Annotated in this window: 50 protein-coding genes and 1 tRNA gene; 33 read left to right on the top strand and 18 right to left on the bottom strand. The window is 64.5% G+C overall.

What is annotated here, in order from left to right:
* The first annotated feature begins 80 nt into the window (after positions 1-80).
* Positions 81-923, top strand: a complete 843-nt coding sequence (locus ACYVGS_RS16255; RefSeq protein WP_460589737.1) for a fructosamine kinase family protein — start codon at positions 81-83, stop codon at positions 921-923.
* Between the two features lie 106 nt (positions 924-1,029).
* Here ACYVGS_RS16255 and ACYVGS_RS16250 read toward each other — a convergent pair.
* Positions 1,030-1,116: transfer RNA gene (locus ACYVGS_RS16250), tRNA-Leu, on the bottom strand.
* 135 nt (positions 1,117-1,251) lie between these two features.
* Here ACYVGS_RS16250 and rnr point away from each other — a divergent pair.
* The 7 genes from rnr (at position 1,252) to dnaB (ending at position 8,347) form a co-directional block, all read left to right on the top strand.
* Positions 1,252-3,729: a ribonuclease R family protein gene (rnr, locus tag ACYVGS_RS16245; RefSeq protein WP_460589736.1), complete on the top strand. Its 2,478-nt coding sequence runs from the start codon at positions 1,252-1,254 to the stop codon at positions 3,727-3,729.
* A 3-nt stretch (positions 3,730-3,732) separates the two neighbouring features.
* The gene (gene rlmB, locus ACYVGS_RS16240) at positions 3,733-4,494 is read left to right on the top strand and encodes a 23S rRNA (guanosine(2251)-2'-O)-methyltransferase RlmB (RefSeq protein ID WP_460589735.1); all 762 of its coding nucleotides are present in this window, start codon (positions 3,733-3,735) and stop codon (positions 4,492-4,494) included.
* Positions 4,495-4,620: 126 nt separating this feature from the next.
* Positions 4,621-5,064 carry a 30S ribosomal protein S6 gene (gene rpsF / locus ACYVGS_RS16235; protein ID WP_460589734.1) on the top strand — a complete coding sequence of 148 codons (444 nt, stop codon included), beginning with the start codon at positions 4,621-4,623 and terminating at the stop codon, positions 5,062-5,064.
* Between the two features lie 47 nt (positions 5,065-5,111).
* Positions 5,112-5,339 carry a small ribosomal subunit protein bS18 gene (gene rpsR / locus ACYVGS_RS16230; RefSeq protein ID WP_460589733.1) on the top strand — a complete coding sequence of 76 codons (228 nt, stop codon included), beginning with the start codon at positions 5,112-5,114 and terminating at the stop codon, positions 5,337-5,339.
* A gap of 54 nt (positions 5,340-5,393) precedes the next feature.
* Entirely contained in the window at positions 5,394-6,287 is an 894-nt protein-coding gene (locus ACYVGS_RS16225) for a hypothetical protein (protein WP_460589732.1), read from the top strand.
* 49 nt (positions 6,288-6,336) lie between these two features.
* Entirely contained in the window at positions 6,337-6,786 is a 450-nt protein-coding gene (gene rplI / locus ACYVGS_RS16220; RefSeq protein ID WP_460589731.1) for a bL9 family ribosomal protein, read from the top strand.
* A gap of 154 nt (positions 6,787-6,940) precedes the next feature.
* Positions 6,941-8,347, top strand: a complete 1,407-nt coding sequence (dnaB, locus tag ACYVGS_RS16215; protein ID WP_460589730.1) for a replicative DNA helicase — start codon at positions 6,941-6,943, stop codon at positions 8,345-8,347.
* 66 nt (positions 8,348-8,413) lie between these two features.
* Here the strand turns inward: dnaB and ACYVGS_RS16210 are convergent, their stop codons facing one another.
* The 3 genes from ACYVGS_RS16210 to ACYVGS_RS16200 all read right to left on the bottom strand — a co-directional run bounded on the left by ACYVGS_RS16210 (position 8,414) and on the right by ACYVGS_RS16200 (position 11,147).
* On the bottom strand, positions 8,414-9,274 hold the full coding sequence (locus ACYVGS_RS16210) for a lactonase family protein (RefSeq protein ID WP_460589729.1): 861 nt from the start codon (positions 9,272-9,274) through the stop codon (positions 8,414-8,416).
* 90 nt (positions 9,275-9,364) lie between these two features.
* Positions 9,365-10,042, bottom strand: a complete 678-nt coding sequence (locus ACYVGS_RS16205; RefSeq protein WP_460589728.1) for a replication protein P — start codon at positions 10,040-10,042, stop codon at positions 9,365-9,367.
* Complete coding sequence (locus ACYVGS_RS16200) at positions 9,954-11,147, bottom strand: DnaT-like ssDNA-binding domain-containing protein (protein WP_460589727.1); 1,194 nt, start codon at positions 11,145-11,147, stop codon at positions 9,954-9,956. Before ACYVGS_RS16200 ends, ACYVGS_RS16205 begins: the two co-directional genes overlap by 89 nt.
* Positions 11,148-11,250: 103 nt before the next feature.
* Here ACYVGS_RS16200 and radA point away from each other — a divergent pair, with 103 nt between their 5' ends.
* From radA to ACYVGS_RS16150, 10 genes are all read left to right on the top strand, one after another.
* Positions 11,251-12,639 (top strand): DNA repair protein RadA, encoded by a 1,389-nt coding sequence (gene radA, locus ACYVGS_RS16195; RefSeq protein ID WP_460589726.1) that lies wholly within the window; start codon positions 11,251-11,253, stop codon positions 12,637-12,639.
* Between the two features lie 141 nt (positions 12,640-12,780).
* A complete protein-coding gene (locus ACYVGS_RS16190; RefSeq protein WP_460589725.1) occupies positions 12,781-15,267 on the top strand; it encodes a cyclic nucleotide-binding domain-containing protein in 2,487 nt (828 codons plus the stop codon).
* A complete protein-coding gene (locus ACYVGS_RS16185) occupies positions 15,267-16,160 on the top strand; it encodes a hypothetical protein (protein ID WP_460589724.1) in 894 nt (297 codons plus the stop codon). The genes ACYVGS_RS16190 and ACYVGS_RS16185 overlap by 1 nt, the downstream gene beginning before the upstream one ends.
* 4 nt (positions 16,161-16,164) lie before the next feature.
* Complete coding sequence (locus tag ACYVGS_RS16180) at positions 16,165-17,892, top strand: cytochrome c3 family protein (RefSeq protein ID WP_460589723.1); 1,728 nt, start codon at positions 16,165-16,167, stop codon at positions 17,890-17,892.
* On the top strand, positions 17,889-19,859 hold the full coding sequence (locus tag ACYVGS_RS16175; protein ID WP_460589722.1) for a heme-binding protein: 1,971 nt from the start codon (positions 17,889-17,891) through the stop codon (positions 19,857-19,859). The genes ACYVGS_RS16180 and ACYVGS_RS16175 overlap by 4 nt, the downstream gene beginning before the upstream one ends.
* Positions 19,860-19,864: 5 nt before the next feature.
* Complete coding sequence (locus ACYVGS_RS16170) at positions 19,865-21,751, top strand: hypothetical protein (protein ID WP_460589721.1); 1,887 nt, start codon at positions 19,865-19,867, stop codon at positions 21,749-21,751.
* A gap of 9 nt (positions 21,752-21,760) precedes the next feature.
* Complete coding sequence (locus ACYVGS_RS16165) at positions 21,761-25,501, top strand: hypothetical protein (protein ID WP_460589720.1); 3,741 nt, start codon at positions 21,761-21,763, stop codon at positions 25,499-25,501.
* Positions 25,483-26,781, top strand: a complete 1,299-nt coding sequence (locus ACYVGS_RS16160; RefSeq protein ID WP_460589719.1) for a multiheme c-type cytochrome — start codon at positions 25,483-25,485, stop codon at positions 26,779-26,781. Before ACYVGS_RS16165 ends, ACYVGS_RS16160 begins: the two co-directional genes overlap by 19 nt.
* Positions 26,778-27,839: a PP2C family protein-serine/threonine phosphatase gene (locus ACYVGS_RS16155; protein WP_460589718.1), complete on the top strand. Its 1,062-nt coding sequence runs from the start codon at positions 26,778-26,780 to the stop codon at positions 27,837-27,839. Before ACYVGS_RS16160 ends, ACYVGS_RS16155 begins: the two co-directional genes overlap by 4 nt.
* A gap of 16 nt (positions 27,840-27,855) precedes the next feature.
* Entirely contained in the window at positions 27,856-28,860 is a 1,005-nt protein-coding gene (locus ACYVGS_RS16150; protein ID WP_460589717.1) for an FHA domain-containing protein, read from the top strand.
* Positions 28,861-28,912: 52 nt separating this feature from the next.
* Here the strand turns inward: ACYVGS_RS16150 and ACYVGS_RS16145 are convergent, their stop codons facing one another.
* The 5 genes from ACYVGS_RS16145 to ACYVGS_RS16125 form a co-directional block, all read right to left on the bottom strand.
* Positions 28,913-29,305, bottom strand: coding sequence for a PilZ domain-containing protein (locus ACYVGS_RS16145; RefSeq protein WP_460589716.1), 393 nt, complete (start codon positions 29,303-29,305; stop codon positions 28,913-28,915).
* A 112-nt stretch (positions 29,306-29,417) separates the two neighbouring features.
* The gene (ettA, locus tag ACYVGS_RS16140; RefSeq protein WP_460589715.1) at positions 29,418-31,085 is read right to left on the bottom strand and encodes an ABC transporter ATP-binding protein; all 1,668 of its coding nucleotides are present in this window, start codon (positions 31,083-31,085) and stop codon (positions 29,418-29,420) included.
* A 621-nt stretch (positions 31,086-31,706) separates the two neighbouring features.
* The gene (locus ACYVGS_RS16135) at positions 31,707-32,762 is read right to left on the bottom strand and encodes a succinylglutamate desuccinylase/aspartoacylase family protein (protein WP_460589714.1); all 1,056 of its coding nucleotides are present in this window, start codon (positions 32,760-32,762) and stop codon (positions 31,707-31,709) included.
* A gap of 57 nt (positions 32,763-32,819) precedes the next feature.
* The gene (locus ACYVGS_RS16130; protein ID WP_460589713.1) at positions 32,820-33,263 is read right to left on the bottom strand and encodes an ATP-dependent zinc protease family protein; all 444 of its coding nucleotides are present in this window, start codon (positions 33,261-33,263) and stop codon (positions 32,820-32,822) included.
* Positions 33,260-34,603, bottom strand: coding sequence for a UDP-glucose dehydrogenase family protein (locus tag ACYVGS_RS16125; protein WP_460589712.1), 1,344 nt, complete (start codon positions 34,601-34,603; stop codon positions 33,260-33,262). The genes ACYVGS_RS16130 and ACYVGS_RS16125 overlap by 4 nt, the downstream gene beginning before the upstream one ends.
* A 185-nt stretch (positions 34,604-34,788) precedes the next feature.
* Between ACYVGS_RS16125 and glyA the strand changes: the two genes are divergently transcribed.
* On the top strand, positions 34,789-36,051 hold the full coding sequence (glyA, locus tag ACYVGS_RS16120; protein WP_460589711.1) for a serine hydroxymethyltransferase: 1,263 nt from the start codon (positions 34,789-34,791) through the stop codon (positions 36,049-36,051).
* Between the two features lies 1 nt (position 36,052).
* On the opposite strand, the gene ACYVGS_RS16115 is transcribed toward glyA, so the two are convergent.
* Positions 36,053-37,939, bottom strand: a complete 1,887-nt coding sequence (locus ACYVGS_RS16115) for a gamma-glutamyltransferase family protein (RefSeq protein ID WP_460589710.1) — start codon at positions 37,937-37,939, stop codon at positions 36,053-36,055.
* Between the two features lie 119 nt (positions 37,940-38,058).
* On the opposite strand from ACYVGS_RS16115, the gene nrdR reads away from it, so the two are divergent.
* From nrdR to thiL, 7 genes are read left to right on the top strand one after another with little or no spacing between them, the layout of a single operon-like run.
* Positions 38,059-38,571 carry a transcriptional regulator NrdR gene (gene nrdR / locus ACYVGS_RS16110; RefSeq protein WP_460589709.1) on the top strand — a complete coding sequence of 171 codons (513 nt, stop codon included), beginning with the start codon at positions 38,059-38,061 and terminating at the stop codon, positions 38,569-38,571.
* Positions 38,572-38,573: 2 nt separating this feature from the next.
* Positions 38,574-39,680 carry a dihydrofolate reductase family protein gene (ribD, locus tag ACYVGS_RS16105; RefSeq protein ID WP_460589708.1) on the top strand — a complete coding sequence of 369 codons (1,107 nt, stop codon included), beginning with the start codon at positions 38,574-38,576 and terminating at the stop codon, positions 39,678-39,680.
* Positions 39,681-39,701: 21 nt separating this feature from the next.
* On the top strand, positions 39,702-40,367 hold the full coding sequence (locus tag ACYVGS_RS16100) for a riboflavin synthase (RefSeq protein ID WP_460589707.1): 666 nt from the start codon (positions 39,702-39,704) through the stop codon (positions 40,365-40,367).
* Positions 40,368-40,389: 22 nt separating this feature from the next.
* Entirely contained in the window at positions 40,390-41,502 is a 1,113-nt protein-coding gene (gene ribB, locus ACYVGS_RS16095) for a bifunctional 3,4-dihydroxy-2-butanone-4-phosphate synthase/GTP cyclohydrolase II (RefSeq protein WP_460589706.1), read from the top strand.
* A 22-nt stretch (positions 41,503-41,524) separates the two neighbouring features.
* Positions 41,525-42,001 (top strand): 6,7-dimethyl-8-ribityllumazine synthase, encoded by a 477-nt coding sequence (ribH, locus tag ACYVGS_RS16090; RefSeq protein ID WP_460589705.1) that lies wholly within the window; start codon positions 41,525-41,527, stop codon positions 41,999-42,001.
* 10 nt (positions 42,002-42,011) lie between these two features.
* On the top strand, positions 42,012-42,464 hold the full coding sequence (gene nusB, locus ACYVGS_RS16085) for a transcription antitermination protein NusB (RefSeq protein ID WP_460589704.1): 453 nt from the start codon (positions 42,012-42,014) through the stop codon (positions 42,462-42,464).
* Complete coding sequence (gene thiL / locus ACYVGS_RS16080) at positions 42,464-43,381, top strand: thiamine-monophosphate kinase (protein WP_460589703.1); 918 nt, start codon at positions 42,464-42,466, stop codon at positions 43,379-43,381. The genes nusB and thiL overlap by 1 nt, the downstream gene beginning before the upstream one ends.
* Positions 43,382-43,393: 12 nt before the next feature.
* Here thiL and ACYVGS_RS16075 read toward each other — a convergent pair whose 3' ends face one another.
* Together ACYVGS_RS16075 and ACYVGS_RS16070 are read right to left on the bottom strand one after the other, a co-directional pair.
* Complete coding sequence (locus ACYVGS_RS16075; protein ID WP_460589702.1) at positions 43,394-43,795, bottom strand: type II toxin-antitoxin system VapC family toxin; 402 nt, start codon at positions 43,793-43,795, stop codon at positions 43,394-43,396.
* Positions 43,792-44,028 carry a type II toxin-antitoxin system Phd/YefM family antitoxin gene (locus ACYVGS_RS16070; RefSeq protein ID WP_460589701.1) on the bottom strand — a complete coding sequence of 79 codons (237 nt, stop codon included), beginning with the start codon at positions 44,026-44,028 and terminating at the stop codon, positions 43,792-43,794. The genes ACYVGS_RS16075 and ACYVGS_RS16070 overlap by 4 nt, the downstream gene beginning before the upstream one ends.
* Positions 44,029-44,311: 283 nt before the next feature.
* Between ACYVGS_RS16070 and ACYVGS_RS16065 the strand changes: the two genes are divergently transcribed.
* The 3 genes from ACYVGS_RS16065 to ribA all read left to right on the top strand — a co-directional run bounded on the left by ACYVGS_RS16065 (position 44,312) and on the right by ribA (position 46,164).
* Positions 44,312-44,785 (top strand): phosphatidylglycerophosphatase A family protein, encoded by a 474-nt coding sequence (locus tag ACYVGS_RS16065; protein WP_460589700.1) that lies wholly within the window; start codon positions 44,312-44,314, stop codon positions 44,783-44,785.
* Positions 44,782-45,444, top strand: coding sequence for a TIGR02281 family clan AA aspartic protease (locus ACYVGS_RS16060; protein ID WP_460589699.1), 663 nt, complete (start codon positions 44,782-44,784; stop codon positions 45,442-45,444). Before ACYVGS_RS16065 ends, ACYVGS_RS16060 begins: the two co-directional genes overlap by 4 nt.
* A gap of 126 nt (positions 45,445-45,570) precedes the next feature.
* A complete protein-coding gene (ribA, locus tag ACYVGS_RS16055) occupies positions 45,571-46,164 on the top strand; it encodes a GTP cyclohydrolase II (RefSeq protein WP_460589698.1) in 594 nt (197 codons plus the stop codon).
* Positions 46,165-46,246: 82 nt separating this feature from the next.
* On the opposite strand, the gene ACYVGS_RS16050 is transcribed toward ribA, so the two are convergent.
* The 5 genes from ACYVGS_RS16050 to gmd all read right to left on the bottom strand — a co-directional run bounded on the left by ACYVGS_RS16050 (position 46,247) and on the right by gmd (position 51,981).
* Positions 46,247-48,427 carry a molybdopterin-containing oxidoreductase family protein gene (locus ACYVGS_RS16050; protein WP_460589697.1) on the bottom strand — a complete coding sequence of 727 codons (2,181 nt, stop codon included), beginning with the start codon at positions 48,425-48,427 and terminating at the stop codon, positions 46,247-46,249.
* Between the two features lie 196 nt (positions 48,428-48,623).
* On the bottom strand, positions 48,624-49,517 hold the full coding sequence (locus ACYVGS_RS16045; protein WP_460589696.1) for a polyprenyl synthetase family protein: 894 nt from the start codon (positions 49,515-49,517) through the stop codon (positions 48,624-48,626).
* Entirely contained in the window at positions 49,517-49,762 is a 246-nt protein-coding gene (locus ACYVGS_RS16040; RefSeq protein ID WP_460589695.1) for an exodeoxyribonuclease VII small subunit, read from the bottom strand. The genes ACYVGS_RS16045 and ACYVGS_RS16040 overlap by 1 nt, the downstream gene beginning before the upstream one ends.
* 108 nt (positions 49,763-49,870) lie before the next feature.
* Entirely contained in the window at positions 49,871-50,860 is a 990-nt protein-coding gene (fcl, locus tag ACYVGS_RS16035; protein WP_460589694.1) for a GDP-L-fucose synthase family protein, read from the bottom strand.
* Positions 50,860-51,981 carry a GDP-mannose 4,6-dehydratase gene (gmd, locus tag ACYVGS_RS16030; protein ID WP_460589693.1) on the bottom strand — a complete coding sequence of 374 codons (1,122 nt, stop codon included), beginning with the start codon at positions 51,979-51,981 and terminating at the stop codon, positions 50,860-50,862. Before gmd ends, fcl begins: the two co-directional genes overlap by 1 nt.
* A 252-nt stretch (positions 51,982-52,233) precedes the next feature.
* Here gmd and ACYVGS_RS16025 point away from each other — a divergent pair, with 252 nt between their 5' ends.
* Both ACYVGS_RS16025 and ACYVGS_RS16020 read left to right on the top strand, forming a co-directional pair.
* Positions 52,234-53,556, top strand: coding sequence for a flippase (locus tag ACYVGS_RS16025; protein WP_460589692.1), 1,323 nt, complete (start codon positions 52,234-52,236; stop codon positions 53,554-53,556).
* 6 nt (positions 53,557-53,562) lie between these two features.
* Positions 53,563-54,351: an FkbM family methyltransferase gene (locus ACYVGS_RS16020; protein WP_460589691.1), complete on the top strand. Its 789-nt coding sequence runs from the start codon at positions 53,563-53,565 to the stop codon at positions 54,349-54,351.
* A gap of 11 nt (positions 54,352-54,362) precedes the next feature.
* Here the strand turns inward: ACYVGS_RS16020 and ACYVGS_RS16015 are convergent, their stop codons facing one another.
* Positions 54,363-54,539, bottom strand: coding sequence for a hypothetical protein (locus ACYVGS_RS16015; protein ID WP_460589690.1), 177 nt, complete (start codon positions 54,537-54,539; stop codon positions 54,363-54,365).
* A 91-nt stretch (positions 54,540-54,630) separates the two neighbouring features.
* Here ACYVGS_RS16015 and ACYVGS_RS16010 point away from each other — a divergent pair, with 91 nt between their 5' ends.
* Both ACYVGS_RS16010 and ACYVGS_RS16005 read left to right on the top strand, forming a co-directional pair.
* A complete protein-coding gene (locus tag ACYVGS_RS16010; RefSeq protein WP_460589689.1) occupies positions 54,631-55,011 on the top strand; it encodes a GDP-mannose 4,6-dehydratase in 381 nt (126 codons plus the stop codon).
* Positions 55,012-55,016: 5 nt separating this feature from the next.
* Positions 55,017-55,994: a glycosyltransferase family 2 protein gene (locus ACYVGS_RS16005; RefSeq protein WP_460589688.1), complete on the top strand. Its 978-nt coding sequence runs from the start codon at positions 55,017-55,019 to the stop codon at positions 55,992-55,994.
* Positions 55,995-56,160 lie beyond the last annotated feature (166 nt).

Genomic DNA, 56,160 nt, shown 5'->3' with positions numbered 1-56,160 from the left:
CGCGTCAGCCTGGATCGCGGCGCAGCCGCGACTTGACGCCGTGTCGAGTCTTGAGTGATGCAGAAGTCGGAGGAGGTGGCATGGACGCGGAACTGCAGGCCTGCCTGGAGACCGCAGGGCTGCGGCCGAAAGGGGTGCTTGAGCCGCTGTCCGGCGGCGATATCGCCGCGGTCTATCGCCTGGCCACGAATTGTGGCGATGTGGTGGTCAAGCAGGACGCAGCCGAGCGCCTTGCCACAGAGGCGGAGGGCCTGGCTGCTTTGGCCGCCGCCGACTCGGGACTGGTGGTGCCGGAGGTATTGGCTGCAGGTGGTGGTTGGCTGGTCATGGAAGCCCTGGAGGTCGTGCCTGGAAGCCGCGACCCGGGAGCGCTGGGTGAAGGCTTGCGCAGGCTGCATGCGGTCACCGGGTCGGCCCACGGCTGGTCTCATGACAATGCCTGCGGCGGCACGCCCCAACCCAATGCGCCTCATCCGGATGGTCGCGTCTTCCAGCGCGAGTGTCGGCTCCTGCCGATGGTGCAGGCCTGCCAGGCGCGCGGCCTGCTGGATACCCGCCTGGGCGGGCGCATCGAGGCGTTGGCCCACGGGCTGGAAGCCTGGCTGCCGGACACGCCGGCGAGCCTGGTACACGGGGACCTGTGGTCGGGCAACGTGCTTTTCACGCCGCGGGGCCCCGCAGTGATCGATCCGGCCGTCTACCGTCACTATCCGGAGGTGGATCTCGCCATGCTCACTTTATTTGGCTCGCCGGGGAAGGTTTTCATGGCGGCCTACTGGGGAGGAGCGGCGCCCGTGGACTGGCCGCGCCGCGAGAGGCTGTTCCAGCTGTATCCGCTGCTCAACCACCTGCTGTTGTTCGGTGGTGCCTACCGGGAGGCGATTGAGCGGAGCGTTTCCTGGCTGGAGGTCGAGACCCCCTGACTGTGGAAGACCGTTGCGTTGGGGAGCGCCGAGCCGTAGAGCTGAGCCGCCGGAGGGCCCAGAAACGACAAAGGCCAGCACTGGGCTGGCCTTTGATCCTTGAAATTGGTGCCCAGGAGAGGACTTGAACCTCCACGGCCTCTCGGCCACTAGCACCTGAAGCTAGCGTGTCTACCAATTTCACCACCTGGGCGTCGATGAAGTGAGAGCCTCACTCCTCGAGAGGCGCGCACTTTACTTTTACCAGGCAGCCCTGTCAATCCTCGCGTATACTGTTGGCGAGAATTTTTTCATGTGAATGTTAACGAAGAAGGAAATACCCATTTCTATGGCTAAAAAAGGCAAGATTGCCGATCCCCACGCAGAGCGTGAAGCCGCCCGCTACGAGAATCCTATTCCCAGCCGCGAAGCTATCCTCACCCTCCTCACCGAGGCCGACCGGCCCCTGAACCACAACCAGATTGCCCGCGACCTCGGCCTGGAAGAGCTCGAGCAGGTGGAAGCCCTGCGCAAGCGTCTGCGCGCCATGGAGCGCGATGGCCAGCTGATGGTCAACCGCCGCGGCAGCTATGGCCTGGTGGACAAGATGAACTTGTCGCACTGCCGCATCCAGGGGCACCGCGATGGCTACGGCTTCGCGATACCGGTCAACGAGGGCGAGGATATCTACCTCAGTTCCCGGCAGATGCAGTTCGTCTTCGACGGCGATGAAGTACTGATTGCCATCACTGGCACCGACCGCCGCGGGCGTCCCGAAGGCACTATCGTGGAAGTGGTGCACCGCGGCACCAGCAGTATTGTCGGGCGTTACGAGGAGGACGGTGGTATCGGCTACGTCATTCCCGAGCACAATCGCCTGACCCAGCGCATCCTGATTCCGCCGGCCGGCAAGGGGGATGCACTCTCCGGTCAGATCGTTACCGCGGAAATCACTGACTACCCGACCCGGCATCTGAGCGCCAAGGGGCGCATCAGCGAGGTCCTCGGTGATCACCTGGACCCCGGGCTGGAAATCGACGTGGCCATCCGTGCCCACAACATCCCCTGGGAGTGGCCGGAGGAGGTGCTTGAAGAAGCCGCCGCCCTGGAAGGCGAACCCCGGGAGGAGGACAAGCAGCACCGGGTCGATCTGCGCAAGCTGCCCTTCGTGACCATCGACGGGGAGGATGCCAAGGACTTTGACGACGCCATCTACTGCGAGAAGAAACTCCGCGGCTGGCGCCTCTGGGTCGCCATTGCCGACGTCTCCCACTACGTGGCGCCGGGCTCGGCCCTGGACCTGGAGGCCGCCCAGCGTGGCAACTCGGTGTATTTTCCCGGGCGGGTTGTACCGATGCTGCCGGAGGTGCTGTCCAACGGTCTGTGTTCCCTCAAGCCGGGTGTCGACCGTCTGGCCATGGTCTGCGAGATGGACCTCAGCAGCAGCGGTAAGCTCGGCAAGTTCCGCTTCTACGAGGGGATCATCCATTCCCACGCGCGGCTGACCTATACCCAGGTTGGTGAGGTGCTGGAAAAGGGCAGTCACCCCGAGGTGCCCGCGGCGCGGATCAAGGACCTGCAGCGCCTGCACAAGCTCTACGGTATTCTGCGCGCGGCGCGGGAGAACCGCGGTGCGATCGACTTCGAGACCACGGAAACCCGCATCATCTTCGACGAGAACCGCAAGATCGAGGCCATTGTGCCGGTGGTGCGCAACGATGCCCACAAGCTGATCGAAGAGTGCATGCTCTGCGCCAATGTCGCGGCGGCGCGTTTCTACGAGGAAACCGGCCTGCCGGTGCTCTACCGCGTCCACGAGGGTCCGACCGCCGAGAAGCTGGAAAACCTGCGTAAATTCCTCGGCGAACTGGGGCTGGACCTGCGCGGTGGCGAGAAGCCCACCCCGGAGCACTATTGTCGCCTGCTGGACGAAGTGGAGGGGCGCGACGACGCCAACATCATCCAGGTGATGTTGCTGCGCTCTCTGAGCCAGGCGGTCTACCAGCCGGAGAACGAGGGCCACTTTGGCCTGCACTTCCAGGCCTATGCCCACTTCACCTCGCCGATTCGGCGCTATGCGGACCTGCTGGTGCACCGCGGCATTCGCCACGTTATCCGCTCGAAGCAGCGCTGCTCCCTGGTTAAGCGTCAGCGCGGCGCGGTGCCCTTGCCCAAGGCAAAGATCTTCCCCTACGAAATGCCGGAGATGGTGGCCCACGGCCTGCACTGCTCGATGACCGAGCGCCGTGCCGACGACGCCACCCGCGATGTCGAGTCCTGGCTGAAGTGCGAGTACCTCACCGATCACGTGGGCGACGAGTTCGATGGCGTCATTGCCGCGGTGACCAACTTCGGCATCTTTGTGGAGCTGTCGGACCTTTACATCGAGGGGCTGGTGCATATCTCGGCGCTGCCCGCGGACTACTACAATTTCGATACCGCCAAGATGCGCCTGGTCGGTGAGCGCAGCGGGCGTGCGTTTGCCATGGGTGGCAAGGTGCGCGTGCAGGTGGCCCGGGTCGACCTGGACGACAAGAAGATTGACCTGGAGCTGTTGGAGGCCGAGCCGCCGCGCAAGCGCGCCGGGGCTTCTAAAAGCGGCAAGGGCGGCAAAGCCGGGAAGGGTGGCAAGAGCGGAAAGGGCGGAGCGTCAGCTGCGTCTGCCAAGGGGGACGACGCCAAACCCGCCTCACCACGCAAGCGCGGCCGTAAACCGGCGGGCGCAAGCAAGGCGGCGTCCGGCAAGCCCGCAGAGAAATCCGAGGGCAAACCTGCAGCCAAGGCGGGTACCGCCCGCGGGCCGCGCCGGCGGCGCCGGCAGGACTAGGCCGTGGCAGAGTGCGTATACGGCATTCACGCCGTTGACAGCCTGTTGCGGCGAAGCCCGGGTGCGATCGTGCAACTGGCCCTGCAGTCCGGCCGCGAGGACCGGCGTATCCAGAGCCTGCTCGAGCTGGCGCGCAACCAGGGGGTGTCCGTGGTGCGCCTGCCCCGGCGGGAGCTGGATCAGCTGGCCGGCGGGCGCCACCAGGGGGCCGTGGCCAGCCTTGCCGCTGACGGTCCCGCCGGGAGCCCGGGGGGCGGCGGTGAGGTGCTGGACGAGGCCGGTTTGCTGGCCCTGGTTGAGGCGGCCGCGCAACCTGTCCTGCTGCTGGTGCTGGATGGCGTCACTGACCCGCACAACCTCGGCGCCTGCCTGCGCAGCGCCGACGCCGCCGGGGCGCACGCCGTGGTGGTGCCGAAGGACAAGTCTGCCGACCTCAACCCGACGGTGCGCAAGGTCGCCTGCGGCGCGGCGGAATCGGTGCCCTTTGCCCGGGTCACCAACCTCGCGCGGACGCTGGAGGCGCTCAAGCGTCAGGGAGTCTGGGTTTACGGGGCGGCCGGCGAGGCGGACACCGAGCTTTACGACTGCCAGCTGACCGACTCGGTCGCGCTGGTCCTGGGTGCCGAGGGCAGCGGCCTGCGCCGCCTGACACGCGAGTGCTGTGATCACCTGGTCAAGCTGCCCATGGCGGGCAGTGTCAGTAGTCTCAATGTCTCTGTGGCCGCGGGTGTCTGCCTGTTCGAGGTGGTAAGGCAGCGGCGCTGAGAGCCCTTGCGGTCCGCGCCGCAAATGGGTAGAATCCGCGCCCTTGTATTCAAGCCCGGCCTTTCCGAGGCCGATTCTCCTTGCCACACCACGGCGTTGGGTGGCATTAACCCGTAAGGAGCCTACATGCGCCATTACGAAATCGTGTTCCTGGTCCACCCGGACCAGTCCGAGCAAGTGCCCGCCATGATCGAGCGCTATTCCAACACCATCCAGAAGGACGGCGGCAAGATCCATCGTCTGGAGGACTGGGGGCGCCGTCAGCTGGCCTATCCCATCAACAAGATCCACAAGGCGCACTATGTGCTGATGAACGTGGAAGCGTCCAACGACGCGATGGAAGAGCTGACCACGACCTTCCGTTTCAACGACGCCGTGCTGCGCAACCTGGTGATTCGCCGGGACGAGGCGGTCACCGACGAGTCCTTCATCATGAAGGCCGAGAAGGAAAGCCGCGAGCGCAAGACCCGCACCGAAGAGCGTCAGTCTGCCGACAGCAACCGCGGTAACCGCGAGCGCAACAGCAACGACAACGACTCTGACAGCCGCGACGACGAGTCCGCCGAGTAAACCGCCGCGTCAGCGTCACGCAGAAACAGGAATCAAGGAGTAGCTCTATGGCACGCTTTTTCCGTCGCCGCAAGTTTTGTCGCTTCACCGCCGAAGGCGTGAAGGAGATCGACTACAAGGATCTGGATACCCTCAAGGCTTACATCACCGAGACCGGCAAGATCGTTCCCAGCCGGATCACCGGTACCAAGGCCCGGTACCAGCGCCAGCTCGCCACCGCTGTCAAGCGCGCGCGCTACCTGGCCCTGCTGCCCTATTCGGATTCGCACAAGTAATCGAGTCCACGGGCGCGTCTGCCTGCAGCGCACCCGTGTGAGGGAAGTGTCCCGATGATTGGCCTCGCTCGCTTTGTCATGCGCGGCCGCCTGCAGGCTTTGCTGGTGGCAGTCGCCGGTGCCGGCAGTTTGCTGTTCAGCTGGATCAGTGCCGCGGCAATTGCCCTGGTGGCCATGCGCCGCGGCCCCGGAGCGGGGCTCTGGCTGCTGATGTGGGCGGTTTTTCCCGCCGCGGCGGTGCTCGCCATGACTGGCGACAGCGGACCGCTGTCGCTATTGGTGGGGACCACCGTGCTGGCGGTGGTGCTGCGCGTCAGCGTAAGCCTGCCCCTGGCGGTACTGGCAGCGGTGCCGGTGGGGCTTGCGACCGGTGCCCTGACCCTGGCGCTGGGTGGCCCCCTGCTGGATCAGGTCGTGGCGTTCTTCGACCAGTTCCTGACCAGCGTGGAGCAACAGATGGCCGCCAATGGCCAGGCGGTGACTGCCCTGCCGCGGCCGACGCCGCTGCAGGTTGCGGGCATGCTGGGGGCGGCCAACGGGCTGCTGTCGGTGGTCTGTCTGCTGCTGGCGCGCTGGTGGCAGGCGGCCCTGTACAATCCGGGTGGCTTTGGCGTGGAGTTTCGCGCCCTGTACTACCCGCCCGCCGCTGCGGCCGCGATGTTGCTCGGCGCGCTGGCACTGGTGGGCATGGGGCTGGAATACCGGCCCTGGGCAGTGATTGTGACGCTGCCACTGATGTTTGCCGGTCTCGGCCTGTTGCACGCCTGGGTACGTCGGCGTGGTCGGGGCAGGGGCCTGCTGGTGGGGTTTTACCTCGCCTGGATGTTGTTCGACCTGGTCAAGCTGGCCGTGGTTGGCGTGGCGCTGGCTGACAGCTGGTTGCGCTGGCGCCAGCGCTGGGGTGACGACACCGATGAATCGGGGAATGACGGACATTCCCGCGACTGAGAATTCAAGACGGATGAGGGAGGCGACTCCCCGCAACGAGGAAAGCACGATGGAAGTCATTCTGCTGGAGAAAATCGGCAACCTGGGTGGCCTGGGTGACAAGGTGGACGTGAAGGCCGGCTACGGCCGCAACTTCCTGGTTCCCCAGGGCAAGGCGGTGCCGGCGACGGCCGACAACATCGCTCATTTCGAGGCGCGCCGCGCCGAGCTGGAAGCCGCGGCTGCCGAAGCCGTTGCTGCCGCCGAGAAGCGTGCCGAGGCCCTGGGCAACTTGGGCCCGGTGAGCATCGGCGCCAATGCCGGCGACGAGGGCAAGCTGTTCGGCTCCGTGGGCACCCGCGACATCGCCGACGCGCTGACTGCTGCCGGCTGTGCCGTCGACAAGTCCGAAGTGCGCCTGCCCGAAGGCCCCCTGCGCGAGCTGGGCGAGTTCGAAGTGGACATTCAGCTGCACGCCGACGTCACTGCGACAGTTGTCATCGCAGTCATTGCCGAGTAAGCACGCGACCCGGGTGCCGCACGTGCCGTGCTGCACCCAGTTGTTTTCAACACGCGCCGTGGCCTTGTCGGGCCGCGGCGCGTGTGTCGTGCCGCTTTTGACCGGCGCCATTATCCGTTACGCTGACGCCCCTCAACCGGCCTGAAGCGAGCCCATGTCCGACACTGAATTCCCCGGCCCCGCGGCCCCGCCCCCCTGGGAGGCGGATCGGGATCTCGCCCGTATCAAGATGCAGCCCCACTCGATCGAGGCCGAGCAGTCGGTGCTCGGCGGCCTGCTGTTGTCCCCCGAGGGCTGGGACGCGATTTCCGAGGTGGTCACCGCCAGTGACTTCTATCGCCCCGACCACCGCCTGATCTTCCGTCAGATCGCGCGGCTTGCCGAGGCGGCGGAACCGGTCGACGTGATCACTGTGGCGGACAAGCTTACCGCCAACGGGGAGCTGGAGGCCGCGGGTGGCCTCGCCTACCTCGCCGAGCTGGCCAGTAATACCCCCAGCGCCTCGAATATCCGCGCCTATGCCCAGGTGGTACACGAGCGCGCCGCCCTGCGCCGCCTGATCGAGGCGGCCCAGGAGATTGCCGAGAGCGGCTTCAATCCCGAGGGGCGCACGGCTTCTGACCTGATTGATGAGGCCGAGCGGCGCATCATGCAGATCTCCGAGCAGGGCCCCAAGGCCGGTGGCCCCCAGGAGGTCAACCCGCTGCTGGAAACGGCACTGGAGCGGATCGAGGAGCTGCTGCACTCCGGCAGCGACATCACCGGGCTCGACACCGGCTACACCGACCTCAACGCGCGCACCTCCGGTCTGCAGCCTTCTGACCTGGTGATCATCGCCGGCCGTCCCTCCATGGGCAAGACCAGTTTTGCCATGAACCTGGTGGAACACGCGGTACTGCACCAGGAGCAGCCGGTGCTGGTGTTCTCCATGGAGATGCCCGCGCACCAGTTGATCACCCGGATGCTGTCCTCGGTGGGGCGCATCGACCAGACCCGCATTCGCACCGGCAAGCTGGAGCAGGAGGACGTCAACAAGCTGCAGTCGGCGGTGCCGCGCCTCAAGGACCGGCCCCTGTTTATCGACGATACGCCGGCGCTGACCCCTACCGAACTGCGCAGCCGGGCCCGCCGCATCGTGCGCGAGCATGGCAACCTGGCGATGATCATGGTGGACTATATCCAGCTGATGCAGGTCGCCGGTTCGTCGGAGGGCCGTACCGCGGAGATTTCCGAGATCTCCCGCAGCCTCAAGGCCATCGCCAAGGAATTCAACTGCCCGATGGTGGCCCTGTCACAGCTCAACCGCTCCCTCGAGCAGCGCCCCAACAAGCGGCCGGTGAACTCCGACCTGAGGGAGTCCGGCGCGATCGAGCAGGATGCCGACGTGATCATGTTCATCTACCGGGACGAGGTCTACAACGAGGACTCCCCGGACAAGGGGGTGGCCGAGATCATCATCGGCAAACAGCGGAATGGCCCCATCGGCACCTGCCGTCTGGCCTTTATCGGCCAGTACACCCGCTTCGAGAACCTGGCCCACGGCAGCTACCAACAGGAGTAGTTGCCGGCGGGCCTGGTGCTTGCCCGGGAGTAGCAGCGGTGTTGCCGTCGCTACTCCCCGGCGCCTTCAGCGACGGCCCAGCTGGCGTCTGGCGAGCAGCAGCAGGCCGGCGGCCAGTCCCAGCAGCCCGCCGAGGGGCAGTGCGGGAACCGGCCGGGCGCTGAATTCTTCCGGCGCGGCGCCGAATTCGGACGCGAGACTTTCCAGGGACAGATCGCCGGGATCCAGCTCGGCGAGGATGGTCATGGCGCCGGTGGCCGTGTCGATCCGATACAGGTTGCTGGGTACGCTGTCTTCCACCAGGAGCAGGTCGCCGTTGGGAGCCAGCCCCAGCCCGCCGTCGGATATGTCAACCGGGCTGCCATTGAGCGTGAGCGCGCCGATCAACGTGCTGGTGCCTGTGCCGCGGTCCAGTGAATAGAGGCTGTCCGAAGAGTCGTCGGCGCCGTAGAGAATGCCGTTGACGCACTCGAGCCCTGTTACGCTGGTGCCGGTAGCGCCCACCAGTGTGGCTACGCCGGTATTCAGGTTGACCGTGAACAGCTCGTCGCTTTCACCGGCCAGATACATGGTGCCGTTGTCGGGGCAGTAGGCCAGGCCGGCATCCGAGGTGCTGACGCCCGTGGCGCCGACCAGGGTCTGTGTGCCGGTGTTGATGTCGATCGTGTAAAGGTCGTTGCCGCCGTCGGTATAAGCGTAGAGGGTGTCGGCCCCGGGGCCGAAGGACAGCGACTCAAAGGTGTCGCCGGTCACCGTGCCAATCTGGGTAATCGCGTAGGTGTTGAGGTCAATGCGATAAAACGGCGCGTCAGTCGAGGTGTCGCCATCGATGGCGTAGGCATAGGGTGTCTGTTGGGCCTGTGCCTGTGTGGCCGCCAGGATGACCAGAGTGGCAAGGCCGGTTTTCGCGAAGCGCGTGGTTTTCATTGAGTCTTTTCCCCAGTTTTTGCTTGCTTTTGTTGGTGTGGTTTGCCGGGAAGATATCAGCTTCTCGAGCGGTAGGCCAGACAGCGGGCCTCAGAGCCCGGTTTTCTCCCGCAGGGCATGCAGAGCAGCCAGTTGCTCCTCCCGCGACAGCGGGCGCGAGGCCTGCTGTTCCAGGGCTTCCGGCGGCGGCATCTCCAGCTTCTCTCCGCGCAGCACGCGCTGGCAGACCTGGCGGTAGCGCTCGCGGAACACCGGCCAGGTCTTCTGCTCCGGGTTGTTGGACAGCAAGAACCAGTCACTGTCGCGCCCGGCGACATAGACCGCGGGGTGGCTCCAGGGCTGGGCGGCCTTGGGGCTGCCGGCGCGGCAGGCCTCGAGGAAGGCGTCCCGGGGACTGGGCAGACCGAGGGTGGTCAGGCCGAGCTCGCAGCATTCGCGCATGCGGTGCAGCGTCGGCAGGTACTCGCTGTGCTCAATGGCGTGGCGGGCCCCGCGCAGGATCTGCTCCACCGGGTATTCCCCCAGTGAATCCAGCCACAGCTTCTTGATCTGGCGCAGCTGCTCGGCGTCCGGGTAGGCGGCGTAATACTGGTTGTGGTAATTCAGGCGAAAGAGGGCGAAGACCTGGTTGATCGCCTCAATGTGGGCGGCGTCCGGCCCTGGGCTTTCCGCCGGCCGTCTACTTTGCCCAGGATGTGTCGCTGAGGTCTTCCGCGAGGCTGCGATCTCGCGTGCGGCCTGCTCCGTCAACTCGCTGTTGTCCCGCATGCTGGCTTCCCGCCTGTTGCAGTTGATGTTTCCGGGCCCAGTGGAATTTCACATGTTGCAGGAACTTGCTGTTCCAGGATGTGTGGGCCTGGTTGCTGTCCCGCCAGTAGACAATGAACTCCGGCAACAGGCTGCGGGCGAAGCTCTCGTCGATGTGGGACAGGCGCAGGATATCAAACACGTCGCCGTTGGGCTCCCAGTCCGGTGAGATCCGACGCGGTTCGGTGCTGTGCACCATGGAGGAGCTGTAGCGTGCCCACTGGATGCGGATGTGCTGCACGAAGCGCGAGTTCAGGCCACCCTTCGGCGGGCCACCGCGCTCCCGCCAGTAGAGTATGAATTCGGGAACCGCCTCCTCGATGAACTCTCGGTCGACCCCCGCCCGGAGCAGGATCTCCAGTGCGTCGGAACTGGGTCGCCAGTGGTTGTCCAGGGGCCGATCCAGGGGAGCGGCCTCGGCCTTCTGCTGCTGATGCCGACGCCAGAGGCTCAGCACATGCTGACGGAACTTGTTTTCCCAGGCGTGGCCGGGCTCGCCGCGCTCGCGCCAGTAGAAGACAAATTCCTCGCGCTGTTCCAGGATAAAGTCGCGGGGAATGCCGTGCTGCCACTCCAGCATGCGCAGCAGGTCTTCGCTCGGGTTCCAGTCCGCCGGCAGTGTCCTGGCACCACGTCGCGCGCGGGGCAGTTCGCCGGTCTGCACCGGGCTTGCGGCACCGGTGGTGGGGGCAGTTGGCGCCCCGGGGCTGCCAGCCGCTGGCTGGATCGGCTCCGCCGCGGGACCGGGGCCACCGTGGGCCTCGTCCAGCGCCAGGTAGAGCAGGTCTCCAGGGCGGGGTGGTGGCAGCTGCAGGTGGATCAGGCCCTTTTCGGCCAGGCTGCGGGCGATGCGCTGTATGTCCTGCGGGCTCCAGAAAGGCAGGTTGGCCTCGAACCACTCGCGCTCCACACCCAGCCACGCGCGCCCGTCCCGCGACGCCGGCTGGCGGTGGCCCAGCAGGCTCGCCAGTTGCTGCAGCAGAATGGCTTCCTCCAGGCCGATGGTTTCCGCCAGGCCGGGGGAAAACCACAGTGGGGGTTCAGGAAGCAGGGACGAAACAGGCATCGAGTATCCGCGGTTGGTGGGCAAATGGACTCTCCTCTACTAGGATACTCGCCTTGCCCGGCGACGGACAGCCGGCGTGCGGGATTCTGGCAGGGAGCGGGAAATGGCAAAGAGCAAGACGGCCTACGTCTGTACCGAGTGCGGTTCCGACTACGCCAAGTGGCAGGGGCAGTGCGCTGACTGCGGGGCCTGGAACACCCTGTCAGAGGTGCGCCTGGGCCCCGCCGCCGGCGGGCGCGGGGGCAGTCGTGGGCGTGTCGCCGCGCGGGGAGCCGGCGGTTTTGCCGGCAGCACCGCGGCGCCGCGCCTGCTGGGGGATATCGACCTCGAGGATGTGCCGCGCTTTTCCACCGGCGCCGGGGAATTCGACCGGGTGCTCGGGGGGGGGCTGGTCCCCGGTTCCGCCATTCTGGTCGGCGGCCACCCCGGCGCCGGCAAAAGCACCCTCTTGCTGCAGACCCTGTGCCACCTGGCGGCACAGCAGCCGGCCCTGTATGTCACCGGCGAGGAGTCCCCCCAGCAGGTCGCCATGCGCGCCCGCCGGCTGAAGCTGCCCAGCGACCGCCTGCGCCTGATGTCGGAAACGCGTATCGAGAGTATTCTGGATGCCGCTGCCGAACTGCAGCCCCGCGTGCTGGTGGTGGACTCGATCCAGGTGGTGCACACCGACGACCTGGCCTCGGCACCGGGTTCGGTCTCCCAGGTGCGGGACTGCGCCGCCATCCTCACCCGCTTCGCCAAACAGTCTGGCACCGTGCTGTTCCTGGTGGGGCACGTGACCAAGGACGGCTCCCTGGCGGGGCCCAAGGTGCTCGAGCACATGATCGACTGCTCGATCCTGCTCGAGGGAGACCACGATTCCCGGTTTCGCACCCTCCGCGGCCAAAAAAACCGCTTCGGCGCGGTCAACGAACTCGGCGTCTTCGCCATGACCGAGCAGGGGCTGCGCGAAGTCAAGAATCCCTCGGCGATATTCCTCGACCGCAGCGGCGACCCGGCCTCGGGCAGCGTGGTCATGGTGGTCTGGGAGGGCACCCGGCCTTTGCTGGTGGAAATTCAGGCGCTGGTGGACAGCAGCATGCTGGGCAACCCGCGGCGGGTTGCCGTGGGCCTGGAGCAGAACCGCCTGGCCATGCTGCTGGCAGTGCTGCACCGCCACGGCGGTCTGCAGGTGGGGGACCAGGACGTTTTTGCCAATGTGGTCGGCGGGGTCAAGGTGCTGGAAACCAGTGCCGACCTGGCGCTGCTGCTGGCCATTGTCTCCAGTTTCCGGGACCGGGTCTTGCCGCGGGAGTTGGTGGTTTTTGGCGAGGTGGGCCTGTCGGGTGAGATTCGTCCGGTACCCAGCGGCCAGGAGCGTCTGGCCGAGGCGGCCAAGCACGGTTTCAGTCGCGCCATCGTGCCCAGGGCCAATGCGCCGCGCAGCGAAATTCCCGGGATGCGGGTGCAGGCAGTGTCAACTTTGGGTGAAGCGCTGGCCGCAGTGGAATAGCTGTCACAGAAACGGGATAAAGTTTTTGGGCAAACGCGGTAGCCGCGTCTATAGTAGTTGTTGGAGCGGTTCCGGGGGCATGACTTCCGCCCGCGATGGAAAAAACACAAACACAACAAGAACCAGGGGAAGGAGCCGATCTTGGGGGAGAGGCTACACATCGCCATTGTGGGTGCGGGGCCCGCGGGTCTCAGTGCGGCGGGCCGGGCGGCCCATCACGACCGCGAGCAGGGGCGCAGTACGCCGAGCTATGTACTGCTGGAGGGTTTCTCCACCTTTGCCAAGACCATCCAGAAGTACCAGAAGGGCAAGCACGTCATGGACGAGCCGGGCTTTCTGGACCTGCGCAGCCCGGTTCCCTTCGTGGCTGGCAAGCGCGAGGAAATTCTGGGTGCCTGGGACGAGAGTATCCGCGCCGGCCTGAATATCCGCTATAACGCCGAGGTGGTGGCCATCGCCGGCAGCCGCGGGGATTTCACCCTGACGCTGCAGGACGGCGATACCCTGCAGGCGGAGAATGTGGTGCTGTCCATCGGTACCCAGGGCAATCCGCGCGCGCTGGGTGTCAAGGGCGATGCCGAGTCCGACTTTGTGCGCTACACCCTGGATGACCCCGCTGAGTTCCAGCAGGAAACCATCGTCGTGGTAGGCGCCGGTGATGCCGCGATCGAGAATGCCATCGCCCTGTCGGACTACAACAGCGTCTACATCATCAACCGCCGCAGCGAATTCTCCCGGGCCAAGGACGGTAACCTGAACGCCGTGCTGGCGGCGATTAACGACAAGGAGCGTCCTTTCCACTGCCGTTACGAGGCCAATGTGGCGGGACTGGAGCTGCCCGCGGCCGCCGGGGAAATGGGGGCGATTGTGCTCAATACGCCCTCGGGCGAAGAGCGTATCGCCTGCCACCGCATCATTGCGCGCCTGGGGACGGTGCCGCCGCGCAAGTTCGTGGAATCCTGTGGTATCGAGATCAACAGCCCGGCGGCGGACGCGGTTCCCGACGTCGACCGCCACTACCAGAGCAATGTGCCGGGCCTCTATATCATCGGTGCCCTGGGGGGCTACCCGCTGATCAAGCAGGCGATGAACCAGGGCTACGACGTGGTCGAGTTCATCCACGGCAAGGACATCAAGCCCGCGGACTACCCCTTGTTGCAGGAGCAGTTCTCCGGGCTGCCCTATGTGATGGATGCGGAAGCGGTGCTCGACCTCTACCAGTCGCGCATTCCCATGTTCCGGCGCATGAATCCGCTGGCCTTCCGCGAGCTGATCATCGAGAGCCGCATCCTGGTCAGCCTGCCCCCCGCGGAGTACGCACAGGCGCCACAGAAGGGCGAGCGCTCCACCGTGTTTATCCCCGCCGGCGAGCCGGTGTACCGACACGGTGAATTCAGTACGTCTTTCTACACGCTGGTCGAGGGAACGGTGGAGCTGCAACTGGAGCCTGGCGGCCCCTGGCACAGCATCAAGCCGGGTCAGTTCTTTGGCGAGATGAGCCTGATTTCCGGCCGTCCCCGCCAGGGGGATGCGGTGGTCAGCGAGGACGCGATCCTGATCGAGACGCCTCGGCGTATCATGGTCAAGCTGATGAACTCCAATGAGGAGGTGCGTCGCGGTATTGACCTCATTTTCATCGTGCGTGCCCTGCAGGCGGCCTTCCGCCCGCAGCTCGGGCTGCAGGAGCTCTCGGCGATTGCCTCGCGGGTGGATACCTGCCGTTTCAATGCCGGGGAAGCCCTGTTTACCGAGGGCGAGGAGGGCGACTGCCTGCACTTGATCCGCAGCGGCACGGTGGTCCTGTCCCGTGGCAGCGATCGCCTGGTGGTGGCGCAGCACCACTCCGGTGACCTGGTCGGGCAGATGGCGCTGATGGGTTCACCCCGGCGTCGGGATACTGCCACTGCGGCGGTGCGTACGGAAACCCTCAAGCTCTATCGCGACGAGTTCCTGGCCCTGGTAGGAAGCCAGCCCGAGCACGTTGCCACCCTGCAGAACCGCCTCAGCCGCTTGCTCCAGCAGACTAATGCCATGGCCTCGCAGCCCGAGGCGGGGCGTGCCATTGGCTTCCTGATGGACCAGGGTTTGGGGGAGGCCACCAATGCCCTGGTCATCGACGAGACGCTCTGCGTTGGTTGCGACAACTGCGAGCGCGCCTGCGCCGAGACCCACGGCGGTATCTCCCGCCTCAACCGGGCCGCCGGTCCCTCCTTTGCCCACTTGCACGTGCCGATTTCCTGCCGGCATTGCGAGCTGCCCCACTGCATGAAGGACTGCCCACCGGATGCCATCCGGCGCTCGGCGGATGGCGAGGTGTTCATCACCGACAGCTGCATCGGTTGCGGCAACTGCGAGACCAACTGCCCCTACAACGCCATCAAGCTCAGTTACCCGGCCCCCCCCAAGCCGGGCTTGCTGTCCTGGATCCTGTTCGGTCGCGGCAGTGGCCCCGGCCAGCCCGAGACCTTCGAGCCCTCGGCAAAGGACAAGGAACGCGGCAAGAAAGCGGTCAAGTGCGACGCCTGCATGGGGCAGGCCGGCGGCCCCGCCTGCGTGCGCGCCTGCCCGACCGGCGCAGCGCGGCGCCTGTCCCCGGATGAGTTCGTGCAACTGGTGGAGGCCCGTTGATGCGCGAGAGCCTGCTTAACTGGCGGGACCACCGCTACCTCAAGGCCTCCCTGCTGGTGCTGTTGGCCAGTGTGGCCGTGTATGCCAGCCAGCACTTCGGGCAGCTGACCCAGCCCCCCAATGGCGGCACCTGGCAGGGATATGTACTGGGCACCGCCGGTGCCCTGCTGATTGTCTGGCTGAGCCTGCTGGGGCTGCGCAAGCGTCGCTATCGCTCCAACCTCGGTACCGTGCAGGGCTGGGCCTCTGCCCACGTCTACCTGGGCACGATACTGCTGGTGATTGCCACGCTTCACTGCGCCCTGCAGTTTGGCTTCAACGTGCATACCCTGGCCTATGTGCTGATGTGCCTGGTGATTTTTTCGGGCTTCTACGGCCTCTATGCCTACCTGCACCTGCCGGGGCGGGTGGTGGCACTGGAAGCCGGTGTGGCCCAGGAGGACCGCATGGAGGAGTTGGCGCGTGTCGATGTGCGCATCCGCGAGGCTTCCTCCCGCTGCGACGCCAATCTGCAGTCCCTGGTCATCAGTGCCCTCGACCTGACCCGCGTCGGCGGCTCCGCCTGGCAGCAGTTGATGGCCCGCGACCGGTCGCGGGTGACCGTACCGGGAGGCCGCGAACAGCAGGCCAGGACGGTTTCCAATTCCGGTCAGGCGGTGGTCATCGAGCACCTCTCATCGCGCATTCCGGACGCGCGCAAGCAGTCCGAGGCGGAGGTGTTGAACGAGCTGCTGGCCCTGTTCGGGCGCCGCCAGGTGCTGCTGCAGCAGCTCCGTCGCGAGGTCCAGCTGCGCGGCCTGCTGAAAATCTGGCTGTATTTCCATATTCCCCTGACGATGGCCCTGCTGGTCGCCCTGCTGGTGCATATCCTCAGTGTCTTCATCTACTGGTAGCGCCATGTATTTTCTGGTTCGTACACTCACCGGCCGCGGCAGCGGCGAGGCCCTGGAAAACGAGTACCAGGGCGATCGGCTGACCCTGGGCGGCGAGCCGGGTGCCATGGTGCCGCTGCCGGGGGTAGGTGGCGAGGTGACTCTGCAGGCGACCGGCCAGGGGGCGGGGCGCATTACGGCGCGCAAGCCGGTGATCACGGTCGAAGGCAGCGACACCGAGAAGCACGACCTGAAAGTGGGCGACCGGTTCGAATTGCCCGGTTACAAACTGGAAGTGATTCCGCCGCCGCCCGGCTTCGATTTCGCCCTGCAGATCGCCAGTGCTGGCAAGCCCGCGGTGCGCTTCACCGGCGACGTCAGCCTGGAGCGTCACACCTGGAGTATCCGACGCACCAGCTGGGTGCTGGTGCTGCTGGTTTTGTTGCTGACGCTGTTAATTCCATTGCTGGGGCTGTTGCGGCCCGAGCTGGCGGAGCCCCTGCGCAATACGCCGCTGCCGGACGACAGCCTGTGGTCGAGCGGCCCGCTGGTCGCCGCCCACCAGGCCGCGGGCGTGGCCCAGGAGTGCCAGGCCTGCCACCAGACACCCTTCGTCATGGTGCGGGACGAGACCTGCCTGGATTGCCACCACGAAATTCGCGAACACGCCGACCTGGCGGTGCACGCCGCCCATGATTTTGCCGATGTCCGCTGTGCCTCCTGCCACCGGGAACACAACGAGCCCGCCATGGTGACCCGTCGCGACAAGGGCCTGTGTGTCGACTGCCACGCCACGCCGGGCAACTGGGCAGTGGACGGGCGCGACCCGATGCAGGCCGTGCTGGGTTTTACCGATACCACCCACCCCGGCTTCCGCGTGGCCCTGTTGGAACCCCGCGGGCCAGGGGCTGCCCACGGCTGGGAGCTACGTCGCGTGCGCCCGGACGGCGAGCCACTGCAGGAAAGTTCCAACCTCAAATTCACCCACCAGGTCCACCTGGATCCGGCCAAGGTGCAGCACGAGGCCACCGGCGAGGCCCTGGCCTGTGCCAGCTGCCACGTGCTCAAGGACGATGGCGAGCACTTCGAGTCCATCACCATGGACAATCACTGTCGCAGCTGCCACGGCCTGAGTTTCGATATCTTCGAGCCCGAGCTCGAATTGCCCCACGGAGATCTGCGAGCGGCGATTACCGCCATGGAAGCACACTTCATCCGGGAGTTCACCGATCCGCAGCTGCGCGCCCAGCGGGCCCAGGAAAAGCCCCGGCGGGTCCCCGGCAAGCGCGAGGCTGCTGCCAGCTGTGAGGGCTCGGGGCTGGAGTGCGGTCGTGCCGAGGCCCTCAAGGAGGCCGAGTTCCAGTTCATGGATACCGGCTGCATTACCTGTCACGAGGTAAGCGAAACGGGCCTCGAGAACATCATGGACCGCTGGTTTGTGCAGCCGATCCGGCTCACCGGGGACTGGTATCCCCACGCGCGCTTTGACCATACCAGCCACCTGAGCCAGGCGGGGCTTACCGGCGATGCGGCCTGCGAGACCTGCCACGAGGCGTCCAAATCCGATCTGGCCAGTGATGTACTCATGCCCGGCCAGGACAACTGCCTGAGCTGTCATGCCGAGGACCGCGGCAAGGCGGCGCTCGACTGTGTCAGCTGCCACGCCTTCCACGCGGCGGAGGGCACCCTGTCCCGGGCGGCCCGCGTTCGGGCGGTCCATGACAGCGATATACTGCAGGGGACATCACCATGATTCGGCGACTGATCTGTGCAAGCACTCTGAGCCTGCTGGCCGCCTGTGGCGGCGGTGGCGGGGGCAGTAGCGAAGGCAGCTCCCCGGATCGCGATCCGGTGGACAACGCCCCGTGTGAGGGGCAGTGCGCGACCGCCGACAGCCGGCTGACCGAGGCGGATGTGCGGCGGGTTCTGGCCCAGGGGGTGCACCAGGCTGAAGCGTTGGGGGCGAATGCCACCCTGGCGGTGGTGGACCGGGTGGGCAATGTCCTGGCGGTCTATCGCATGGCGGGGGTGGATGCCGGCAATGACGTCGAGCTGGCGACCGATTTTCCGGTGCAGGTGAGCGCCGGCCTCGAGGGTGTGGTGCTGCCGGTGGCGGTGGGCGGCGATGCCCTGGCCGCCATCGCCAAGGCTCTGACCGGTGCCTACCTGTCCAGTGAGGGCAATGCCTTCAGTACCCGCACCGCGAACCAGATCGTGCAGGAGCACTTCAACCCCGGTGAGCGCAACCAGCCAGCCGGCCCCCTGTTCGGGGTACAGTTCTCCCAGCTGGCCTGCTCCGATTTCACCCAGGGGGGTGTCGCCGTGGGGACGGGCCCGCGGCGCTCGCCCCTGGGCCTGTCCGCCGATCCGGGCGGCTTCCCGCTTTACAAGGACGGCACGCCGGTGGGCGGTGTCGGGGTGATCGCCGACGGGCGCTACAGTATTGACAAGAATCTGCTGGATACCGATCGCGACCTGGACGAACAGATCGCCTTCGCCGCGACTTTCGGCTATACCGCACCGGTGGACCGGCGCGCAAACCGCATCACTGTCGAGGGCAAGGTCTTCCGTTTCAGCGATGTCGGCCTGGAGGACCTGCCGGCAGACCCGGCCCAGGCGCCGGGCTTCGAGACTCTGCAGGGGGCGCTGCTGGCGGTGCCCGGCTACAGTACCGGCGAGGTGCGCCGCGGCACGGCCTTCGGTCAGTCCGAATCGGGTATTCGCCCGTCCGGCACCTTTGCCGGCCTGGATGCCTTCGAGTTCGTCGACGGCAGCGGCAACCCGCGTTACGCGCCCAGGGCCGGCACCGATGCCGCCTTGCTCGGCGACCAGTCCCTGGGCACGGCCGAGGTGCGGGAGTTGCTGCGCAGTGCGATTGGCGTGGCCAACCGGGCGCGGGCACAGATTCGCCGGCCGGTGGGCACCCCGGCGCGGGTGACGGTCTCGATCGTGGACAGCCAGGGCGCCATCCTGGGCATGCTGCGCACCCGCGATGCCCCGATTTTCGGCGCCGATGTCTCGCTGCAGAAGGCGCGTACCGCGGTGCTGTTCTCCTCCCCGGATGCCGCCGATTTCCTGCGCGGTATCGACACCCCGACGCAGTACCTCAACCCCGATCTGAGTCCGGCGGCGACAGTGAACATTGCCGACTACGTGGACGCTGCCCAGCTGTTTATCGGGCCCCAGGCGCTGACCGATGGCACGGCGTTTTCCGATCGCGCAGGGGGCAACCTCTCGCGGCCCTTCTATCCCGACGGCATCATCGGCAACCCCCACGGGCCCTTCAGCAAGGACTACGACAGCGAGTGGAGCGTGTTCTCCACCGGTCTGCAGCTCGACCTGTCCTTCAACAACATCATCGCACACATCGCTTTCGTGGCAGGCCTGAGCGACAGTGATGTCGGCGACAACTGCCTACAGTCCGAGGCGCCGCGGGTGGCCAACGGCATCCAGATTTTCCCCGGCAGCGTGCCGATCTACCGCGGCGGGACACTGGTCGGCGGTATCGGGGTCTCCGGGGACGGTATCGACCAGGATGACATGATTGCCTTCCTCGGCGTGCACGAGGCCGGCGAGGCCCTGGGTGGTGCCATCAATAACGCGCCCCCGGCGATCCGCGCCGACCAGTTGACCCCAGGTGGCGAGCGGCTGCGCTATATCCAGTGCCCGCAGACGCCCTTTATCAACAGCGACGCACAGCACGTGTGTGCAGGGAAGTGAGTGACATGAGCCGGCATTCTCCACGGACCGTGCCCGCCCTGGCGGGTGTTTCCACACTCGGGCTGGCGCTGCTGCTGGGCACTGTCGTCACACCGCAGACGGCGCACGCCCAGGGGGAGGGCGAGGTCGTCTATTGCGATGACCTCGACCCCCGGGATCGCGCGCGCAGTACCCGGCGCCGGGCGGGGGGCTCCAACCGCGACTGCACCTACCGCGAAACCACGGTGGATGCAGAGACCGGCGAGGTGACTCGGGAGGTCCCGGTCGCGGCCCGGCCGCGCTCGGTGCTGCCGCGTCGCTACAGTGACATTCCGCGACCGACGGCGGAGCAGTTCGTGGAGAAAGTGGCGATTCCCGACCGCTGGCGCATCGTCAATGCCCTCGGCTACGCCGACAACTGGTGGGACCCCTATAACCAGAACACCATCAAGGGCGACCGCCCGATCCACGACGACTGGTTCTTCAATGTCACCGCCATTTCCGATTCGGTGCTGGAATTCCGCGAGGTGCCCACGCCGGTCGGCGTGCAGAGTACCGACCGCCCGGGCAGCCTCGATGTGCTCGGGGAAACGGAGCAGTACCTGTTCAACCAGAACGTGGCGGTGGAGCTGGTTTACTACCAGGGGGACACGGTTTTCCGCCCGCCGGACTGGGAGTTCCGCTTCACGCCGGTGTTCAACTACAACTATACCGAGCTGGAAGAGATCCTTGGGGTCAACGCGGACCCGGCCGATGGCGCGACCCGCAACGACAACCATGTCGGGATCCAGGCCGCCTTTGTCGACAAGCACCTGCGGGATGTCTCCGACCGCTACGACTTCGACTCGGTGCGGGTGGGCATCCAGCCCTTCTCCAGCGACTTCCGCGGTTTCCTGTTCCAGGATGCGCCCTTCGGTGTGCGTCTCTTCGGTACCCGGGACAACAACCGCTTCCAGTACAACCTGGCCTGGTTCCGGCGCATGGAGAAGGATACCAACAGCGGCCTCAATGACGTCAGCGAAGACCTGCGGGACGACGACGTCTTCGTGGCCAACCTCTACTGGCAGGACTTCCCCCAACTCGGCTTCTTCTCCCAGGCGTCGCTGATCTACAACCGCAACCGCGAGGACGAGGTGTTTTACGACACCAACGACTTCATCCAGCGGCCTGCCTCGGTGGGTGAGGAGCGCCTGCGGGAATACGATGTCTGGTACCTGGGCTACAACGGCGATGGCCACTTTGGCCGGCTCAACCTGACCACCTCCTTCTACGCCGCCTTCGGGGAAGAAGAGGATGCCGTGTTCAGCGGTCGTGAATCGGACATCGAGGCCTTCTTCTTTGCCGCCGAGCCGTCAATGGACTTCGACTGGATCCGCGCGCGGCTGTCCTTCCTCTATGGCAGTGGCGACGACGACCCCTTCGACGGCAAGAGCGAGGGCTTCGACGCCATCTTCGAGAACCCGCAGTTTGCCGGCGCCGACACCAGCTACTACATCCGCCAGGGACTGCCGCTGATCGGTGGCGGGCGGGTGGCCCTGTCCCAGCGCAACGGCGTGCTCAATTCCCTGCGCTCCTCCAAGGAGCACGGCCAGTCCAACTTCACCAACCCCGGCATCATCCTGGCCGGCGGCGGGGTGGACCTGGACCTGCTGCCGGAGCTGCGCCTGTCCCTGAACGCCAACTACCTGGCCTTTGCGGAAACCGGCGTGCTGGAGGTGGCGCGGCAGCAGGCCAATGTCGACAGCGAAATCGGCGTCGACCTTTCTGCAGCGGTGATCTGGCGGCCTTTCATGAGCCAGAACGTAGTGGTGCGGGTCTCCTATGCCCAGATGCTGGCGGGCCAGGGCTACAAGGACCTCTACGGGGATGAAGACCCCTACTCCCTGCTGTGTAACGTAATACTGACCTTCTGAGTGATTGCCATGCGTGGACCTACTGACAAGAGTCGCTTCGGGAAGCCCACCCACTGGTATGTGGCCAGCTTCGCTGCGTTGCTGCTGGCGCTGCCGGTGAGCCTGGTACTGGGTGCGAGTGGCGAGAAACCGGTGGAGCGCAACCACGTGACAGCGCCGCCGGCACCGGCCAGCCAGAGCGCGGAAGCGATGGAAGCGAAGTCGGCGGGCTGCCTCAGTTGCCATACCGAGACCGATCAGAAGACCATGCACGTCAATCCGGCTGTGAAGCTGGGTTGCACTGACTGCCACGGCGGTGATGCCAGCGTCCATCGCACGGTTGGCGACAGCCTTGCGGACGCGGCTTATCGCGCCGCCATGGAGAGCGCCCACGTACTGCCGCTGTATCCGGAATCCTGGCACTACCCCTCAAGCGCCAATCCGGAGCGGACCTATACACTGCTGAACAAGGAAAGCCCGGAGTTCACTCGCTTCATCAACCCCTCGGACTATCGCATCGCCCGGGAGGCCTGCGGCGCCTGCCACCTGCCGATCATCGAGGCGGCGGAGCGCAGCCTGATGGCCACCTCGGCGATGCTCTGGGGCGGGGCGGCCTATAACAACGGGATCCTGCCCTACAAGCGTTACATCCTGGGGGAGGCCTACACCCGGGAAGGGGAACCGGCCAAGCTGCTGGGGCCGATTCAACCCACCGAGGCGATGACCCGCAAGAGTATCCTCCCCGAGCTGTACCCGCTGCCCGCCTGGGAGACCATCAAGCCCGGAGACATTTTCCGGGTGTTCGAGCGCGGCGGCCGCAACATTACCAACCTGTTCCCGGAGACCGGACTGCCCAATGCCCTGGGGCAGCTGCAGCGCCTGGAGGAGCCGGGGCGCCCCGATATCCGCCAGTCAAACCGTGGCCCGGGTACGGGTGCGCGCATATCAGTGCCGGTGATCAACATCACCAAGACCCGCCTCAACGACCCGCACACCTGGTTTATCGGCACCAATGACCAGCCCGGGGATTACCGCCAGTCGGGCTGTGCCGCCTGCCACGTGGTTTACGCCAACGACCGGGATCCGAAGCACTCGGGCCACTACGCGAAGTTCGGCCACGAGGGCATGTCCCAGAGTGTTGACCCGACGATTCCCAAGAACCGCTCGGGGCACCCCCTGAAACACGCCTTTACCCGGGCCATCCCCACCAGCCAGTGCATGTCCTGCCACATGCACCAGCCCAACATGTTCGTGAACAGTTACCTGGGCTACACCATGTGGGACTACGAGGCCGACGCACCGACGATGTGGCCCGAGCAGCAGGTCTACCCCACCCATGAAGAGCAGATGGATGTACTGGAGCGCAACCCCGAGGGCGCTTCCCCCCGCGGTAAATGGGCCGATGTGGATTTCCTCAAGCAGGTTTCCGAACTCAACCCGACCCTGAAAGACACCCAGTTCGCCGATTACCACGGCCACGGCTGGAACTTCCGCGCGGTGTTCAAGCGCGACCGCGAGGGCAACCTGCTGGATGCCGAGGGCAATGTTGTCGGCGATGATGACCCGGAGAAATTCGACAAGGCCGTGCACATGTCGTCCATCCATGCCGACAAGGGCATGCATTGCGTGGACTGCCACTACGCCCAGGATGCCCATGGCAACGGGCACATCTACGGCGAGGTGGCTGCCGCGGTGGAAATCGACTGCAAGGACTGCCACGGCTCCGCCAGCGCCTACCCCAACCTCTACACCTCCGGGCCTGCGGCACTGGATGGTGGCACGGACCTGGGCTCGATTCGCAATCCCGACGGGCGCCTGCGTTTCGAGTGGATTGGCGACACGCTGATCCAGCGCTCGGTGCTGGACCCGGAGCTGGAGTGGGAGGTCAGTCTGGTCAAGGACACGGTGACCGAGGGCCACGCCCAGTACAACGAGAAGGCGGCCCGCTCCAAGCTGATGAGCACGAATACCGCGACCCAGGAATGGGGCGGCGAGGTGGCTGCGGAAAACCTCGCCCACAGTGACGAGGACATGGAGTGCTACACCTGCCACACCTCCTGGACCACCAGCTGTGCCGGCTGTCACCTGCCGATCGAGGCGAACTACAAAACCGAGCGCAAGCACTACGAGGGGGGCTACTCCCGCAACTGGGCCACTTATAACCCGCAGGTATCCCGGGATCAGATGTTCCTGCTGGGTCGGCGCGAGGAAGCCAAGGGCGGCAAGATCGCGCCGGTGCGCTCCACCTCCGCCTTGGTGCTGTCCTCCACCAACGCCAACCGCGAGAAGATCTACATACAGCAGCCGCCGATCGCCTCCAGTGGCTACAGCTCCCAGGCCTTCAACCCGCACTTTGCCCACACTGTGCGCAAGACCGAGACCAAGGCCTGCGAGGACTGTCACCTGTCGAAGGACAACGACAACAATGCCATCATGGCCCAGCTGCTGATGTATGGCACCGGCTTCGTCAACCTGGTGGGCTATTACGCCTGGGTCGGTGGCGAGGAGCACGTTACCGGGGTACAGGTCACCGAGTGGGATGAACCCCAGGCGGTAATCGGCTCCTACCTGCAGCGCTACGCCTACCCCGACTGGTTCGCCGACCATCAGGAAAACGGGCGCAAGTTGCAGCACGGCTACCCCCATGACAGCGGCCCGGCGGCCTGCCTGCAGCACCGCGGCGAATATCTGTTCGTGGCCGAGGGCGAGAAGGGCATGCGTGTCTACGATATCGCCAGTATCGGCAACAAGGGCATTTCCCAGCGGGTGATCACCGCACCCTTCAGCCCCCTGGGCCACGACACCCACATTGGCTCCGCGAATGCCACCTGCGTGGTGTTGCCCACCAACCAGCCGATCGCGCCGGAGCGCAACCAGGGCGAGTTGATGCGCGAGACCAACCTGGAGCAGCCCTTCCACCCGATCTACAACTACGCGCTGATAACCGATGCCGAGGAAGGCCTGATACTCACCGAGGTGAATACCCTGGTAGATGGCGAGCCGCGCAACAACTTCCTCGAGCGTGCGGTCACCTGGAACGAGAACGGGATACTGCGGGGGGCCCGGCACATGGTGCTGGGGGGTTACTATGCCTACATCGTTGCCGATGCCGGCCTGGTGGTGGTCAACCTGGACGACCCGCTCAAGCCCCGCCTGGTGGATGTTGTTCCCCTGAACCAGGGGCACTCCGTGGCGCAGCAGTTCCGCTATCTCTTTGTCACCGATGCCGATGGTTTGAAAACCATTGATGTCACTGATCCCGAGGCACCGGCGCTGGTTGCGGACAACACCATCCACCTGGCGGAGGCACGGCGTCTGCATCTGGCCCGCACCTATGCCTACGTGGCCGCCGGGGCGGAGGGCATGGCCATTGTCGACATTACCCGCCCCGACCGCATGCGCCTGTTGCAGACCTTCAAGGATGGGTTGGTTGACCCCCACGATGTCACCGTAGGCAGTACCAATGCCTCCCTGTTTGCGTACGTCGCCGACGGCGCCGGTGGCCTCAAGGTGATCCAGCTCACCTCGCCGGACAGCCAGCCCAAGTTCTACGGTTTCTCGCCGGAGCCGCGCCCCGAGCTGATTGCCAGCTATCCGACGAAGTCCCCGGCCCTGTCCCTGAGTCGCGCCCTGGAGCGGGACCGTGGCGTGGACGAGACCGGCGGGCAGGTGGCGGTGTTCGGCCGCGTGGGCTCGCGCCCACTGAACCTGGAAGAGATGCGCAAATTGTTCCTGGATGAAGATGGCAAGCCATGGTTTGTAGAAAACTGACGCCGCGGATTGTGCTACTGCTGCTGGCACTCGCCGGCGACGGTGCGCATGCCCAGCCACCCCTGCCCGAGGCGGGACAGGACATGCACGAGGGGGTGGCCAGCTGTGCCACCAGTGTTTGCCACGGCAAGGGCAGTCCGGACCCGGAATCCACGGTGTGGCTGAACGAGTACCGCATCTGGTTGCGCCAGGACTACCACTCCCGGGCCTATCGCACCCTGCAGACCGCGCAGTCCGAGGCAATCGCCGCCAAGCTGGGCCTGCCCAGCGCCCAGGGGGCCAAGATCTGCCTGGACTGCCACGCTGACAATGTACCACCGGAAGCCCGGGGGCAGCGCTTCCAGATTTCCGATGGCGTAGGCTGCGAGGCCTGTCACGGTGGTTCCGGCCGCTGGCTCGAGTCCCACGCCGAAGCGGGGACCAGTCACGCCGACAACCTGGCGAAGGGCATGTACCCCACCGAGGATCCCCTGGCACGGGCGCGTCTTTGTCTGTCCTGCCACCTGGGGACCAAGGACAAGTTCGCGACACACAAGATCATGGGTGCCGGACATCCCCGCCTGGCCTTCGAGTTGGAAACCTTCACCGTCAACCAGCCGGCGCACTACGAGGTGGATGCCGACTACAAGGAGCGCAAGCCCTGGACTCCCTCCGTGAACATGTGGCTGGCCGGCCTCGCGGTGACCGGCATGCATACCCTCGAGCTGCTGCAGGAGGACTGGTTCACCCGGCCCTCCCTGGTACCGGAGCTGTCCTTCTTTCAGTGCCATTCCTGTCACCATCCCATGGACGATCTGCGCTATGTGCGAGAGCCCGATGGCCTGCCGCCGGGGGCTGTGCGTCTGAATGACGCCAGCCTGGCGGTTTTGCTGGCGGTACTGGAGGTCACCGACCCGTCGACGGTGGACGCGCTGCGTCGGGACCTGACGGCCCTGCACCAGGCTTCCCTGCAGTCCCGGGAACAGGTGGTCGCCGCCGCCCGGGCGCTGCACGCGCGTCTGGCACCATTGGTGGAGAGACTGAGCCAGGCCCAATACGGGCCCGAACAGCAGCGCGAGCTGCGGCGTGAACTGCTGAATCAGGCCGCCGCCCAGCGCTTCCGCCACTTCACCGCGGCGGAACAGGTCTTCCTGGCGGTGGAAACCCTGTCCCTGTCCCTCGGCGACGCCGCGCGCCTGGAAGGTCAGCTGGATCGCCTGTTTGCCACGGTCGAGGATGAGAATGACTTCGTGCCGCAACAGTTCGCGGTACTGTCCCGGCAGATGCTGGGGGCGCTGTGAACGGGCCCGAACAGCCCTGGCACGCTGCCGGCGACACCCATGTCGGGCGTCGCGAGCACAATGAAGACGCCCTGCTGATCGAGCCGGCTTCCGGGCTGGTCATGGTTGCCGATGGTGTCGGCGGCCACCAGGCAGGGGAGGTGGCCAGCCAGGTTACCTGCGAGGTCCTGGCCCGGGAGCTGGCCGCCGGGCAGGATTTGGAGTCGGCCATTCGCCAGGCTAATCGTGAAGTGCGCGATGCGGTAGCGACTGGTCGGGGCAAGTCGGGTATGGCCACCACCGTGGTGGCTGCGCAATTCAGCGGCAGCGATTACCACCTGTGCTGGGTCGGCGACAGCCGCGCCTATCTCTGGGATGGCCAGCTGAAGCTGTTGACGCGGGACCATTCCTATGTGGAAGCCCTGCTGGAGCAGGGGCAGATCACCTTCGAGGAGGCTCGCAGCCATCCGCGCAAGAATGTCATCGTGCAGGCGATCGGCCTGCAGGACGAGGACAAGCTGCGAGTGGGCACCAATCGTGGTAACTTGCCCCCCGGTGCGCTGCTGGTGCTCTGTTCAGATGGCCTGAGTGATGTCCTGGATTGCGACCGCCTGGCGGCGATTCTCGGCAGCGATGAGCCTCTGCCGGCGCGCAGCGAGGCCCTGGTTCGTGCCGCTGTCGATGCCGGCGGACGCGACAATGTCACTGTGGTACTGGCAGAGAGGGTGCCCGATGCCGGCGGTGCTGGGCATGGCGCGGAGCGGGCGACGAATGAACCCGAGGTGGTCTGGCGCTATGATCCTGCCACCGGCGAGTACTACGGTCTGCCGGAACTGGTGCAACCTGGCTTGTCGGCGGGACCGGATGAAGCGCCGGTGCGCGCACCCCAGCGGCAGCGCGTGCGCCCCAAGTCGGTGGAGTCCACCCAGATGATGTCTGCGGATGCCATGGACGCGCTGCGTCGGGAGGCTCAGAGACCACGTGGTATCACGCATGGGTGGCGTCGATTGTGGCTGCTGCTGACCGTATTGCTGGGGGCCCTGTTGGGCTATTGGTACAGCACCGGCCTCGGTGGCTGACGAGGGAGATCGAAACATGACGGATGTATTCAGTGCTCGCCTGGTGTCCGATGACGGCACCGAGCACGCCTTGGAAGGGGAAGTCCGCGTCGGCCGCTCGGCTGATTGCGAACTGACGATAGACGATTCCCGCGTGTCGCGCCAGCATGCACGGGTGGTGGTAGAGGGGGAACAGGTTACCCTGGAGGACCTCGGCTCCGCCAATGGGACTCTCCTCAACGGGCAGCGCCTGGTGGGCAGTACCACGCTGTCCGATGGTGACGAGCTGCAGTTCGACAAGCACCGCTTCCGGGTCGCGATCAGCGGCGGGAGCCAGGCAGCGGACGACGACCGCACCGTCGTGACACCACCAGCGGACGATGTGACAGTGGTGGGTGTACCCGACGCGGTGCCCGCTTCGGAGCCCGCGGGTGCCAGCGAAGCGGAAGCGGCGCCAAAGCCTGCCTCGGCGCCACCTGGAAGTGCAGACCTGCCCGGTAGCTGGGTCGACTCCGGCACTGGCGAACACACCCAGTTCCTGTCCATGGACGGCCTGGACACGGCTGGCGACAAGGCCAGCGTGGAACGGGCCTCCGACCTGGCCCATCTGATCCTGGTCGAGGAGGGCAAGGCCGGCGACGTGATGGAGCTGGAGACGGGCGACGGTTCCGAGCCCGATGTCTGGGAAGTGGGCCGCGAGGACAGCTGCGAAATCATGCTGGCGGAGCCGAGTGTTTCGGCGCGTCACGCGCAGTTGATTCACCAGGGTGGCCGCTGGCGCCTGGTCAATCTGGTCTCCGCCAACGGTATCTTCGTCAACGGCGAGAAACGTCTGACGGCCTACCTGGCCGACGGCGACAAGATTCGCCTGGGCAAGGCCACGCTGGTTTTCCATACCGCGAAAGGCGCTGCTGCAACACCGCCGCCGTCCCCGGGCCCCAGTGCCGCCGCGAGCGGCGGGCAGTCACAGCGCAAGCTGTTGGTGATGGGTGCAGTGGTGGTGGCTGTCCTGCTTGCCGGGGCTGCCGTTTTCCTGCTGTAGATTCCGCTGATCGCGGGGGCTGCTTGCGGCCCCCGGCCCGCTCCCCGGGGCTTCAGTCCTCGGGGTCCCCGTCCTGATCTTCCGCTTCGAGGCGGCGCAGGTCCTCCTCCAGCTGCTCGTCATCGCCCAGGTGCTGGCGCAGCAGGGTACTGAGAGGCTGGATATTTTCCCGGTCCACGTGTTCCACGGTGAAGCTGAGCAGGCCGCCGGCGACGTCCTGCAGCCAGGCGTGAAGCTCAAGTGGCTCCCGGGCGCCGGTATCAATCAGCAGGGTGAAAGGCTCGTTGTACTGCGCGTCCCAGCGCTCTGGCTGATCGGTCTCGACGCCGGTCAGCGACAGGCTGCGCAGGCGCTGCGGCCATTCGCTGCCTCCCTGTTGCACCAACACCGGCAGATCGGCGCAGATGGTCGAAAAGCCCCGGTGCACGTCCTGAGCGTCGCTCATGCTCTACCCTCTATCGACTGACTTTTGCGCACTATAGCGCCGCCCGTGGGTCATTGCGAGGTGCCCGGCGGGGCGTCGCTCGCAATGGTCCGTGGGCTGTCACGGCCCGTGCTCAGGTCTTCAGCTTGCGGTGCTTGACCCGGTGGGGTTGCTCCGCTGCCGCCCCCAGCCGCGCCTTGCGGTCCTCCTCGTACTCGCTGAAGTTGCCCTCGTGGAAGACCACGTTGCCGTCGTCCTCGTAGGCGAGGATGTGGGTGGCGATGCGGTCCAGGAACCAGCGGTCGTGGGAGATCACCAGGGCGCTGCCGGGGAATGCCAGGATGGCTTCCTCGAGGGCGCGCAGGGTTTCCACGTCGAGATCGTTGGTGGGTTCGTCGAGCAAGAGCACGTTGGCGCCCTGTTGCAGCAGCTTGGCCAGGTGCAGGCGGTTGCGCTCACCCCCGGACAGGTCCTTGACGAACTTCTGCTGGTCCGAGCCCTTGAAGTTGAAGCGGCCCAGGTAGGAGCGGGAGTTCACCTCGTAGTTGCCGATGCGCAGGTTGTCCTGCCCACCGGAAACCTCTTCCCAGACCGTCTTGCTGCCGTCCAGGTCGTCCCGGGACTGGTCGACGTAGCCGAGCTGGACGGTGTCGCCGATGTCGACGGTGCCGCTCTCCGGCTGCTCGATGCCCATGAGGATCTTGAACAGGGTCGACTTGCCCATGCCGTTGGCGCCAATGATGCCGACGATACTGCCCTTGGGAACGGTAAAGCTGACATTCTCGAACAGCAGGCGGTCGCCGAAGGTCTTCTTCAGGTCGCGCACCTCGATCACCTTGTCCCCCAGGCGCGGGCCCGGCGGAATGTAGATCTCGTTGGTCTCGTTGCGCGCCTGGAACTCCTGGGACTGCAGCTCCTCGAAGCGCTGCAGGCGCGCCTTGCTCTTGGCCTGGCGGCCCTTGGGGTTGCTGCGCACCCACTCGAGTTCGGCCTTCACGGCCTTCTGGTGGGAGGCCTCCTGGCGCTTCTCCTGCTCCAGGCGTTTTTCCTTGGCCTCCAGCCAGTCGGAGTAGTTGCCCTCATAGGGAATACCGCGGCCGCGGTCCAGCTCGAGGATCCAGCCGGCGGCGTTGTCCAGGAAGTAGCGGTCGTGGGTGATGGCAACCACCGTGCCGGGGAAGTCGTGGAGGAACTTCTCCAGCCAGGCCACACTCTCCGCATCCAGGTGGTTGGTAGGTTCGTCCAGCAGCAGCATGTCCGGCTGGGACAGCAGCAGGCGGCACAGTGCGACCCGGCGCAGCTCACCCCCGGAGAGGGTGCTGACGTCGGCATCCCAGGGCGGCAGGCGCAGGGCGTCGGCGGCGACTTCCAGTTTGGTCTGGATATTGTGAGCGTCGGTGGCCTGGATGATGTCTTCCAGCCGCGCCTGCTCCTTGGCCAGGGCATCGAAATCGGCGTCCGGCTCGGCGTAGGCAGCGTAGACCTTGTCCAGCCCGGCGAGGGCGTCAATCGCGTCCTGCAGGCCCTCCTCGACGTTGCCGCGCACGTCCTTGTCCGGATTCAGCTGCGGCTCCTGGGGCAGATAGCCGATCTTGATCCCCGCCTGCGGCCGCGCTTCGCCGAGAATGTCGGTGTCGATGCCGGCCATGATGCGCAGCAGGGTCGACTTGCCCGAGCCGTTGAGGCCGAGCACGCCGATCTTGGCGCCCGGGAAGAAGGACAGGGAGATGTCCTCGAGGATCTTTTTCTTCGGCGGCACGACCTTGCCGACGCGGTTCATGGTGTAGACGTATTGGGCCATGGTGTCTCGTGTCTTTTGGCAGTGGAAATGTCGGCGGATTCTAGCAGGTCCGGCGGCCGGCTTCAGTGTCTGCTTCTGGAGACCAGTTCCAAGTCCGGCGGAGGCTGTGATGACGCTTCCCGGGACACGCTGTGAACCCATCCATGGGAGCTCGACGGCGACATCCATGTCGCCGACGGTCCCGGGAAGCGTCATCACAGCCTCCGCCTCGCAGTGAATTCGGGCGTCTGGGTATCCTTCACGCTCGCCGGCCAGGGAGCTGCAGTTCGCTGTGAGGCTCCGGTTGCTCCCCGAGGCCTGGCAAATGTCGATGCAGGGTGCCGGAGGCGCAATTCACCGAGCAGGGCCAAGGGGAGGGCATTTGAGTCCCGGAAGCCCATTCGCTGGCACTGAGGGCGGGGCGAGGGTTGGGCCCTTCCGGGACCGTCGGCGGCCATGGATGGCCGCCAACGAGCGTACACGGACGTATTTACAGCGTGTCCCGGAAGGGCCCAACCCTCGCCCCGACCGGACCTCTCCCGAAGTGGCACGGCAAATCCTCGCCCCGACCGGACCTCGCCCGAAGTGGCACGGCAAACCTCCGATCCGGCCGGACCTCGCCCGAAGTGGTGGACGGGAGGCTCAGTCGGCGATTGGCGCCGAGCTGAGGTCCTCCGGGTCCAGGTCGCCGTCGTCCGGGCTCCAGTCCTCGTGGAAATCCTCCATCTCCCAGTTTGCCTTGCGGCCGATCTGGGCGATGTGGAACAGCGCGTCCCCCTCGTAGACCAGGGGCAGGTTGGTGCGGCCGATGACGATGCCGTGGCTGTCGCTGACCACGTCCACCTCGCTGCTGCCCATGGGGTCGGCAATGAAGCCGATGGTCTGGCCCGCCTGGACCTCGGCGCCGAGGGGTACCAGGACGCGCAGCACGCCGCTTTCCGGGGCCCGCAGCCAGTGGGTGGAGCGGCTGATGGTCGGGCTGCGGTGACGGGCGCGGCTGCGCCGGAGCATCCCCAGGTGGCGCATGACGTTGAGCACACCCTTGAGGCCGGCGCGGATATAGGTCTCGTCAAAGCGCAGGGCTTCACAGGATTCGTAGAGGATGACCGGAACGCCCATGTCACCGGCGGCCTGGCGCAGGGAGCCGTCGCGGATCTTGGCGTCGATGGCGAGGGGGGCGCCGAAGGCCTCGGTCATCGCCATGACCGTCGGGTCCTCCAGGTTGGCGCGGATCTGCGGAAAGTTGCTGCGGTGGCGGGCGCCGGTGTGCAGGTCGATGCCGTGGGTGCACTGGGCCACCACCTCCTGCAGGAAAGTGTGGGCGATGCGGCCGGTCAGCGAGCCCCGGGGCGAGCCCGGGAAGGCGCGGTTGAGGTCGCGCCCGTCGGGCAGGTAGCGGGTGTGGTTGATGAAGCCGTATACGTTGACGATGGGGATCGCCACCAGGGTGCCGCGCAGGCGCTCCAGGTGCGGGTCCTTGAGCAGGCGGCGGATGATTTCCACGCCGTTGATCTCGTCGCCGTGGATGGCGGCGCAGACAAACAGCACCGGGCCGGGACTGCGTCCGCGGACGACCCGGGCACTGATCGACAGGTTGTCCCGGGTATAGGTGGGGGCCACCGGTATGTCGACGGTGCGCCGCTCGCCGGGCGCGATACTCTGCCCGCCGATCACCAGCTTGCCGGCACGGCGGGCCATCAGGTGGCCTCCTGCCTGGCGGGAAGCGGTGCCGGGAAAGCGATATTGGCCGTGTACTCAGTCATCAGGGCCAGATTTGCCGAGGAGGTAGGAGCGCCCCGGGTCCACCAGCACGCGGCCGCGCATGGCGGTGCGCCCGAGCAGCATGCGAAAACGCATGTTCTCCCGGTCGGTCAGGGTGATCTCGGCCTCGAAGACCTGGTCGCCGAGAGCCAGGGGCGTGGTGATCACGTAGCGCTCCTCGCGATGCCCGCCGGAGTCGGTGACCACCCGGCGGTCGAGGACGGGCGCTTCGCAGTGCACCACCCGCTCGGTATTGCCCTGCTCCGGGTGGATGCCGAAACGTACCCAGTCGCTGCCGTCGCGCTGGAAGCATTCGACGTAGAAGGCGTGCAGGGCGCTGGTGCGCGCCCCGGTGTCGATCTTGGCCTTGATGCGCGCGATACCCAGGCCCGGGAGTGACAGCCACTCCCGCCAGCCCAGGGTCAGCCGCTGGGTCACGCCGCCCCCGCGAGGGAGCGACCGCGACCGATGCCGTAGTATTCGATGCCCAGTTCTTCCATCTGTGCCGGATTGTACAGGTTGCGGCCGTCAATGATCACCGGCTGTGACAGGGCTTCCTTGATGCGGGCGAAATCCGGGGACCAGAAGGCCTTCCACTCGGTGCAGATAACCAGCACATCGGCACCCTTGAGGGCGGCCTCCTTGCTGTTGCAGAGCACCAGATCCTCGCGGTCGCCGTAGATATCCCGGCAGGACTCCCCGGCCTCGGGGTCGAAGGCGCGCACTTGCCCGCCGCAGGACCAGATGCCCTCCAGCAGGTAGCGGCTGGGCGCCTCGCGCATGTCGTCGGTGTTGGGCTTGAAGGCCAGGCCCCAGACGGCGATGGTCTTGCCGCTCAGGTCCGCCCCGAGGCGTGCCATGACGCGCTCCGCCAGCTTGTTTTTCTGGCGCTGGTTGGTGTCGTGGACCGCGGTGAGGATGTTGGCGCGGTGGCCGTGCTGTTCCGCCAGGTGCTTGAGGGCGCGCACGTCCTTGGGGAAGCAGGAGCCGCCGTAGCCGCAGCCGGGATAGATGAACTGGTAGCCGATGCGCGGGTCCGAGCCCATGCCCCGGCGCACCAGCTCGATGTCCGCCCCGACGGCCTCGGCAATCGTGGCCATCTCGTTCATGAAGCTGATCTTGGTCGCCAACATGGCATTCGACGCGAGCTTGGTCATCTCCGCGCTGCGCGTGTCCATGTGCATGATTTTTTCATGGTTGCGGTTGAAGGCCTGGTACATGATGCGCAGCTCGCCCAGGACCTTGTCGGAGTCGGTGCCGATGATGATGCGGTCCGGGCTCTGGCAGTCCGCCACCGCGGAGCCCTCCTTGAGAAACTCCGGGTTGGAGGCGGCTTCGATCGGGATACTGCGCCCCTGCTCCTCCAGCTGGCCGAGGATATGCGCGCGGACCCGGTCGGTGGTGCCCACCGGCACGGTGGACTTGGTAATCACCACTTTCCGGCTGGTCATGTAGCGGGCGATGCTGCTGGCCACCTGCATCACGTAGCTGAGGTCGGCGGAGCCGTCGCTGCCAGAGGGGGTGCCCACGCAGATGAACAGGTAGTCGCTGGACTGCACCGCCAGCTTGGCATCGGTGGTGAAGGAGAGCTGGCCGCTCTCCATGCCGTTGTGAATCAGCTGCGAGAGGCCGGGCTCGAAGAAGGGCACATCGCCGTCGCGCAGGCGGTCCACCCGGGCGGCGTCGACATCCATGCAGATGACTCGATGCCCCACGTCGGCAAAAATTGCGGCCTGAACCAGCCCCACATAGCCGCTGCCGAAAATGGTGATATTCATGATGTCAGGAGGAGTCCTTGTGGTTTGAAAGCGGGTTTCAGCCACCCTATTGCAGAAAGATGACAGGAATAATACAGGATTCGGACAACAGCAGGGCAGCGCACTTATCCGCGCCGGCGATTTTGGTTAAAATGCGCGCCTTCCATAGACGGGCCACTGTGCCCCCCGCCAGCCAGGGGATTCCGATGTTTGACCAGAGCATGACCATCCAGGGCTTCGACGACGAGCTGTTCGCCGCCATTCAGGACGAAGAGCGCCGTCAGGAGGAGCATATCGAGCTGATCGCTTCCGAGAACTACGCCAGCCCGCGAGTGATGCAGGCCCAGGGCACCGTACTGACCAACAAGTACGCCGAGGGCTACCCCGGCAAGCGCTACTACGGCGGTTGCGAGTACGTGGACAAGGCCGAGGAGCTGGCGGTGGAGCGCGCCAAGGCCCTGTTCGGCGCCGACTATGCCAACGTCCAGCCCCACTCGGGCTCCCAGGCCAACTCGGCGGTCTACCAGGCCCTGTGCAAGCCCGGCGACACCGTGCTCGGCATGAGCCTGGCGGATGGGGGCCACCTGACCCACGGCGCCAAGCCCAATTTCTCCGGCAAGATCTACAACGCGGTGCAGTACGGCCTGAACAAGGCCACCGGCGAGGTCGATTACGAACAGGTCGAGGCGCTGGCCCTGGAGCACAAGCCGACCATGATCGTGGCCGGCTTCTCCGCCTACTCGCGGATCATGGACTGGGCCCGCTTCCGCAGCATCGCCGACAAGGTGGGTGCCTACCTGCTGGTGGACATGGCCCACGTGGCTGGCCTGGTGGCGGCGGGTGTCTACCCCAACCCGGTGCCACACGCCGATGTGGTGACCTCCACCACCCACAAGACCCTGCGCGGTCCCCGCGGCGGCATCATCCTGGCCCGCGCCAACGAGGAGCTGGAGAAGAAGTTCCAGTCCGCGGTCTTCCCGGGCGGCCAGGGCGGCCCGCTGATGCATGTGATTGCCGCCAAGGCGGTGAGCTTCAAGGAAGCCGCCAGCCCCGAGTTCGTGGCCTACCAGAAGCAGGTAGTTGCCAACGCTCGGGCCATGGCGAAGACCTTTATCCAGCGCGGCATCAATATTGTTTCCGGCGGTACCGACAACCACCTGATGCTGGTGGACCTGATCGGCAAGCCCTACACCGGCAAGGATGCCGACGAGGCACTGGGCAACGCCAACATCACCGTGAACAAGAACGCGGTCCCCAACGACCCGCGCTCACCCTTCATCACCTCGGGCCTGCGTGTGGGCACCCCGGCCATCACCACCCGCGGCTTCGGCGAGGCGGAAACCGTGGAGTTGACCGGCTGGATGTGTGACGTGCTGGAAGCCCTGGAGCGCGGCGACGCCGAGGCGACCATCGCCGAGGTCAAGGGCAAGGTGCTGGAGATCTGCCAGCGCTTCCCGGTCTATCGCTGAGTTACCACGCGATCCCGTAATCGTCCCCGTAGTCACTGGCACCCCCCTGCAGGGTGCCGTGCTCATGATCGAACCAGATGGCGGTGACCGGGTTGTAGGTGCGCTCGACGACCTCCACCCGGTAGCCCATGCGCTCCAGCTCGGCGCGTGAGTAGGGCGGCACCCGGTGGGTGACCTCCAGGCGCCCGGGCTCCGCCTGGTGGGCGCCGAAGGAGCTCTGCATCTGGTAGCTCAAAATCGAGTGTGACTCCGCAGCCTGTTGCACATTCATGCCAAATTCGACGACGTTCAGGAAGAACTGCAGCAGGTTCTGGTCCTGGGTGTCGCCTCCCTGTACCGAAAATGCCAGTAGTGGACGGCCGTCCTTCAGCGCCAGGCTGGGGGTCAAGGTCACCCGCGGCCGCTTGCCCGGCGCCACCACGTTGTAGGGGTTCAGGGCCTCGTCCAGGACAAAACTCTGCATGCGCTGGCTGAGCCCGACACCGGTGTCGCCGGCGATAAACGCGGGGATCCAGCCGCCCGAGGGCGTGACCGACACCACCCAGCCGTCGGCATCCGCCGCCTGGATCGAGGTGGTGCCGGCGAGGAAGGCCTCCCGGGGGCTCATGTGCAGGGCCTGCTGGAAGCTGTCGGCGCCCTCGGCGTCGGCTGCCGGCGGCACCGGGGTCCACTGCTGGCGCAGGGCCTCGAAGGGGTTGCTGCCGGCCTGGAAGGCGTAGGGATTGCCGGGTTTCAGGTCGGTCAGGTTGCGGTCAGCGGGCATCAGTTTGCGGCGCTCCGCGGCGTAGTCTTTTGACAGCAGCCCCCGTATCGGCTCCTCGGGTGGGAAGGCCGGATCGCCGTAGTAGAAGTCGCGGTCGGCAAAGGCCAGGTTCATGGCCTGGTAGAGGGTGTGGATGTAGCGGGTGCTGTTGTGACCCATGGCCTTGAGATCGAAGCCCTCGAGCAGGTTCAGGGCCTGCAGCATGACCGGGCCCTGGGTCCAGGTGGTGAGCTTGTAGACGTCGATGTCGCGGTAGGTGGTGCTCACGGGCTCCTCGACCTTGACCTCCCAGGTGGCCAGGTCCTCCTCGGTAAACAGGCCGCCCGCCTCTCGGGTGGCGCGGACGATTTCCCGGGCGATATCGCCGCGGTAGAAGCGTTCATAGGCCGCCATGATCGCCTCGCGGCGGTTCTTGCCCGACGCCAGCGCCGCACGTTCGGTGGCGACCAGTTTTTCCAGGGTGGCCAGCAGGTCCGGCTGGCGGAAGACCTCGCCGGTGGTGGGGGCGGCTCGGGTATCCGGGGCCGCCGGGTCGAGGTGCGGCAGGAAGACCCGGGCCGAGCTGGGCCACTGGGCCAGGATCTCCCGCTTGCTCTCAATGAAGGCCGCCTGGGAGGCTTCAATCGGGTAGCCCTCGGCCAGCTGCATGGCCGGTGCCAGCACCTCGGCCAGGCTCAGGCGCCCGTACTCGGCGAGCATGACCATCAGGCCGCCGGGGGTGCCCGGCGTAACTGCGGCGAGGGGGCCGTACTCCGGCGGGTAGAGCATCCCCTTTTCACGGAAGAAGTCCACGGTGGCGCCACTGGGTGCGACACCCAGGGCATTGATGCCAATGACTTTTTTCTGCTCCGGGTGGTAGATCAGCGCCTGGGTTTCGCCGCCCCAGCCGAGCACGTCCCACAGGGTCGCGGTGGCCGCCAGCATGGCCGCGGCGGCGTCGACGGCATTGCCGCCGCGCTGGAACACCATGGCCCCGGCGGTGGCGCCCTGGGGCTTGCCGGTGATGGCCACCCAGTGCTTGCCGTAGAGGACCGGCTTGTGGGTTTTTTGCGCCAGGGCGGGGGTGGTGGCGAGGCTCAGGGCCAGGCTTGCGGCGAGGCAGCGGAGGACAGTGCGCGCGGACATGGGTCAGTTCCCTCTGGGTTGCGCCTCCAGTATAGAACAGTGGGAGGAGGGCGGGCCCGCGCTGCCGCTGGCGGGTCGGCCTGTGCTACTCTGCGCACTTCATTCACGAGGGTAACGCCATGCACTGCCCCTTTTGCGCGGCCGAGGACACCAAGGTCATCGACTCCCGCCTGGTGGCGGAGGGTGACCAGATTCGCCGCCGCCGCGAATGCCTGAGCTGCAAGGAGCGCTTCACCACCTACGAGGTGGCGGAGCTGGTGATGCCGCGGGTGATCAAGCAGAACGGCAACCGCGAGCCCTTCGACGAAAACAAGTTGCGGGCCGGCTTCCAGCGCGCGCTGGAAAAGCGCCCGGTGTCGGTCGAGGCCATCGAAGCCACCATTAACCAGATCAAGCACCAGCTGCGCGCCACCGGTGAGCGGGAAGTGCGCTCCCGGGTGCTCGGGGAGCTGGTGATGGACCACCTCAAGCAGCTGGATCAGGTGGCCTACGTGCGCTTCGCCTCGGTCTACCGCAGCTTTCAGGATATTTCCGAGTTCCGCGATGCCATCGAGCGGCTGGAGGCGGAGCCGCGGGCTTTGGCCGCATCCCTTGGCGGCAGCGACGCCAAAAACGGCGCCGACGCCGAGTAAGCGTGATTTTCACCGCGTTCGATACCCGGATGATGGCCCGCGCCCTGCAGCTGGCGCGGCGCGGGCGCTATTCCACCATGCCCAATCCCCACGTGGGTTGTGTCCTGGTGCGCGAGGGCCACGTCATCGGCGAGGGCTACACCCGCCCCGCGGGGGGCAATCACGCGGAGATCGAGGCCCTGGCGCAGGCGGGGGACGCCCGCGGGGCGACCGCCTACGTCACCCTGGAGCCCTGCAGTCATCACGGCAAGACCGGGCCCTGTGCCGAGGCCCTGGTGCAGGCCGGCGTGGCGCGGGTGGTGGCGGCGATGGAGGATCCCAACCCGGAAGTTTCCGGGCGCGGCCTGGCGCGCCTGCGGGCGGCAGGCATCGACGTCGCCTGCGGCCTGCTGCAGGCCGAGGCCGAGCAGGTCATTCCCGGCTTTATTGCGCGCATGCGCCGTGGCCGCGGCCGGGTGCGGGCCAAGCTGGCCATGTCCCTGGACGGCCGCACTGCCATGGCGTCGGGGGAGAGCCAGTGGATCACCGGCCCCTCGGCGCGCCGGGATGTGCAGCGCCTGCGCGCCATGAGCTGCGCCGTGGTCACCGGGGTCGGCACCGTGCTGGCCGACGACTGCGCCCTCACCGTACGTGAACAGGAGCTGGGCATGTCGCCGGAGGCGGCGGCCCGGGCGGTAGCCCGCCAGCCTCTGCGGGTCGTACTGGACAGTCGCGGCCAGACCCCCGCCGGGGCGCGTATCCTGGAGCCCGGCGCGCCCACGCTGCTCTGTTACGGCGAGGGCGAAACGCCGCCGGCGGGCGCGGCCGACTGCCTCGCACTGCCCTTCGCCGATGGTGGCCTGGAGCTCGCGGCCCTGTTCGCCGAGCTGAACAGGCGGCAATGCAACGAAATTCTGGTAGAATCCGGCCCCCGCCTGGTGGGCGGCATGCTCAGGGCCGGCATGCTGGACGAGCTGATCGTCTACATGGCGCCCTGTCTGCTGGGCAGCGAGGCCCGGCCTCTGCTGCACCTGCCCCTGGATACCATGGCGGAGAAGGTCGAGCTGGCGTTCACGGACGTGCGCCGGGTGGGGGCCGACTGGCGCTTTACCGCCGTGCCCCGTTACTGAGAGCCAAGCACAGGACCCGACATGTTCACAGGCATCATCGAGGCTGTTGGCCAGATTGCCGCGCTGCAGCCCAGCGGCGGCGACCTGCGCCTGCGCATCAAGTCTGGCAAGCTGCCCCTGGATGACGTGGCCCTGGGGGACAGCATCGCCACCAACGGCGTCTGCCTGACCGTCACCGAGCTTCCCGGCGACGGCTACTGGGCGGATGTGTCCCGGGAAACCCTGGATTTCACCACCCTGGGCCAGCTGACGGTGGGCAGCCGGGTCAACCTCGAGCGGGCCCTGACCCCCGCCAGCCGTCTGGGGGGGCACATTGTCAGTGGCCACGTCGACGGCGTCGGCGAAGTGGTCAAGTCTTACGAAGACGGCCGCTCCATCCGCTTTGTGCTGCGCGCCCCCGACCACCTGGCCCGCTACATCGCCCACAAGGGCAGCATTTGCATCGACGGTACCAGCCTGACGGTGAATGCCGTGGATGGCGCCGAGTTCGACCTCAACATCATTCCCCAGACCATGGCGGAGACCGTGTTCGGCGAGTACCGCCCGGGCAGCCGGGTCAACCTGGAAGTGGACGTGATCGCCCGCTACCTGGAGCGCCTGCTGCAGGGGGATGCCGCCGCCCAGCCCGGCCACGGTGCCGGCCTGAGCCTCGCCACTCTCGCCGAGAACGGCTACCTGCGTTCCTGACGCCGGCCAAGGACCCGATTCCATGCAAGTCAACAGTGTAGACGAACTGATCAGCGACATTCGCCAGGGCCGCATGGTGGTGCTGGTGGACGACGATGCCGACAGCCTCAACGAAGGTGTGGTGATGGTTGCCGCCGAGCACGTCACCGCCCAGCACGTCAATTTCATGGCCCGCCAGGCCCGCGGTCTGGTCTGCCTGGCCCTCACCGAGGAGCGCTGCCGGCAGCTCGACCTGCCGCCCATGGTGCCCGCGGCCCACGGCGAGAAGTCCAACTTCACCCTGTCCATCGAGGCCACCGAGGGCATCGATACCGGGATTTCCGCCGCCGACCGTGCGCGCACGGTGCAGGCCGCGGTGGCGCCCCACGCCAAGCCCTCGGACATCGTGCAGCCGGGGCATATCTTCCCGCTGACGGTGGTGCCCGGGGGCGTGCTCACCCGCGCCGGTCACACCGAAGCCGCTTCCGACTATGCGCGCCTCGCGGGCCTGCTGCCGGCGGCGGTGATCGCCGACATCCTGACCCCGGAGGGGGTGCTGGCGGACGGCGCGGCGCTGGTGGAGTTCGCCCACAAGCACGGCCTGAAAATCGGCACCATCGCCGACCTGATTCACTTCCGCATGGTCAACGAACGCACTGTCCACCGCATCCGCGAAGGCGAGATCGATACCGCCCACGGGCGCTTTCGCCTCACCGCCTACCGCGAATCCGGCAGCCGTGGCGTGCACCTGGCCCTGTCCATGGGCGAGATTCGCGAGGATACGCCGACCCCGGTGCGGGTGCATGTCACCTCCACCCTGCGCGACCTGGTCACCAGCCAGCTTCCCGACCGCCACTCCTGGAGCATGAATGCCTGCCTGGCGCGGGTGGCCCGCGAGGGACACGGGGTGATCGTGCTGCTGGCACGGGACGAGTCCGCCGAGCAGCTGCTGAACAGCATCGACCTGGCCCTGGGCAATGCCCCGGTGGAATCCGTCGCCCCGCCGGACATTTACACCAGTGTCGGCCTCGGTTCGCAGATCCTCAAGGATCTCGGCGTCGGAAAAATCCACCTGATGGGCGCGACCATCAAGTACAATGCCATCTCCGGTTTCGGGCTCGAAGTCGAGGACTACCTGAGCCCCGTCGCCGACTGAATTGCACACAAGGACTAGCCGCATGCACCAGATCAAGACCATCGAGGGAGATTTCACCGCCAGCCGGGGCCGTTTTGCGCTGGTGGTGGGGCGCTGGAACAGCTTCGTGGTAGAGCACCTGCTGGAGGGGGCGATCGATACCCTGCGCCGGCACGGCGTCAAGGACTCCCAGCTGACCATCGTGCGCGCCCCCGGCGCCTTCGAGATTCCCCTGGTCTGCCAGCGGGTGGCGAAGCAGGGCAATGTCGACGCCATCATCGCCCTGGGCGCGGTGATCCGCGGCGGCACCCCGCATTTCGAGTACGTCGCCGGCGAGTGCACCAAGGGCATTGCCCAGGTGAGCCTGGAGCACGGCCTGCCGATCAGCTTTGGCGTGCTTACCGTGGATTCCATCGAACAGGCCATCGAGCGCTCCGGCACCAAGGCCGGCAACAAGGGCGCGGAAGCGGCCCTGTCCGCCCTGGAGATGGTCAACCTGCTGGGCAAGGTCGGGGGCTGAGCGCGTCACCGTGACCAAGAAGACGCTGAATACCCTGGCAGCCGAGCGCCACAAGGCCCGCCACTACGCCACCCAGGCCCTCTACCAGTGGCACATGGCGGAGGCCCCGATCACCCAGATCGAGGCCGAGTTCCGCAGCGACTACGATTTCAGCCACGTCGATGTCGACTACTTTCATGCCCTGCTGCACGGCGTGCCCGCGGTGGTGGACGAGCTGGAGGCGGTGATCGAGCCGCTGCTGGATCGCAAGATCAGCGACCTCGACCCCATTGAGCGCACCCTGCTGCGCATGGGCGTGTTCGAGCTGCGCGATCGCATCGACGTCCCCTGGAAGGTGGTGATCAACGAGGCGGTGTCCCTGGCGCGCAAGTTCGGGGCCACCGACAGTCACAAGTACATCAACGGCGTCCTCGACAAGGCCGCCCGCTCCCTGCGCCAGGCGGAAACCGCCGCGGCCCGCTGATGCCGGCGGACGAGTTCAGCCTGATTGCCCGCTATTTTTCCGCCTATGGTCGCGGCGAGGGCGTCGACCTCGGCGTGGGCGATGACTGTGCCATCCTCAGTCTGCGTCCCGGCGAGCGCCTGGCCACCTCGGTGGACAGCGCCGTCGAGGGGGTGCACTTCCCCGATTTCACCCTGCCCGAGGACACCGCCTACCGCGCCGTGGCGGCGGCCGCCTCGGACCTCGCGGCCATGGGCGCGCGCCCCCTGGGTATGACCCTGGCCCTGACCCTGCCCGAGGCGGACGAGCTGTTCCTGCACAGTTTCAGTCAGGGCCTGGGTCGCGCCGCCAGCGACTTCGCCCTGCCCCTGGTCGGGGGCGATACCACCCGCGGCCCGCTCACCGTCACCGTGCAGGTCTTCGGTGCGCTGCCGGCCCACCAGGCGCTGCTGCGCGGTGGGGCCCAGGTGGGGGATGAACTCTATGTGTCCGGTACCCTCGGCGACGCCGCCGGCGGGCTGGCCCTGCTGCGGGGTGAATGGCACAGTGACGAGAGCTCCGAGGCCTTTCTCGAGGGCCGCTTTCACCGGCCCACCCCGCGGCTGCTGCTGGGGCAGCAACTACTGGGGCTGGCCAGCGCCGCCATCGATATCTCCGATGGCCTGCTCGCCGATGCCGGGCATATTGCCGCCGCTAGCGGCGTGCGCCTGCGATTCGACCCCGGCCGGCTGCCGCTGTCTCCGGCCTTGCTGACTCATTCCGATCGCGAGCAGGTACTGCACTGGGCGCTCAGCGGCGGCGACGATTACGAGCTCTGTTTCACCCTGCCCCCCGGCATGGAACTGCCTCCCGGCTGCGCCCGCATCGGCGAGGTACTGGCGGGGGAGGGGGTCGAATGCCCCGGGGCCCCTGCGCTCGACGGCTATCGGCATTTTTAGGTGATTGAAGGATTACCAGAGGGTTCGGACATGTTCGTAGTGCCGGATTTTCTCGTCGGCTGTAAGCAGGGGTGCATTCAGGTGTCGGGCGAGAGCGACGATCATGCGGTCGGCGGGATCCTTGTGGAATTGGCCCGGTAGTCGGGTGGACTCGATGGCAACAGCAGTGTCGACGGGCAGGAACTGCAGCCCTTCAACGGCAGAAATTTCGCTTATCCAGTCGTCAACACCCATGGTGAGGCTGAGGCGACCGAGTGATACCAGCATGGCAATCTCCCAGGCGGTTATCGCGGAAACTGCGACCAGGCCCACCGGAGACTGCAGCTCCTGTTCGATTGCAGCGCTGGCGGCAGATGAAAGCTGAGGCGCATGGTTGACCCACCAGACCAAGACATGGGTGTCCAGAACAATCAATCCAGTGCCTCCCAGTCTCCCTCGGCGACCGGTTCAGTCGGCCTCTCGTAGCGGACGACACTGCCCCTCAGCTTTTCCCGTGGGGACCGCTGGTCGCTGCGGTATCGACGCACTTCGACCACCGGCTTGCCTCTGTCTGTAACCACTAAAGGTTCGCCTGATGATTCCACCTGGCGAAAGTATTCCAGCGCTCGAGCCTTGAATTCCGACTTGGTGACATGAATTGAGCTCATGGCTTCTTCCTGACTATATGCGATAGTCATAAGGTAGCGCTCCTCCAGTAGTCATGGCAACTAGTCATTTCGCGGGGCCGACGAGTCGGCGGTGCATTCGAACTCTCATGTCATCTTTCAGTGCTCTCGCCTATAATCTTGCGTTGAGGATGCATTTTGTAGCAAATGGCTACATTTGATGGTTTTTTTGAAGAGGCGACCGACTTTTCAGAGGAACCCTGAGCGCGCAGTGCCCCGTCTTTGCTCTGATTGGGGCAAAGCCACCATCACGGACGACCCGCCAATGCCACAGGCCCCGACTCCCTTCCGCAGCCCCGTGCAGTTTCTCGCCTTCGGCTTTGGCAGTGGGCTGTCGCCCAAGGCCCCGGGGACCGTGGGCACCCTGGCGGCCGTGCCTGTCTACCTGCTGGTGGCCGACTGGCCGCTCTGGGCCTACAGCCTGCTGGTGCTGGCCGCGGCGGTGGTCGGGGTATGGATTTGCCAGCGGGCCAGCGACCAGCTGCAGGTGCACGACCACCCGGGCATTGTCTGGGACGAATTCGTCGGTTACTGGATCACCCTGTGGGCAGTCCCCGCGGACTGGTTGTGGATTGCCATCGGCTTCGTCGTTTTCCGCATACTGGATATTGCCAAGCCCTGGCCGATCAGCCACCTGGACCGCCAGGTGAAGGGCGGTTTTGGCATCATGATTGATGATATTCTTGCCGGTGTCATGGCCTGCGCGATTCTGCATGTGGCGCTCTGGGGGCTCGGATGATGGCTGGAACCGCTTTTTTCCCGCGTACGGCGCTGCTGCTGGTGGCTTTACTGCTGGTGGCGCGGGTGTCTGCCCAGCCGCCGGTGGCAGTCCAGGTGGAAGCCCTGCTGCCCAACACGGCGGTGCTGATGATCAATGGCCAGCGCAAGACCCTGCGCGCCGGCGACAGCTTCCAGGGGGTGACCCTGGTCAGCGCGGATGCCCGCGCCGCGGTGCTGGAGATCGACGGCAAGCGTCAGACGGTTGGCCTCAATCGCATGATTACCACCCAGTATGTAACGCCCGACAAGCGCCAGGTGGACATCCCCCGCAACAACCGCAACCAGTACGTCACCACGGCCCGCATCAACGGCCGTACCGCGCCGGTGATCGTGGATACCGGGGCCAATATCGTGGCCATGAACAGCGGTCAGGCGGAACGCCTGGGTATCGACTACCGCAGCGGCAGCCCCTCCCGGGTGGAGACGGCCAGCGATGTGGTCGATGCCTGGGTGGTCAAGCTGGACAGCGTCGAGGTGGGGGGGATCCGCGTGGACAACGTCCGGGCCTCGGTGATGGACGGCAATTTCCCCGCCACCATCCTGCTGGGCATGACCTACCTCGAACATGTGGAGCTACAGGAAAAGGATGGGGTCCTGAGCCTGTCCCGGGGCTGGTGACGACTATCGCCCCAGCGGATAGTCGCCGCCCTGGTCCGGTGGAATGAAAGCGCCCGCAGGCGATCCCCATGCATGCCCCATAAAAGTGCTAAACTACCGCCCTTTTAGCCCAAGCGGACCAGCCCAGTGTCAGTACGTTTTGTAGAATCCTCGCGCCTGCCCACCCAGTGGGGCGTGTTCGATATTCACGGCTTCGAGGACCCCCAGGCCAACAAGGAGCACGTGGTGCTGACCATGGGCGACGTCAGTGACGGCGAGCCGGTACTCTGCCGCATCCACTCCGAGTGCCTGACCGGCGACGCCCTGTTCAGCCTGCGCTGCGACTGTGGCAACCAGCTGGAGGCGGCCCTCAGCGCCATCGCCAGGGAGGGCCGCGGCGCGATTTTCTACCTGCGCCAGGAAGGTCGCGGCATTGGCCTGCTGAACAAGATCAAGGCCTACAAGTTGCAGGACGCCGGCGCCGACACCGTCGAGGCCAACGAACAGCTGGGCTTTGGCGCCGACATGCGCGACTACAGCATCCTCGGCCCCATGCTGCGCCACCTGAAAATCCAGAAAGTCCGCCTGATGACCAACAACCCGCGCAAGGTCGCCGCCATGGAAGAAAATGGCGTGGAGGTGGTCGAGCGCGTGCCCCTGCATTGCAGTAGCAATCCGCATAACGAGAAGTACCTGCTGACCAAGGGCGCCAAGCTGGGGCATTTGTTTCAGGCGGATTAGCGGGGGCGGCGGGCAAGAGCCTCGCGCTTGTTTGAGACAACAGGGGCAGCGGGGGCTGAGCCCGAATTGTCGACGGGCAGCGTTAGTCGAAAGGCTCAACGGTGACCGGCACGTTGCCGATCCGCGGCATTCCCGTATAGGGGTCGAAATCCACCTCGGTATTCAGCAGGCGCCCGGTATTGCTGCCCAGCTCCCGGAATCGGGCTTCCTCGCCCGGCAGTCCGCCAAAACCGTGTGTCATGGCAATCACCCCCCGGCGCAGGGTGGGGTCGGCTTCTACCACGGCGGGAATCGCATCCCAGGGTGAACGCAGGCGGATGGATGTCCCGCTTTCCAGGCCCAGGCTGGCCAGGTCATCCGGGTGCATCAGGGCCGGGTTCCAGGGCTTGGCGCCCTGGAGCCGGCCAATGTTGCGACCAGTGGAATTCATGAAATTGTTGCTCCGGCGCGGCACCAGTCGAAAGGGGTAGCCCGCGTCGGTGCAGTCGGTCGCGGCGGCGTGCCAGTCCCGCAGCTCGGCGAGCATCGTCGGGTCATCCAGGCGCAGTCTCGCTTCACAGTCCGGCTCCGCGGGCTCCACGCGCAGCTCAATGTCGCGCAACAAGCCGTGGGGATGTGCCTGGATGTCGTCCCAGTCCAGTCGCGCGTTGGCATAGAGGCACCGATACAGGGTTTCCGTGTCCAGTATCGCGTCCCGAGTGAGCGCGGTGCTGGTCATCGGTGCTTCGCTCCAGCTGCCGAAACCATAGGCCGAGACCAGTTCCAGGTCGAGCGCCAGGTGACTGGCGACCTCGCGCAGGAACTGCCACTCCTCCACCAGGTCCGAGCCCGCCGGCGGATCGACAATGGCCGGGCTGACCTGGGCGTAGGCAGCCGGGATGCCCATGCCGAGACCGTAGTACTTGCCGCCTTCGGCGGGCTGAGTCGTGCCGGGGGTTTCCAGGGTCATGCGCGGCGCGATGACGTAATCCGCGAGGCGCGCGGTCTCCGACAGGAAAGGGTCGAAGGTCACCAGGAGGTCGAGGGTCTGCATGGCTGCCAGCGTCTTGCGCTGGTCGGGCCAGGCGGTCATCGGGTTCCCACCCAGGCAAATCAGGGCCTTCACCTGGCCGTCGCCCTCCAGCAGGATTTCCTCCGCCAGGCCTGCAGTGGGCATACCGGCGACGGAATTGGCCAGGCCGCGCACCCGCAGGGCTTCGCCAAACCCCCAGGCGGGGAACGGCGGGCTGGCCTGCGCCCGGGGTTGCCAGGGGGGCAGCAGGGCATTGGGGCGCGTCGCGACATCGCCGGCACGAGGCCAGCGGCCACAGAGCGTCGTGAGACAAAGGGCCAGGTATTCGGTGAGGTTCGCGTGCATCGAAAAGCTGGCGCCAGTACCCGTGTTCACCGCCCCCTTGCGCGCACCCGCGAACAGGCGTGCAGCGGCCTTCAGTTGCTCGGCATCCACTCCGGCCCGCGCGGCCGCGACCTCGGGGGTGAAGGGCGCCAGAGCTCGCCGCAGGTTCTCCATGCCCTCGACGTGGACCTCAAGGAAGGCGTGGTCCTGCAGCTCCTCCTCGAGGATCAGGTGGATCATGCCCGCCAGCAGCGTGGCGTCCTGCCCCGGTCGTGGCTGCAGGTGTATGGTGGCGCGGCGCGCGGTTTCCGACTCCCGGGGGTCGATAACGATCAACTGCATGCCCCGCTGCTGGGCGTCCTTCAAATGTTGGGCAGGATTCTGGCAGGGTACGCCGGCGGCCTTGGAAATCACCGGATTGACCCCGATCAGCAACCAGGTGTCGGCGTCTCGGAAGTCCTGGTCGCCCCCACACCAGATACCGTGCAGGGCCTGGGCGATCTGCTTGTTCGGCTGGTCGATGGTGTTGGCGGTAAAAAACATCGGCGAGCCCAGTGCCTGCAGGAGGGCAAAGGCGACCGGTGGCCCCAGGGGGTAGGGTAGTGAGTTGGTGCCCACGTAGACCGCGACGGCGCGCGGCCCGTGCTGCTCGATGATCTCAGCGATACTTGTTGCGACCTCGGCGGCAGCTTGGCCGCTGGGTACCTTCTGGAGGTCACCCTCGTCGTTGCGCTTGAGGCTGTGGAGCAGCCGGTCAGGGTGGTTGTGCAGATCGGGGAGGGCGCGGCCCTTGGGGCAGGTGTAGCCGCGAAACAGCGGGTTGGCGGGATCGCCGCTGACGCGCGTGAGCTTGCCGTCCTCTACCGTGGCGAGAATGCCGCAGTGAGCGATGCACAGGCGGCAGATACTGGGGATTGTTTTGGCCATGGGCTGGCTCTGCGGTTTTTATAAGTTCCCCGGATAGTGGCTAGTGGGTGGGCCCCTGTCAACGCGCGATCTGGCTATTGAGCGCCGGGGTGTAGGCGACCCTTATAGCCGAGTTCGCGCTTGGTATGGTTGTTTATAACGGGAATGCGTCTCCGCGGAGACGCAGGGTAAACAGGGAGGCAACTGGGCAGATTCATCATGCGCGGCGCTGGACGATAAAGCGGGCCAGTGCGCGCAGCAGGTCGGCGTCTTGTCCCAGAGGTGCAAGGGCCTCCAGAGAGGATTCCAGAAGGTGGCTTGCCGTCTCCCGGGCGCCCTCCAAACCCAGCAGCCGTACATAGGTGGCCTTGTTGGTCGCGGCGTCCTTGCCCCCGGTCTTGCCCAGCGTGGCGCTCTCCTCTTCCACATCAAGGATGTCATCCACCACCTGGAAGGCCAGGCCGACAGCTTCCCCGTAGCGCTTAAGAGCGTCCAGCCTTGTAGCGGATGCGCCCGCCGCCAGTCCACCCATCAGCACCGCGGCACGGATCAGTGCGCCGGTTTTCAGGCGGTGCAGGGTCTGCAGCTCCTCAAGGGAGAGTTCCCGACCCGTGGCGGCGATATCCAGATACTGACCGCCCACCATGCCCGAGAAGCCGGCTGCACGGGCGAGCTCGGTGCTCAGCGCGACCTTTTGCCCGTCGTCCAGCGCCGGGCTGGTGGCGAGTAGCTCGAAAGCCAGGGCTTGCAAGCCGTCCCCAACCAGGATGGCGGTGGCGTCGTCGAAGGCCTTGTGCAAGGTGGGACGGCCACGGCGCAGGTCGTCGTCATCCATGGCCGGCAGGTCGTCGTGAAGCAGGGAGTAGGTGTGAACCAGCTCCAGGGCGACTGCCACCGGGTCGATCTGGCCCTGCTCGGCATCACTCAAGCCAACGGCTCGGGCGGCAGCCCAGGCCAGGGCCGGACGCACACGCTTGCCGCCGGACTGGAGGGCGTAGTCGATGGCCGGGTGAAAATCCCGAGGGATGCCCGGTGTGGAAATGGTAAGCTGTGACAGCAGCTGCTCGCAGCGGGTGACGGTGTCCGCCAGAAAGGCGTCCAGTCCAGGCATCACTGGTCGTCCTCGCCTTCCTCGAAGGGTTCGGGGACAGGCTTGCCGTCCTGCTCGAGCAGGGTCTGGACCCGCAGCTCGGCGGCCTGCAGGGCCTGCTGGGCCTCGCGTATGAGCTTGATGCCCTTCTCGAAGTCCTCGAGGGATTGCTCGAGGGGGGTGTTGGGGTCTTCGAGTTGGGTGACCAGGGTTTCGAGCTCGGTCAGGGTGGTGGCGAAGGTTGGTGTTGGTGGTTTTTTGGGCATTGGATTGCAGCTAGTTGGGTGCTTGAGGTAAGCATCATAACAGTGGAGCACCTCATTTTGGTGTCCTTATGAGCTTGCGGCGTGCAGGAGCTCGGGCTGCGCCAACCACTACTTCAAGGTTGGGCTGTCACCAATCCTAAGGTCTGGTCTTTCGTTAGACAGGAACCACTCATAGGTTGTTCTTAGGCCAGCTTCTAACGGTATCTGGGCGCGCCAGCCCAATGCCTTGAGCTTCGATACATCCAGCAGCTTGCGCGGCGCGCCATCGGGCTTACTGCTGTCAAATACAAGCCGGCCGCGAAAGCCGGTAATTCTAGCGATGGTCTCCGCCAGGTCGCGAATCGTGCAATCCAGCCCGCTGCCGACGTTGATGTGGGACATCATCGGTTGGGTATGCTCCTTGTACACCGCATCCGGGAGGTCCATCACATGCACGCTGGCGGCAGCCATATCGTCGACATGCAGGAACTCCCGCATCGGTGTGCCGCTGCCCCAGATCACCACCTCTTCTGCACCGGCTTGCACCGCTTCGTGGAAGCGGCGCAGCAGGGCGGGTACCACATGGCTGTTCTCCGGGTGGAAGTTGTCACCGGGGCCGTAAAGGTTGGTGGGCATGACCGAGCGGTAGTCGCGGCCGTGCTGACGGTTGTAGCTCTCGCAGAGTTTGATACCAGCAATCTTCGCGATGGCGTAGGGTTCGTTGGTGGGTTCCAGAACGCCGGTGAGCAGGGCGTCCTCGCGCATCGGCTGGGGGCCCAATCTCGGGTAGATACAGGAGGAACCCAGGAATAACAGCTTCTGAACGCCAGCCTGATGCGCGGCATGAATGACGTTGGCCTGGATCAGCAGGTTGTCGTAGAGAAAGTCGGCTGGGTAGCTGCTGTTGGCGTGAATTCCACCGACTCTCGCGGCTGCCAGATAAACCTGGTCAATGCCGTGTTGGGCGAAGAAGTCCTCCACTGCCGCCTGGCGGGTCAGATCCAGCTCTGCATGGGAGGCCGTAACCAATTTGCAGTCGGCGCGGCCCTTGAGTTGCCGGCAGAGGGCGGAGCCGACCATGCCGGTGTGTCCGGCAACATATATTTGCTGAGTGCCCATTAGTTTTCTACCGTCATCGGGGAGTCGAGCCCATGCTGGCGAAGGAAGGCGTGCCTTTGCGCTTCCTTAAGATCCTCCGCAACCATCTCCGCGCACATTTGTTGCGCGGTGATCTCCGGCTCCCAGCCCAGCACTTCCCGCGCCCGGCTGGCATCCCCCATGAGGGTGGCAACCTCCGCCGGTCGGAAATAGCGTGCGTCCACGCGCACGATGGTATCGCCGATTGCAAGAGCGGGCGCGCTGTCGCCCTCAATCCCTTCTACAATCCCCACCTCGTTCAGACCCTCGCCCTCAAAACGCAGCTGCAAACCCAGCTCGGCGGCGCTCCATCGGACAAATTCGCGTACGGAGTACTGCTTGCCGGTGGCAATCACGAAGTCCTCGGCGTGGTCCTGCTGGAGCATTAGCCACTGCATGCGCACGTAGTCCCGGGCATGCCCCCAGTCACGGAGTGAGTCCATATTGCCCATATACAGGCAGTCCTCCAGCCCTTGGGCGATATTGGCAAGGCCGCGGGTGACCTTGCGGGTGACGAAGGTCTCTCCCCGGCGGGCGGACTCGTGGTTGAAGAGGATTCCGTTGCAGGCGTACATACCGTAGGCTTCGCGGTAGTTCACCGTGATCCAGTAGGCGTAGAGCTTGGCGACGGCATATGGGGAGCGGGGATAAAAGGGGGTGGTTTCACGCTGGGGGGTTTCCCGTACCAAGCCGTAGAGCTCGGATGTCGATGCTTGGTAGAACCTTGTCTTGCGTTCCAAGCCCAAAAGCCGAATAGCTTCCAAGATACGCAAGGTGCCCATAGCGTCCACATCCGCAGTGTACTCCGGTGACTCGAAGCTCACTGCGACGTGGCTTTGGGCACCCAAGTTGTAGACCTCATCCGGTTTGACCTGTTGGATGATGCGGGTAAGGCTAGAGGAATCAGTCAGGTCACCGTAGTGAAGGATAAACCGCTGGTTGTCGACATGGGGGTCCTGGTAGATATGATCCACCCGCTGGGTGTTGAACAGCGATGCCCGGCGTTTGATGCCGTGAACCTCGTAGCCCTTTTCCAGCAGGAGTTCGGCCAGATAGGAGCCGTCTTGGCCGGTGACGCCGGTGATGACTGCTTTGCGGTGCATAGGTAGCTCTATATTGGGACGGGGTCAGCCTGCATCCTACATGGGCTCAAGCAGATGGCGAAATAGCGGGAAACGCAAATATGCTGCCATCCATTGTGGGGGCGGGAAATTTGTGTGTGATAGACTCCGAGCGGGCTCGCGCCAATAATAGCGCTCAAACCTGGTTCAGTGAAACGGCAGGGCAGCAACTTCCAGAGCGGCAAAGCAGATGAATCCGACGCTGTCTAACCATCAATGAAACTTATCCCCCGTGTGATTCAACGCCGTATCGCGCATCGTCCGAATCTGGTGAAGATCGCCGATAACATCGGCTGGCTATTCTTCGACAAGATACTGCGCATGGGTGTCGGTCTGTTTGTAGGTGTGTGGATTGCACGCTACCTTGGGCCAGAGCAGTTTGGGCTGCTGAACTTCGCCCTAGCATTCACCGGTCTGTTCGGTGCCATCGCTACGCTTGGCTTACCGGGTATCGTCGTGCGCGACATTGTCAGGGACCCGGATAACGCCAGGATCACTCTCGGAACAGCGGCACTGCTGCAACTCCTCGGTGGGATAGGGTCATACCTGCTGATCCTCGGCGCTATTGCCTACCTGCGGCCGGATGATGCTCTGGCGCGCAGCATCGTCGCAATTCTCGGTTCGACGATGCTGTTCAAGACCAGCGAGATTGCTGTGTACTGGTATGAATCGCAGGTGAAGTCTAAATATGTCGTATGGGTGCAGAACGGCGCTTTCTTGATATTTACCGCGATCAAAGCATTGCTCATCCTGCAGCAGGCAACACTCATCGTGTTTGTATGGGTCATGCTCGCCGAGGCAGCATCGGTGGCAACGCTCCTGTTTTTGGTATTGGGATTCCGAGGCCCTGCACTTACAAGCCTGAGAGCCAGCACGACACGAGCTAAAAGTTTGTTACATGATAGTTGGCCGCTTGTCCTTTCAGCGATCGCTGTCATGGTTTACATGAAGGTTGATCAAGTCATGCTCGGGCAGATGATCGGCGATGAAGCGGTAGGTATTTACAGCGCGGCAGTGCGTATCAGTGAGGTATGGTATTTTCTTCCAATGGCGATTGTTGCGTCAGTATTTCCGGCAATTCTCGAAGCAAAGAAGCGCAGTCACGCGGAGTACTATGCGCGTTTGCAAAAGCTCTATGACCTTATGGTAGTTATTAGTGTGGCAGTTGCTTTCCCTATGACCTTTTTGGCAACGCCGCTCGTCGGTTTGTTGTTTGGAAAGGCTTATCTCGCCTCTGGAGCTATTGTAGCGATACACATCTGGGCGGCGGTATTTGTTTTTCTCGGCGTGGCAAGCAGTAAATGGTTTCTGGCGGAAAATCGGCAGGTACTGAGCTTGCAAAGAACGGGTTTGGGCGCTGTTGCGAATGTTGCTCTGAATTTTTGGTTGATCCCGATTTATGGGGCTGTTGGTGCGGCAATTGCGACAGTTATTTCACAGGTAATTGCCGCTTGGTTATTTGACCTCTTACAGACGTCTACTCGGCCGATGTTTTTTATGAAGCTAGCTGCCATGAGCCCGTTGCGAATTTTGCAATTTTTGCAATTCAAGAGCTAAAGAGAAATGCTGGAGCAAATTGTCCATATATATGCTATCGTTTTTTCGAGGAGGTGTTTCGAAAAATTCAACAAACTCTTGTTTAGGCTGTCTCTCAGCGGCTTGGGTATTTTAAATTATAGGAACTCTACCGCCAGTGGCGAGCGTTCATTCCTGAAAACGTATCTTCCTGGTAAAAAGGGTGTTTTGATTGATGTCGGAGCAAATAAGGGTTGCTACAGCAAAGAGGCGCTTGAGTTCAATCCAGAGTTGAGCATCTACGCCATTGAGCCTCATCCTGCGACATTTGAGTTGCTGTCTGCTGCTTTTGGTGGTGTGAAAATTGTCACCATCAACAAGGGCCTATCTGGAGAAGCTGGCGTACTAAAACTTTACGATTATGCAGATAAAGATGGCTCGTCGCACGCGTCTCTGTTCGAGGATGTGATTACGGAGCTCCATGGGGCCGGTATGGCGGTAGCGCATGAAGTTGAAGTGACAACTCTTGATGAAATAGTCGCTAAAAACGGTATCGGTGAAATTTCGCTTTTGAAAATAGACACCGAGGGAAATGAGTTAGAAGTGCTCCGAGGGGGTGCGAAATCCTTGTCTGAAAGAAAGATAAAGGCTATTCATTTCGAATTTAATGAAATGAATGTATCTTCAAAAGTTTTCTTTCGGGATTTCTGGAGAATGCTTGCAGGATACAAGCTCTATCGTTTGCTGCCCAATGAAATGCTTGAAATAAAAAACTATAGCCCGCTCGGATGTGAAATCTTTGCGTATCAAAATATTGTGGCGATTCTTGATGAATAATGGATGAAAAATTATAATTTCGCACCCGAATCCTTGTCACTGACGGCGCTGGCTTTCTCGGATCGCATTTGTGAAAACGGCTTCTGAATGAAGGTCATGATATCATTTTTCTGGACAATTTCTCTGCCGGCGCCAGTGATAAAATCACGCATCTGCTCCACAATTCCCACTTTGAGCTGTTGCGACATGATGTGACCTTTCCCCTCTGTGTCGAAGTCGATGAGATCTACAACCTGGCATGATTTCCAGGCCGCGGATGCACCTCAATGATGGAAAGTGGTGTCCAACTTCATCATGCAAGCGCTCCGCAATGAGCCAGCTACTCCCTTCGGGGACGGCAGGCAAACGAGGTCGTTCTGCTATGTGGGCGACCTTATCGAAGGCATTGTGCGGCTGATGAATAGCGTCGACCAAGTGGCGGGCCCAATGAACCTGGGTAATCATAACGAGCTTACGATGATTGAGGTGGCAAAGGCGATTCACAGCCTGATAGGATCAAGGTCCGAGTCTATCTACCTGCCTCTGCCCGCGGATGACCCCAGGCAGAGGCAGCCAGATATCACAATGGCGAAAGAGACTTTAGAGTGGGAGCCAAGGATAACGATGGAAGAGGGGTTGAAGAAGACTATTGCATATTTTGACGAATTGCTAAAAGGCTGAGATCAATGGCTGATCTCTCCACACATCCAGAACACCTTAGCACGGCAGTCCTCTTTCTGATATTTAATCGCCCGGATACCACAGCTAAAGTTTTTGAGGAAATTCGCCGCGCGAAACCCCCTCGCTTGTATGTTTCCGCTGACGGTGCGCGCGAAGGAAATGAAGGAGAGCTTGCGCGAGTGGAGGCTGCTCGCTCCGTCGCAACAGCGATAGACTGGCCATGCGAGCTCAAAACTCTATTCCGTGACAAAAATCTCGGATGTAAACGTGCGGTCAGTGAGGCCATCACGTGGTTCTTTGAGCACGAAGAGCAAGGTATTATCCTCGAGGACGACTGTTTACCGCATCCGGACTTTTTTCGATTTACCGAGCTGGTTCTTGATCGGTATAGAGATGATGAACGAGTTTCGGTCGTTACTGGCGATAATTTCCAGAACGGGATACATCGTGGGAGTGCCTCCTACTACTTCTCCAAATACAATCACTGTTGGGGCTGGGCGAGCTGGCGCCGCGCATGGCAACACTATCAAGGAGACCTGTCGTTTTGGCCCGAATGGTCACAGTCCGCTGATTGGCGGGACAAGATACCGGATCCTACGGAGCGACGTTATTGGGCCAAAATTTTTCAGCGTGTGCATGCCGGAAAAATAGATACGTGGGACTATCCCTGGACTGCAAGCCTCTGGTTTCAAGGAGGTCTCACGGCTACGCCGAATGTTAATCTAGTTAGCAATATTGGTTTTGGGTCTGACTCGACTCACACTAGGGTGGAGGATAGCCCTCTCGCTGCAATACCGGTCGCGCCAATTGGGGAAGTTGTCCATCCAGCTGATGTTGAGCATAGCGTAGAAGCGGATAAATATCTGTTTGAGTATTCTCTCGGTGGCAGGTCACTAGGTTTTCCCTATAATTTTCTCAAATTTCTTCGAAGAATAATTTGGTTTCTTTGTGGGCTCGTGAGAAAATATGTCGCCTGGCCTTAACTGCTTTTCAAATAAGATTTTTAATTAGCGCTGCCGAGTATATTTGAGTTTCTTGATCTGTGATCTTTGCGTTCCTATACCAGGGGTGGAAAAATCTTTAACTTTTTTTCTGGTTCTTCGTCATTTCATGTGGATTTCAGGATCGAGCCCGCAGGGCTGGCAATCA

This window comes from Haliea atlantica (genome assembly GCF_054779855.1).
This window is presented reverse-complemented; position numbering and strand designations above follow the sequence as displayed.

What these genes read in the sequence shown, in the direction of transcription:
- ACYVGS_RS16255 (WP_460589737.1), top strand. Translation starts at nt 81, where the DNA reads ATGGACGCGGAACTGCAGGCCTGCCTGGAGACCGCAGGGCTGCGGCCG.
- rnr (WP_460589736.1), top strand. Translation starts at nt 1,252, where the DNA reads ATGGCTAAAAAAGGCAAGATTGCCGATCCCCACGCAGAGCGTGAAGCC.
- rpsF (WP_460589734.1), top strand. Translation starts at nt 4,621, where the DNA reads ATGCGCCATTACGAAATCGTGTTCCTGGTCCACCCGGACCAGTCCGAG.
- rpsR (WP_460589733.1), top strand. Translation starts at nt 5,112, where the DNA reads ATGGCACGCTTTTTCCGTCGCCGCAAGTTTTGTCGCTTCACCGCCGAA.
- ACYVGS_RS16225 (WP_460589732.1), top strand. Translation starts at nt 5,394, where the DNA reads ATGATTGGCCTCGCTCGCTTTGTCATGCGCGGCCGCCTGCAGGCTTTG.
- rplI (WP_460589731.1), top strand. Translation starts at nt 6,337, where the DNA reads ATGGAAGTCATTCTGCTGGAGAAAATCGGCAACCTGGGTGGCCTGGGT.
- dnaB (WP_460589730.1), top strand. Translation starts at nt 6,941, where the DNA reads ATGTCCGACACTGAATTCCCCGGCCCCGCGGCCCCGCCCCCCTGGGAG.
- ACYVGS_RS16210 (WP_460589729.1), bottom strand. Translation starts at nt 9,274, where the DNA reads ATGAAAACCACGCGCTTCGCGAAAACCGGCCTTGCCACTCTGGTCATC.
- ACYVGS_RS16205 (WP_460589728.1), bottom strand. Translation starts at nt 10,042, where the DNA reads ATGCGGGACAACAGCGAGTTGACGGAGCAGGCCGCACGCGAGATCGCA.
- ACYVGS_RS16200 (WP_460589727.1), bottom strand. Translation starts at nt 11,147, where the DNA reads ATGCCTGTTTCGTCCCTGCTTCCTGAACCCCCACTGTGGTTTTCCCCC.
- radA (WP_460589726.1), top strand. Translation starts at nt 11,251, where the DNA reads ATGGCAAAGAGCAAGACGGCCTACGTCTGTACCGAGTGCGGTTCCGAC.
- ACYVGS_RS16185 (WP_460589724.1), top strand. Translation starts at nt 15,267, where the DNA reads ATGCGCGAGAGCCTGCTTAACTGGCGGGACCACCGCTACCTCAAGGCC.
- ACYVGS_RS16180 (WP_460589723.1), top strand. Translation starts at nt 16,165, where the DNA reads ATGTATTTTCTGGTTCGTACACTCACCGGCCGCGGCAGCGGCGAGGCC.
- ACYVGS_RS16175 (WP_460589722.1), top strand. Translation starts at nt 17,889, where the DNA reads ATGATTCGGCGACTGATCTGTGCAAGCACTCTGAGCCTGCTGGCCGCC.
- ACYVGS_RS16170 (WP_460589721.1), top strand. Translation starts at nt 19,865, where the DNA reads ATGAGCCGGCATTCTCCACGGACCGTGCCCGCCCTGGCGGGTGTTTCC.
- ACYVGS_RS16165 (WP_460589720.1), top strand. Translation starts at nt 21,761, where the DNA reads ATGCGTGGACCTACTGACAAGAGTCGCTTCGGGAAGCCCACCCACTGG.
- ACYVGS_RS16160 (WP_460589719.1), top strand. Translation starts at nt 25,483, where the DNA reads ATGGTTTGTAGAAAACTGACGCCGCGGATTGTGCTACTGCTGCTGGCA.
- ACYVGS_RS16150 (WP_460589717.1), top strand. Translation starts at nt 27,856, where the DNA reads ATGACGGATGTATTCAGTGCTCGCCTGGTGTCCGATGACGGCACCGAG.
- ACYVGS_RS16145 (WP_460589716.1), bottom strand. Translation starts at nt 29,305, where the DNA reads ATGAGCGACGCTCAGGACGTGCACCGGGGCTTTTCGACCATCTGCGCC.
- ettA (WP_460589715.1), bottom strand. Translation starts at nt 31,085, where the DNA reads ATGGCCCAATACGTCTACACCATGAACCGCGTCGGCAAGGTCGTGCCG.
- ACYVGS_RS16135 (WP_460589714.1), bottom strand. Translation starts at nt 32,762, where the DNA reads ATGGCCCGCCGTGCCGGCAAGCTGGTGATCGGCGGGCAGAGTATCGCG.
- ACYVGS_RS16125 (WP_460589712.1), bottom strand. Translation starts at nt 34,603, where the DNA reads ATGAATATCACCATTTTCGGCAGCGGCTATGTGGGGCTGGTTCAGGCC.
- glyA (WP_460589711.1), top strand. Translation starts at nt 34,789, where the DNA reads ATGTTTGACCAGAGCATGACCATCCAGGGCTTCGACGACGAGCTGTTC.
- ACYVGS_RS16115 (WP_460589710.1), bottom strand. Translation starts at nt 37,939, where the DNA reads ATGTCCGCGCGCACTGTCCTCCGCTGCCTCGCCGCAAGCCTGGCCCTG.
- nrdR (WP_460589709.1), top strand. Translation starts at nt 38,059, where the DNA reads ATGCACTGCCCCTTTTGCGCGGCCGAGGACACCAAGGTCATCGACTCC.
- ACYVGS_RS16100 (WP_460589707.1), top strand. Translation starts at nt 39,702, where the DNA reads ATGTTCACAGGCATCATCGAGGCTGTTGGCCAGATTGCCGCGCTGCAG.
- ribB (WP_460589706.1), top strand. Translation starts at nt 40,390, where the DNA reads ATGCAAGTCAACAGTGTAGACGAACTGATCAGCGACATTCGCCAGGGC.
- ribH (WP_460589705.1), top strand. Translation starts at nt 41,525, where the DNA reads ATGCACCAGATCAAGACCATCGAGGGAGATTTCACCGCCAGCCGGGGC.
- thiL (WP_460589703.1), top strand. Translation starts at nt 42,464, where the DNA reads ATGCCGGCGGACGAGTTCAGCCTGATTGCCCGCTATTTTTCCGCCTAT.
- ACYVGS_RS16070 (WP_460589701.1), bottom strand. Translation starts at nt 44,028, where the DNA reads ATGAGCTCAATTCATGTCACCAAGTCGGAATTCAAGGCTCGAGCGCTG.
- ACYVGS_RS16065 (WP_460589700.1), top strand. Translation starts at nt 44,312, where the DNA reads ATGCCACAGGCCCCGACTCCCTTCCGCAGCCCCGTGCAGTTTCTCGCC.
- ACYVGS_RS16060 (WP_460589699.1), top strand. Translation starts at nt 44,782, where the DNA reads ATGATGGCTGGAACCGCTTTTTTCCCGCGTACGGCGCTGCTGCTGGTG.
- ACYVGS_RS16050 (WP_460589697.1), bottom strand. Translation starts at nt 48,427, where the DNA reads ATGGCCAAAACAATCCCCAGTATCTGCCGCCTGTGCATCGCTCACTGC.
- ACYVGS_RS16045 (WP_460589696.1), bottom strand. Translation starts at nt 49,517, where the DNA reads ATGCCTGGACTGGACGCCTTTCTGGCGGACACCGTCACCCGCTGCGAG.
- ACYVGS_RS16040 (WP_460589695.1), bottom strand. Translation starts at nt 49,762, where the DNA reads ATGCCCAAAAAACCACCAACACCAACCTTCGCCACCACCCTGACCGAG.
- fcl (WP_460589694.1), bottom strand. Translation starts at nt 50,860, where the DNA reads ATGGGCACTCAGCAAATATATGTTGCCGGACACACCGGCATGGTCGGC.
- gmd (WP_460589693.1), bottom strand. Translation starts at nt 51,981, where the DNA reads ATGCACCGCAAAGCAGTCATCACCGGCGTCACCGGCCAAGACGGCTCC.
- ACYVGS_RS16020 (WP_460589691.1), top strand. Translation starts at nt 53,563, where the DNA reads ATGCTGGAGCAAATTGTCCATATATATGCTATCGTTTTTTCGAGGAGG.
- ACYVGS_RS16015 (WP_460589690.1), bottom strand. Translation starts at nt 54,539, where the DNA reads ATGTCGCAACAGCTCAAAGTGGGAATTGTGGAGCAGATGCGTGATTTT.
- ACYVGS_RS16005 (WP_460589688.1), top strand. Translation starts at nt 55,017, where the DNA reads ATGGCTGATCTCTCCACACATCCAGAACACCTTAGCACGGCAGTCCTC.